Below are 57,671 nucleotides of genomic sequence, written 5' to 3' on the forward strand. Positions count from 1 at the left end.
CCGAGTACCGCCGCTATGATCAGCGGACAGCAGAGTGCCGCACGGATGTGGGATCCGATTGAAGCGGGATGAATGTAGGTTCTTGTTCTCATTATGTTAGTTTATAATTGTATTATTCTATTAGCACGAGTCGACCGCCATTTTCGGGCTGGCACTGACAGAACCGCTCAGCAAAAGCTTGTAAATCAGATATCTTTTCGCTGGAATGGCATACCTGCCCCGAGCACGAAAAGGTCGCCGTAGCGATAAATTATTATATCCCGAGTGAATTCGGTCTTATACTTGGTTATTTTTTGTGGAGCTAAATGTGAGCTTATCCCCACGGCTGTATTACAAACCTCGGGAATAACGCCGGACAGCCAGGGGGAAAATACTATCTTTTTAGGTAGACAATTCTGTTTATTACGGCTTTTTACCGCCCAGCGGGCCCTGGACGGACCCCTGCATGGCTGCAAATAAAAGTGGGCGCACCATAAAAAAATGCCGAAGGCTACCCCCTGTCTAGGGTCCTTCGGCATTTTTCATGCGTTGGTATACGCCGCCGCACTATTCAATTTCGCTAAGCACAGCAATCACGCGCAGATATGACCAGCGGGCGCTGGTTCCCACAAAGCGCTACAGCTTTGCGATATTTCCATACATTTCGGCCAAGGCAAACTGGTCGAGCAGCGATTTGCTTTTTTTCTTTTTCTCCCCGCTCCAATCGGAGTTGAACAGTCCATTTTGCTCACGCATATGCTCCCACGCGAAATCCAGGTTCGCTTGGAATCCATCGACATACAGACGGTTAGCATCCTGGCCATACAGCTCCATAAATCCGCGCATCATAACAGCAATAAACCAGTTATTGCTTGTTTTCAGCAGCTTGATCGTCTTGCCCGTAGCTGGCTGCTTGTAGTCGTAGAAAAAATAATCATACGATGCGTGAGCCACGTTCTGCGCGTCCGTTAGGTACTGCTTTTGCTGGGTAATCTTATATAAGAGCGCACCGGCCTGAATCATCTGCCCGGAGTTGTAAGGGTATTTTGTTTTCTCAATGGTGCCATCTAGGCTGATGTTGTCAAAATATAAATTATCTGTTTTATCGAGCAGGTTCTCTTGTGTCCAACTGTATAGCTGTTGGGCTAGTTCGAGATACTTTTTATCATTCGTTGCCTGGTAGAGTTTCGCCAGATATACGATCGCTGGGGCATTCGAACAAGTGTTTTTGGAATGTTTGCGCTGCTCACACCAGTATATTCCTCCACCAAGTTTCTCATCCATACCGCTCGCAACAAATCGCCATATCTCTTTTGCTTTCTGGAGGTACTTCTTGTCTGCAGTGAGCAAAAAAAGATCCGTGTAATCAATTCCGAGCCAAATATTATCGTCGTAAAACCGATCCGACTCGGGCGCGGAGTTAACATACGAGGCGTAACCGGCCGGCACCCGCTTATCGTAATAGGCGTCTAACCCTTTAAGTACGGTGTTATCGATCTGTTTTTTCACCTGTTTATCGCCCGAGGAGTGAAAGATCGCTACCTGCGCGGACAGCGAGCCCGAGAAAGGCCATAAATAGGAGTATGGATTTGCTTTGGAGGAATTCTCCCCACCGCCTAAATAATCCGCTACATACGTTTCGTTGTAGGGGTATTGCTCCCGAAGAAGGGGGCTACCGGGCACAGCATAATATTTATATACGGAATCCATTATGGCATTCGCGCGCGGCAAGTTTCTATTTTCTTGCCCAAAGCCGTTAAAGGTTAAGATGAGCAAAGAAATAGTGGTGACAAAAATTTTCATAGTGTTGCTTTTTGAAAGTATAGTTTTCGATTTAAAAATAATATAATTTACACGTCTAATATTTGGAATGTCTTACCAGGCCTTCAAATAGCATAGCGGCGCTTGACTGTGCGGTTAACTGTGTATTCCCTACAGGAACCTCACTCCACGATTTACCAAACAATAAAACGTTATGGTCATTTCCCCGGTTCCAGGCTACTTTCCCGTTATTGATCAAAAAATTCTCAAATTTGGTTCTGTATAATGAATTGATCCCTTCCAGAGCCAAATAGTCTACGAAGTAACGTATAAATATTCCTTTAAACAATGCTCCATCGCCGTTGCCCTCATCTCGTAGTATATTGTTACTTGCATCAATACATTTTGTGATCGTATAGCTTGCAATTTTTTGCGCATCGTTTAGGTAAACAGGATCTGCCGTTATACGGAATAATTCCACTGCCGTTCCTAAGAATGTCCCTTGGTTGTACGTTAAGGCCACAGTACTTACGACGCTTGTTCTTCCGTCAATATTATCATATACCGCACCGGTCGCTCGATCATACAGATTATCTTTTTGCCAGGCATAGATCTTCAGCGCCCAGTCTAAATATTCCTGCTCGCTTGTCAATTGGTATAACCGGGCCGCCAATATGCTCGCCGGACCGTTCGAACAGGCGTTTTTACTATAGGGCTGATCTTTCTTCCAGGCTAACCCTCCGCCGGCGTACTGCTCGTTCCAGCCCATTTTAATATCCTCCCACAAGATCTCGACCGCCTCCATGTATTTTTGTTCTTTGGTGATTTCATACAGCCTTAAGAATGTCAGCGCATTCCACTGCATGTCGTCATAAAATTCGTTGTAATAATTACCACCATTTTTAGCCTTCACCCCTTCGAACCAGGGGTCAAAATAAGCGCTATACTTGTTGTCATTTGTTCGTAAATAAGTATCAATCACCACATCCATGGCGTGCGCATTTGGCCAATATTGAAACCCGTTATCCGAGCCGTTACTGCCGTAGTTAAAATATCCTTGTTCATTCCAAAACTCGGAAATTAACTTTTCACTCGTCTGATCGGCGATACTTTCCCATGATTCGTCGATGGAATCGTCGAACATATATTCATCTTCAACTTTATCACAGGAATAAAATCCTGTGATAAAAATCATCAATATTACTATCTTTCTCATAACAATTTTCCTTTCTCTAATTAACGGTAACCGAATGTGTGTACTCCTTGTCACCTTGCATTATTATAGATATTGTTGTAGAGGCTCCATCTACGGCATCAATAAATTTCCATTTGTCATCCCACTGCGTAACGTTCGCTAAAACCCTTATGTAATAATAAGAAGGATCAGAGCTTTCATTTGGCGGGTTGTCGGAAGCGTTGAGCGTTCCAAATTGTTTAGTCACTTGGGAACCGTTCTCGATCGCCTCGAACTGGAATTTATAACGCTGATCTTTGCCCCAGCTTTCTTGCTTGAATTTGATAACACCCGTTCCGGTCCATACTCCTTTTCCTTGGTAAGGAAGGTCAAATAGAATTTTGTTGTCCGGGGAAAACCATAGTCCAATACTTGCTACCTCACTTAAGGTCACTGTAGCGACGTTAAAGTCAATATTAATTTTGTAGACGCCCGTTTTGGACACTTTCATCGCACTACCTTCTTCACCCTCTTTTAATTTAACCTGATCATCCGAATAAAAATAACGCGGGGATGATCCTTTGCGATCGATAAAAACATAGTCTTTATCCGCCTCGAGCTTGGAATATATCTCAAACTCACCACCTGCAGTTTGTTTGAATGGAAGGCTAGCACTGGCATCTGTTCCGGTTTCAGACCCTTCGCCGAAAAGATAGACTTCATTCGGAACCTCTGCAAAACCTTCCAGCGTAGAAATGGTCAATGTACGAACCTGCTCACTCAATATCCGGTTCAACCCGCGAGAGGAAACTACCGTCCATATTATTTCTCCACTCTCTCCGGGGTTGATTCCCGACATCGTAGCTACACTATTTAACACCTTATGGGTTAACGTCGCATTCGATAGGTAGCCATTATTGTTCGAGGTTATGGTATAAATCGGCTGGGAGAAATCTCCACCTACTTTGTCAAATACAATTTCGTAAAGTGCCGCACCATTATCCTCGGTTCGCGCGGGCTCCCATTCAAAAAATAGCGAAGCTGATTCCGCGCTGACTAGTTTTACCGCGGCATTATCGGTCGGCGAATAAAGTGCCGTCACTGCGGTAACCTGCGCGTCGCTATAGTTCATATCATCGGTCTTACAGGAGTGAACAAATACAGCAAGGAATGAACACAAGAGTATATTTATATATTTTTTCATAATTTTTTCTTTTAGATTTTAGTTAGCGTATCCTGGATTATTAGGTAAAAGATTCTGGTTCAAGTCTATCTGACTGCGGGGGACGGACCATAGATAATCTCTATTTTCATCAAATTTCCGGGTATCTAAACGAATGTAACTGGAGTTACCATTTGCAAATTTTGCTCCACGAACCTCGCCTTGAAGGTACTGGCTTCCCGCTTTCCAACGAACGATATCGTAATAACGGAGGCCTTCAAGCGCGAGTTCTGTTCTGCGCTCGTTTCTAATAATTGTGCGCAGTTGGTCTTGAGAAGCACCTGCAGGAAAATTTAAAGCTGCCGCATTTTCTAGGCCTGCTCTTTCGCGTATCAATTTAATCGTGCTGTCCCACTCTTGGCTTGATAACTTGCCTAATTCATTTTTCGCTTCAGCGTACATTAATAGCACATCTGCATATCTAAACATGATAATGTTGAGTTCTGAATTATAGTTATCACGCGCGGTAATATCATAATATTTTTTAACATAGTATCCTGTTGAAGTAGAATTCGAACTAGCGCTCACATATTCATCCAGCTGCTCCTTTTGGTTAGAGCCTGTGCCGGGTTTGATGTAAATTGTGGTGACCTGGCCATCAAAATCTTGCCATTCTCCACCGTGAAAAACGATCGTTGCCCCCATACGTGGATCTCTGTTTACGTATGGATTGTTCTCGTTGTAATTAGGGTCTTGCGAAATAGGCAGACCATCTAAAGTTATGTAGTTGTCCACCAAGCTCTGAAGGGGCGCGTAAGCATTCAAACGAGCGCCTGCTGAAAGGGGCGCTGCATCGTAAAGCTTACCCCACAATTTCACTTCTGGAACATAACCGTAATCCAGTATCACCTCCTGATTATATTCATTAGCCACGGTAAATAAGTCCGCGTAGCTCTGAAATAGGCCATACTCGCCGTATGTGCCCTGCTGGTTCATCAGGTTTTCACAATGTTCAACAACTTTGTTCCAGTTGCTCTCATAAAGATACGCCCGCGCCTGAAAGGCTTCTACCGCTCCTTTGGTAATACGCCCGTTGTCGGCTGCCGGCATCTCGTTACGGCTTGGTAATAGTGTGGATATCTCTTGCAGCTCAGTGTGGATAAAGCTCAAAATTTCGGCCTTGGGCGTCCGGCTTTTGGTATAACTCTCATCCAAAGTGATATCATTGCTAAAAAAGGGCACGTCGCCATAGAAATTTACGAGCCGGAAATAGATAAATGCTCGAATAAAGCGAATTTCTGCAATTCTACGGGCCTTAAGGTTAGCATCTATTTCTGGAACGCGGTCAACATTAGCCAGAAAAACGTGGCAAGTCTTTAGACCTTCATAGGCCTGTTTCCATTCCTCGGCAAAACGCCCTAAAGAAGGGTCCGCAATTCCATTACGTATAGCGCGCTGCGGCGTGTTGGTTCTACCTTCAAAAATGTTATCGCTTAACGCTTCGTCGTTCCACATTTTATCTGCGGAATACATCTGATTGTAAGCCATATTCACCATTAGTTCTGCATTTTCCACAGATTGCCAGAACGTCTCATCGGTATGTCGGTCCGTAGGAATTGGATCTAATGAGTTGCAGCCTGCCACTGTCCATGCTGCAAATAGCAGCAGAAGGTGGATATATTTATATTTTTTCATGCTTGAATGTTATTAAAATTGAATATCGAACCCAAAACCGTAATATTTCAGTGTTGGGTAGTTCCGTGCACTATTTGCTCCTCCGCTCATATTACCATCAAATTCTGAGGACTCCGGGTCGATCCACGAGTTATGCGTTAAGGTAAACAGGTTTTGCGCGTTAAGGAATGCGCGAACTTTCTGCAGCCCCACTTTATTGATTAGCGATGAGGGCAAACTATAACCAACCTGGATATTTTTTAACCGCAGGTACTGACCGTCAAATAAAAACAAATCCGAATCTTTTTGATAGTTATTGGTTGTCGAGACCGACCCTGCGCCGGTAAGTCGTGGATATCTTGAACCGATGTTTGTCGGTGTCCAATAATCTAACTGGTGCTGATAGATTGCGTAGGAATAATTTTCGTGAAAAGGCTCGACGAGTTCTCCGCGGACCATCATATCACGCTTGCCGACACCTTGCAGAAACATACTAAAATCGAAGTTCTTATACGATACGTCGTAGGTAAAGCCAAACGAATAGCGCGGGAAGGCGTTCCCTAACACATAACGATCTTTAGAATCGATAATTCCGTCACTGTTTCGATCGACATACTTTACGTCTCCAGGCCTCAAGTCTGTCGGACTTAAACCGACCGGAAGTGCTGCCGTTTCCAGATCTTGCATGTTTTGAAAATAGCCATCGGTTTTATAGCCATAATACGCGTTAAATGGAAGTCCTTGCCGTATTATTCGCGTAATATTATCGGTTGTCGTTAACTGCTCTTTATCTTCGTAGTAGGTTACTTTGTTACGCGAATCGCCGATATTCCCCGAGAAGGTATGGTTAAAATCACCCGTTTTTAAGCGGTAAGATAAAACCAGCTCCCAACCCCTGTTCTCCATCTCACCAGCATTCAACTTGTTTAAGGTGGTACCGAATATCGTTGGTAATTCTGGAACCAATAGGATATCTACGGTGTTTTTGTTAAAATAATCAAAGCTCGCCGTTAAACTGTTTTTCAAAAAGGTGGCGTCGAAACCGATATTAAAGTTATACGTCTTTTCCCAACGGAGGTCTGCATTCCCAAATGCGAAGCCGGCTCCGGTCACCCCACTATTATTGAAACCATAGGCGTTCAATGTTGATGAGTAAGTCGTCATATACTGGTAATCACCAATATCTTGATTACCTAAAATACCATAAGAACCTCGGATTTTGAAATCTCCTACATTTTCTTTGTAGGTGTTTAAGAAATCCTCTTCGGTAATCCGCCATCCAAGAGAGACCGATGGAAAAAAGCCCCAACGGTTTTCTTTTGCAAACCGCGAGGATCCGTCGTAGCGAAAGCTTGCCTCTGCATAATATTTATCGGCATAGGAGTATCCAGCACGTCCAAACAAGGAGGTAATACTGGTCTCTACTGTTCCTTGTGGCGTAATTCTGCTGGTCGGATCAATTTGTGTACCTGTAGTTGGCGTTCCTAAGATGGGGTCGGTAAATTTAAGTTTAAGCTCATTCAGGGTACGTGTTGAGGATTCATTTGTCGCGCCAAATAGCCCTGTTAGACTATGATTACCGAATGTCTTGTTATAATCCAATAGTAGTTGATAGTTTAACAGATAATATTTTTCGTTAAAATCTTCTGAGCCTCTTGTTGAGTTCACATAAACCTGCGGTTTCTCTGCGTCGGCACTGGTGTATAGCGGCACCTGTTTTCTACGTATAAAGCGGTGATCAGCATAAATATCCGCACCAAACACCCCGCGCAGCTTCAGGCCATCGAACAACTTTACATCTAGCGATAGGTTCGCGTTAAAATAATCGTTATCATTCATTTGGCTCCCTCCTTCTCTCAGCTCTGCTAGTGGGTTCTGATCTGTCAGCGCGTTGTTCACCAGATAGCGGCCGTTTTCCGCCTGCATCCGGTAATAATAATACGATGGTATGCGTGATGAATTAATAATCGCATTGGCGGCTGTTGTCGCGTTGTTGTTGTTTCGCGTATATGATAAAATGGAATTCAGTTTAAAGATACCGATGTCGGCGCTCACATTAGAGCGCAAATTATAACGCTGAATACCGTAATTATCGCCAACAAAATTACTCTGTTGATCAAAGAAACCTCCAGAAAACAGATAGGTTGAATTCTCCCCACCACCCGAGACGGTAACATTATGATTTTGCTGGATTGCGGTCTGTAAGATCTCGTCATAATTCCAGCGTTCCTCGCTCTGGTGGTCGTATAGATCTTGAATCTCGGCAGGGGTGAACTGCGGATTCGCGCCGATATTGGTTAGCGCCAAGTTTTTTAACGTGGCATTCTGAGCACCTGTTAGCGGACTGAAAAGCACATTTGGATCCTGCATACCCGTTTGGGCGCTTATAGAAACTTGTGCCTTTTGATTCTTTCTACCCTTTTTTGTGGTGACAAGGACTACGCCATTTGCCGAACGGGATCCATAAATTGCAGCGGTACCTGCATCTTTTAATACCGAGACGCTTTCAATGTCCGCGGGGTTAATCTTATTAAGACTACCATTCTCAGACACCAAGCCGTCAATAACAATAAGGGGACCGTTGCTGTTCATCGTGGAGATCCCGCGAATATTAATATTCATTGTATTTCCGTTGGGGTCCATGCTCCGCTGTTGAATGTTTAGGCTAGGCGAAGCTCCCTGTAGTGCCTGGGTTACATTCCCTACCGGACGGTTCTCAATCGCTTTTGAACCTATCTGGTCTACGGCCCCTACGACTGACTTTCTAGTCGTCGTTCCGTAACCGATGACGATAACTTCTTCGACCTCTTGTGATGCAGATTGCAACACAAAAACGGGCGCATCATCGTTAATAACAAAGTCTGCGGTCTGAAAACCAATGAATGAGATTTCTAAAACGTCGCCGACATTCGCATTAATAGAAAAATTTCCTTGCGCATCTGAAAGCGTGACGATAGAGGATGATTTTAGTTTGATCGTGGCGCCTGCGACCGCACTGCCACTCTGATTAATAATTTTCCCTTTAATGGGCTGTTGCATTCTATGCGCGTTAACATCCAGCGTAACGACATGCAAAATCGGTTTTGCAAAAAGTGCTGAAGTTGAAAACGAGAGTACGCAACCAATTAAAAAAATTCTATTTTTTCTTAACATAAGGAATAAAGGTTATAATACTGGTTAAACTTGTTTTTAGCAATAGTATTGCTAAAACGTATCAACGTGTCCAAATATATCAATTTTTTTAATAACGAAAAGTTCCCGAAGAAATTTATGAGTGATCAATAATTAAAGCGTCAAAAACTTTTCCGGCCCATGTTTTCACGCATTCATTCAAAGTATCCTCGGAACTAGTGTGTTTAAAATTATTTCCAATGTAGCGAAATTTAACGTTGTCCATTAATAGGCTTTGGTGTAGACGAAGGTGGTTAATTGGATCCTCATCACAGAAACAGCTTCATGCTGCGTTTTTATACACGAGCATTTTAAAAAAACACCCAAGGCATTTGGGACACTCACCATAAACTACGGTTGTTCAATTCCTCCAGATTTTTAAGCGTTTTTCGCATCGATCTTACCGAGGACTGCTCTACATTTCTCGACTTTCGTTGTAAACTTCCTGGCGAAATTGAAACGGTATCGGGCGTTCGGAAATGCTGCGCGAAAAATTGAAAAATTGTTACCTTATCGTGTTCTCCAAAAATCCCCACGGCGATAAGGAGCCGAATAAAGTAGCCGAACAATGGAACAGAAAAATTCACTTGCAATCGCCAGTCGGTTGCTACCCTACCCGGGTCGTTGTGAGGCTGATTTCCCAAGAGCTCGATTCTTTTTTGAATAGTCGTTTGTTTCGATGCAAGATAAGACAAGAGTTGTTTTAACAAGGAAATACCAGCAAAGGGGCCCTGCATCCCCGAATGAATGCAAGCGCCTTTTACGGTATCTTCGAGCATATAGACAATTTCTAGCTGCGCGCGTAAATCTATTTGCCGCTCAATAGCCTGATGAAAAATGGTTCGTAGTAGTTTAAAGAATACAGGTGCGTTAAAGTCACGCTCGCAGAGAAACAAAATAATTTCGGCGCTTGTGGACGGCTTGTAGCGTTCCAAAGCATTTAAAAAATGTTGTAAATACCAGTGCGCACTGTAGGTAATCGAACTCGAAAATAGGAGCGATTTTATCTCGGCAGATACCATACCGATCAAGGCGGGATCGCTGCAAGCGACATCTAAGGTACGTTTCAACTCGAACAACTTCGTTCGCAGGTGCTTAACCACACTGCTACATTCATATTTCGTGAGGTGTAACTGCGCAAATTTGATACGATCGTTACGGCGCGCAATGTGTACCAAGTCGTCCAACAAATTTTGCATCATTGCCAGTGTGTGTCGGTAAATATCTACTATAACGTCAGACTTGCTACTAGCCGACCATGCCGCGCGGTATTCAACAAAGTATGTATAGACAATATCGCTTTTTGATATCAGCTGCGTCATATTTGCAATAGCGCGCTTTGGTGAAACGTTAATTTGCGTAATTACTTTCTGTCGAAATATCCGGGCTCTACGCTGCAGGTACTCACCGCTTTTCAGTTCTATTAACGCCGAACAGGAGAGCTGCACAAGATTCGCCGGGAACAAATCCTTTTCCAGGCAATCTAACCAACAAAGAGAAGTGCTTTTCATTGTTAAATTATTTTGGCTATTTATGATTCAATTCTATGGGTAATATCGCTAGGGACGCCTACATTTTATTCCCTTTTGCAGGTTCTGACGAATAACTAGCAGAACGGCCATTAAGATACTGGCTTTCCGAGTGATATTATACGGGTTAGTTTCGAAAACAGGCGACGCTGTACAGCATACCACCTTTTTCATTTATTTTTACCGGCCATAAAGCTTCCGAGCTAAAGCGCAGTAGCGCTATTTCCCGATAAATAATTTTTGTTGACGTCTACCAATTTTTCAAGCAGCTTACTCATTTTTAGAAACTGCGCCTCATCTAAGGTGTAATATTTTTTCCGCAGGCTCTCATACGAAAAATGCTCCTGATTAGCTGTTCTAAAATGCAGCTCGATAAATGAAAAAGCGGATGCGAGGTCCGGTTCGATGTTAAGGATACCTGCATCTCGCACCAAACGATAGAAAAGAAGAATCTCGCGAGCCGTCAAATTTAGCAGGCAAGGTTCGTCGCGTATAAAAAAAGACTTCTGCAGCTCATCAATCGTTTGTCGAAGATGGCGTACATGATCCACGAGTAATTGTCTACGCGCATTCTGGTCGTTAATTAAATGTAGATGCTGCTTTTGTAGGGTATATCTATTGTGTGCGGCTTGCTGCTGCATGCGTATCACCTGTTGAATATCACGAAGAAATGCAAAAAGCAGTTCGCTACATTCCAGAACGAAATCGGCATCCTCTTGGGCAGTAAGCGTATTAAGCTCCAACGAGGCGATTTTCCGTTTTATAACACGAAATCGCACATAAAAATTTTGATTCATTACCAGGTCATTTTACTTGTTGTGAGAAATAACACCTTACTTGTTCGCGGTATATTTTCCCAATCGGAATATCATTTTTGCATCTACACAATTCTTTTAGGGTGAGGGTGTGCTCGCGGATATTATAGCGCCAAATGCGGTTAAGTGCGACGATAAACGATTTACCGACCCGCATAAAATGCGCGGAGGGTAGACGTTTTGCAAAGTCTGTTAATGTTCCTGTTACCGCCGTCTCTTTTCCGCCATGGTGATAGATATTAATGGTGTGGTCATCTGCTTGGAAATAATCAATCTCCCCAATCTCGATCAGTACCATATTTCTATTTGTATCGTTGAAAATAAAGGGTTCTGCGGGATTATATTTTTGTTTTACAAAATTTCTAGCCGCCCATTCCCCGAAATCGAGCCGTTCAAATGCGCGAGCTACCGCGGCCTCAAACCTCTCTCTTGTGAAGGGCTTTACTAAATAGTAGCTGACATCCAGCTCATAAAGCGCGTCCCCGAACTGGGAATGCCCGGAGCAACATATCACCTGCGCACGGCCTTCGAGTTTCCGAATTAACTCCAACCCATCCATGGTTGGCATTTCCACATCAACAAAGACGAGTTCGACTTTATAGTCCTCGACCTTATCTAATACTTTTAGGGGGTCGTCGGTCGTTAATACAAGGTCCAATACGGGAATATTACTAATCATTCCTTTAAGGCGATTGCGAGCTGCCGCCTCATCATCAATTACGATACATTTGATTCTTTTCATACTTGTTGAATTTCTAATATCACGCAAAACGACCCATCGGTGGTTTCCGATGTTTCAAATCTATATTTTTCAGGAAACTGTATATCTAGACGCTTACGGATATTCGCAAGTCCTATCCCGGTGGACTCCTTCGGCCCAGAGAGCTTATCGATACGATTGCAACATGTAAACAGCAAGCTGTTGTAACTGCTTTCGAGACGAACTTTAATCGGGTTCGCTGGTCCTCGAAATAAGCCGTGTTTAAATACGTTTTCCAAAATAATGATTAATGCTCCGGGAATTATCCGCTCGCCCCCGACATGTTCTTTACCGATAAAATCAATTTGGCAGTCGGGAAACCGTGATATTTGCAAAGAAAGGTAATTTTCTAACGCCTCGATTTCACGTGAAATAGTGATGGAGGGTTGTCCTGCTATTTCGAGATAAAAGCGCGTCAGTTCCCCAAGAATCCCAATCCGATGGGCGGTCTCAGGTAACTGTTCTTCACACTCTTGTATTAATTGATTAATCATATTATTCAAAAAATGAGGATTCACTTGCGAGGAGAGGAATTGATATTCCATCCTTTTACTTTCCAATTCCTTTTGATGTCTAATCTCCTCTGCTTCCCTCGCTTTGCGCACGTTATACCTATGAAGAACATGCAAAGCAATCCATGCCACTATCATTAAAACAAATGTGGCTTTATTAATCGTTACTAGCGCGTAAGCGTATCGCGGACGCGTAATCTCAGCGTCCGAAGGATTACCGGAGAAGAGCGGATAACAGACAAAAACCGCGATATGAATAAGCACTGCAAAAACGATTATTAATATTGGGACTGAGGTTACTTCCTGCCATTTTTCAGGGATCACCATCTGTATAGGATAGTGTATTGCGAGCCCAACGTTTACAAGCGACACCAAAGCCACCGAAATATAAATCATCGAAAAAGTTGAATGTTCAGGGGACACCTCGTTATTTAGGTTAACCATAAATAGAAAATATAACGGCCACAAAATAAGTTGAAATTGACCGCATTTTAACATAAAATATTTAAATGTCATGCGATTATTTTTAGGTTATCGCAAGCTAATATAAAAAATATTTTATTGATTATTCTCTGACCCTATATTTCCCACTGACACAAAAGGCACTCGAAATCAACATCATTAAGCAAAAATGTTTTATAATCCGACTTCTTCATTAAATAAGGTGCCGTTTGAAATTTTATTAGGGAATATTCTTGTTCTTCGGATGTGTCACCCGTAATCATCGCCCTGTTTAGGGGCAATATGCCTTTTAAAAAATAGTGTAATAGCGACCAGTTTGTCCACTGTTCAGGCCAGTGCATTACGTATGTAGATAAAAAGGAAAAAATTTCCCTCATTGCGTAAACACAGTACTGCTGCCGATCGGTAATCAGCGTAGGGAAAATTGTGCGCGCGACTTTAAATTCAATTCGATTTGTTCGTCTTAGTGCGAGTACCGGATACATCGGTACACCAAAATAGTGAGAAAGCGCGGCTGCTCCTTTGGGCACAAAAATTTGCTGCCCCAGAAATGGGATCTGAATCAACTGATTTTCATTGCCCTGACTCACTCCCTGAATACCGTCGACATAGACGACGATCGAATACCCCTGTTTCACAAGTCGGTACATCTGACGCAAAGATGTGCTAGCTTCCGCATTGAGTAAAACAAACCTCTCTTCTTTTGCCGCCTTATCAAGGATTTTACTCAGCACAGGGTAACGCTCCTTCCAATTATTAAACACATCTGCTCCGACTAAAAGCGCAAAGCGGTTTCGGCTGTTTAAAAGAATGCTATCGATGAGTTGATAGACACCAAAATGATAAGTGCATATTATCCCATTCTGCACATTTAATTTATCCATGAGATCGCCGATACCATCAATGGGAAGTGGATACTCGTTTTGAAAGAAATGTGTATCTATTCCATGTAACCATTGATTCATTTTAAAATCGCGGTAAAGAAAGCGATGTTTGGTGTAAGGCATTTGTGGCAGAAAATTATATAGATTAGCGCTAATCAGGCCGAAGGTATTTAACGAAAGGACGTCGCTGCTTTTGATTCGCTTTGGTAAAGGATTAGGCACAATGCCTAATCCTTCACAATACTTAATAAAGTCCATTTGAGCTACTAAAAAAAGGGAAATCACTCCCCGGCAATATTATATCGCAGAGCTCATTTAATAAAATTGGACTTGTCAACACGCTGAGCTGCACGGCGGCAACTGGTCTGTTGATTACTCGTTCGACAATCGAATAGCGATCGTCGGTACTTTTGACATCATTTCTCATGTTTTTTTAATAAAAAGTAAAAATTCAGTTAGTAATTCACTGTAAACCTATGCGTTAGGATTACTAAAACGAACTTACAATAGAATTTTTGAGAAAAAAGAAAAAAATCGTGAAAACACCATTATTGGACGTGAAAGTACATTTTCGAACTTTTTTATTACCCTTTGTCACCCAATTCAGGAAGTCCAGCGCGGGATTTCGTAAACTTTTAGGCGTTTTCGAGCTACTCGATGTCACCCTTGTCACTTGACTGCAAAAGGTAAATATTCGTCATTAGAGAAAATTAAATTTAATCTACTGATGAAAAAAACAATCTACTTACCGCGCCTCCCCTATTTAAAAAATAAGGTGGCGCAAAACCAGCTTCGTACGCTGAGAACAGCTTTGCCAATGGCTAATGGGCAGCGTACAAATCTGAAATTTGGCATCTCCGAGTGTGTGATCCAGGAGTTTGACAGCCGTTATGTTTACCTGTATAGTTTCGAGGTTTTTCTCCCGGACCGTCAGACATTCTTAGTACGGTCGGCATGCAGTGACCTCCATAATATCTATATGCTAAAGGGAACTAGCGCATTGAGCATCACCGCGAGCGGCAGCGAGGAAGCGCTGCTTTCCCTCGCGCCAGATCGCAGCCGCTTTTTCTATCTCCCTCAGGGTAACTACCGCATTAACTTACCCAAAGGGGAGACGCGTTTATTTGGGTATTATTTTGACAACAAGATATTCCGCATGGATAATGAGCGGAAATTTGATTTCATAAAACCTGTAATCGATGCACGCAGAACCAGATCTGCAGAGCCTATAGCCAGCAAAATGATTGCAATCGATCCTATAACAAGCTTGAACATTCGGCATATCTGTAATATTTTAAAACATGAGAATGTCAAAGACGAGGGTGATATTATTGTAGCAACCACTGTACTCCTCAACCTCGCTAGAGAAAACTTTAATAAGAAATGCAATGAAGTGCAGTCTCAGCTCTCTCTTGCGCAAAACGCACGACGACTTATCGAAGATCATGTCCTTCAGCATGGACATAACTTTAACTTCGAGGCCATATACGCATTATTGGGCTATAAAAAATCCGCTGTACACTTTGCTCATCAACGCGCTTTTCAGGAATCGATGCATGATTACAAAAACAGACTCGTGCTTGAAAAAGCGTTGAAACTACTTGAGCAGGGGCAATCGATTAAAAACTGCGCCTATAGCTGTGGTTATAATTCTCCAGAGACCTTTCACCGTTTTATAAAAAACCAGTTGGGTATAACTCCAGCCGAGTACGTGAACATATTTAGAATCAAAACGGGATTTTGATTTCAGCAGAGGGTGTTCGGGCCGATCTAATCGGCCGGCGATATATGAAAGTTCGGCCACTCTGGACAAAAAGCTATAAAGGTAGTGGATAATCCGCCAGTAGAGGCAGTGGATTCCTCGTTACTTTTGAAAAAGCTAATTAAGAAAAAAATGAATAAACGTATAAAATCTACCGCTCTATTTTGCTTACAGCTATTATTGATGGTATTCTGGATCTATGTAGCCGTAGACAAGCTATGGGACCTAGGTGATTTCCATCTATCGCTGCAGCGCCAGCCCTTCCCCGACTGGTGGGCAGATATTCTTTTTTGGCTTTTACCGCTGCTGGAGCTCGCTATTGGATTTATATTCATTCTCCCAAATACCGTGGCGAATACTTCGCTCGCAAATAATTCGGATAAAACCGGCGGTTGGCTCGATCAAAAACATTTTAACCGAGCCGATTTTTATCTGACTTTTAGCATCCGGAAAAAACAGTACCACATTTTAAGTCCTTTCTTACTTTCTGCCGCGCTGCTGATAATTTTCTCGGTGTATATAGCACTCGGCGTTATTGGTTTATATGCTGAGCGGCCATGCGGTTGCGCTTCGGTCTTTTCAGGACTTTCTTGGACAGCACACCTAATTGTAAATATTATTCTTTTGGGGCTTTCCCTTTTAGGGTGGTTCTTGAACTCTCGAGACAACCGATCCCCAAAGGACATGAATCGGACGAAAATAATATCTTCAGATTCAACGATACATATTTTGAATTTAGTGTTAGCGAGTTTAATGTTTCATCTTATTTGTAGAAGATTTCCAAAAAAATTCGCGCTATTCACGATCATGCCAGTAATGCACTGGCCAACATTTACGTTTGTTATGTTCTCGTGAAAAACATGACCGAGGGTTTTAAAATGGTTACTCCTCCTCGTAAATGAAGTGACTAACCGCAAAATCACTTAAATTAATATTATGAAAAATTTAAAATCTTACGTTGCAGCTATTGTAGCTACTGCGTCAATCGCCGGTTTCTCGGCATTTAATGTTGCGGATGCATCAAATAATCTTGCAAACGAAACGTTGTATTTTCATGGCGACACAACAGATCCATCTTCGGTTGAAGAACCTAGCAATTGGACGACTAGTTCAAATGGTCAAAGCTGTAGTAGCGGCGATATCGCTTGTTCGATGACGGTTACGGATCAAGATGTGACTGCCTCTGGTGAACTAGACCCCACTCGACTTGAAATACAGGCGCAAAAAAACAACGCTGATGAATATGCACCTACGAAACTATCAGGTGACGCGGAACCAAGTTTTCACAACAAGCAATAAAAACCGCTAGTCGCACATGACGATCAATTTGAAGTTATTTCAAATTGCTAAACAAAAAACCCTTTTGTACTAAAGGAAGGGCGTATTGTTTTACTTGAGCCCCTAAAAAACTTTCTTTAGGGGCTTAATTTTTATCTGATAATTGGAAAGAATCCTTCGACTCTCCCTCATCGATATTTCTCCGATTTGAGCAACTGAATTATTTAGGATTCTGCTGCATCCCAGTTTCTAAAATAATATCATGTGGTAAGGGCAATGCAAATCGCAAATCATTAGCAGGTAATTCGTATACCTCTCCGTTTACTATTCTTGTAAGGTCAATATTAAGTCCTTCTTTATTAAATCTTTTGATATCGATCCATCGTTGCCCTCGAAATATCATTTCCTTTCGCCGTTCGGTTCTTATAAATTGGAGCAGCTGTTCGTTGGGTAAGGCATTCAGACTAATCAATTCACCATCATCACTATACCGCTTCGCCATCAAAACCCGCATTACGCTTCGAGCCTGGTCATACGAATCCATAAAAGCTGCAGATTCCGCTTTGATCAAAAGTAACTCGCCTGTCGTTAAACCACTAAAAAGCCAATAATCTCCCGAATAGCTTCCCTTGAATTCATAATTTTCATTTAGCGGTTTAAAAAAAAGAGATTTCCGCAAGTCGCTATCCTTATAACTTTGGTAAAGCGATGTGTCCGTATTCCAATTATTAGCAGTCAGTGTTAATGTAGAGAAATATATCGTTTCTTTGTTGTATCGTGTAAACGGATAATCATCTGACCCAGTTGTATCTTGCGCGTCATTAAAATCCAGAAGATTGTCATAGAGCACTAAAGCAGAATCTGCATAATTATATGCCTGTTGATAATCACGCATACTTAAGTATGTTCTGGCTAATGTACCGTATACTGCAACTTTTGACGGACGTAAGACATGCCCCGTGGTCATAGGTAAGGTAGTACATTTTTTCAAATCACTAATTATTTGATCGTAGCATTCCTGCACGCTAGATCGTTGCGAAACAACAACCGGGTTGGAAGTCTTTCGCAAAACGATCCCTAAATTTTCACTTGCGTTCTCATCATACGCGAGTGAATAGGTCCATAACATACTCAAAAAACTATAAGCTCTGTAAAACAATGCGCTTGCGTAGATATCCTCGTATTGCTTTCTATTGCTGCTAGTTACCTCTAACTCTCCCAGGCCGTCAAGAACAAGATTGGATACATACACCGCGTGATACCCCCTTGCCCAATCGTTTACATATTCATAGTCCGGCCAGTCCCAAATATAATCACCTCGACGGAATTCATTCAAACCATTAAATGTTTCATCCGTTAAAAAATAGTTGTCGGCAGAAATTTCTCCAAACGTTGGAAATGAAACATTCATGACGTTCGCATTATCTAAAAGCATTTGAAAGCTTTCAAGATTATTTGGAGACGTAGTGGTCGCCGTTGATTTTTCATCAAGAAACTTTTCGCAAGCAGTGTTGCATACTAAAAAATAAACTGCAAAAATTAGAAGGCAAATTTTATTTACACTGTTAACCTTTTTCATAATCAAAATCTTAATTAAAATTAGCTCTAAATCCGACGGAGTAGGTCTTCAACGGACCTATCCTATCCTGGTACTCCGGATCAATTTTTTCCTTATTCGCTGTCCAGATTAGCCCTAAATTACTAGCATTGACGAAAATATTTAAATTCGAGATATGCTTATTCACACCGAACTTAGGACTCCATCCAATGTTCACATATGCTAATCGGATATGATCTGCCTTCAAAACATTGATTTCAGACATCTGGTAGAGCAAGTCTCGACGCGAATTCGCAGGGTATACAAAGGCAGGAACGTCGGTATACTTCTCATCGCCACTCTTGGTCCATCTTCTCTCTATATCGCTATATGCTTTACCACCTTTGACGAACGAATCATAGCTTGTAACTTTTTTACGAAAATAGTAGTCACCGTCAAATGACAAACTAAAGCCCATCGAAAAATTTCTAAAGCTAAAGCGGTTCTCAAGTGATCCGAACAACTGGGGCCTCGACGCTCCTTTGATGGTGAGGTTTCCGTCAACGCCCAAATCCGACGCTTCTTTTCGAATCGCTGCATAATCATCGCTCAATTCACCGTTCACATACCCCAACGGATCTCCCGTGCTATTTAGACCACCCCATTTTAACGCTGCAATGGCATATAAAAGATATCCTTCTACCGGAGTTATCCCAGCGTCACTTGTTAGAAATAATGATTCGTCTCGTTTATTCGGGGTGTAATAATCTGTTGTCTTATTTTGATTGCTACTTACAATCCAGGTTGTAGACCATTTAAATTCCCTATCGATGTTTTTCGTTGTTAGCATGATATCAATCCCATTTCCAGCCATCGAAGCTACATTTCTGGTAATACGACTTTGATTCCCCCAGGTAGTATAATCGTAACCCGATGGACCGTATAAATCCGTACCATTTTTTCTATACATATCAAAGGTACCAAACAGGCGTCCGCTAAAAAGTGAAAAATCAAGGCCTATATTAAACGTTGAAACTTTCTCCCATCGAAGCGAGGGGTCATTGAGTAGCGAAACCACAAGCGCCGGATAATCCGAATAAATATTAGGAGTTATTCCCGCAAGTGGAAGTGGTGTTTTCGATAAATCGACATTTCCACTAAAGCCATACGTGAGACGTAACTTTAAGCGATCAAGAAAGTCGTAATCCGTAGCGAATTCCTCATTAGAGATGTTCCAAAAACTTCCAACCGACCAAAGTGGTTTCCATTTTTCATTTGATTCCGCTCCAAAAATATTTGCGCCGTCCTGTCTTATACTACCGGTAAGTCCAATCCGTTCGTCAAAGGAATATAACATGGTCCCATACAATGAGATAAATCTATTGAGGGTACGGGTAAAAGCAGGTGCACCCGATATTTTGCTATTTCGATTGAATATAGGCGTGGGATAGGTGTTTGCATAATCAACACCAATGGACGAAAGCGGGTCCTCCTTATAACCGTAGGCTGAAAAAGTTTCATTACTTCTTTTATTTTGACGAACCTCAGTCCCTATTAACCCTGAAATCATATGTTTAGAAAGGGATTTTTTAAAATCCAATTGTCCTCGAAATGTATAAGAAGAACCTTTGGAATTAGCCGTTTCTCGAATCCCTCCCTTAGGGATTACATAATTCATTCGTCCGGTTGCCGGATCGTAGCTAGCAAACCTATTGTACTCCGTTCGTGCTTTTCGACTTTGTTCGGAATAGATTATATCGTTATTTGCATTCTGCTGTTGAATTTGATAGCCAAATTTTACAGCAAGTTCAGGGATTATCCGATAAGAGACATTCGCTACAGCGTAAAGTTCCTCCGTACGGTGCTGGTCGTCAACAAATTTATAATCTTCCAACGGAACATAGTCCCAGGATAGCAGTTCATCAGGAAAATACGCATCCATATACCCCTTGTTATAAGTGTCTTCCAGAGGCAGTGGATTACCATCCTGATCGGCGAGATCAAAATAGGGATAAAATCTTGTCGGCCCCATATTACCATATACTGGGCGTCCGGGCGTTGCACGGCTGTTTGTGTAGTTCAGACGGACATCAAAGTCAATTTTTTCACCAATAGATACCCTTTCGGAAATATTAAAATTCCATTTCTTGTAAGTAGAATAGTATTCAGCTGATTCCGTAGTGTAACCACCCGTAAAATTGAACCCATGGGTTTCATTCCCCCCTTCAAGTGACAACGATGATTGTAACATAACTGGGTTACGAATAAAATACTTTGTATAATCGTCTCTGGCATCAATTCCTTTCAGCCGTTCAATTTCATGTTGAGCATCTACTTCCGATATTTCACCGTTCTTAAGCTTCTGGAAAATGTTTACCGCCGGGCTTGTTGGGTAGTACGGTGTCCTATTGATCAAGTTATTAAAGTTTCCATTGTCAAAGAGTAGCTTCTCAAAATCTATAAAATCAGAGGAAGGAAGTTGATACACATCGGACAAATCGGGCTTTTCGCTTACGGTCATTGTTGTACTCCATCCTACCCCCAATTTACGCCCAATTTTCCCTCTTTTGGTAGTAATAACGATCACGCCGTTCCCAGCACGGGCACCCCAGATCGAGCTTGCCGCAGCATCTTTCAATATTGTGATATTTTCAATGCTGTGTGGATCAATATTATCGATATCTCCTTCATAAATAAATCCATCTAAAACAATCAAGGGGTCGAGATAGCCGTTGATCGTACTTAGTCCCCTAATGCTCACATTTAATTTCCTCCGTACAGATGATTGGGCTGCTCTATCAAAGCTAACACCGGGCGCCAAATTATTTATCCGATCCAAAACATTTCTTCCTGTTTGCTTGTTAAGATCGGCCTCATCCAACACCTGAATGGACCCGCTCACTTGCGAGGGTGACAATTCTTGGTAGCCCGTATGCACGACGGATACCTCCTCAATGTTTGTTTCTAATGGCTGTAAGGCGACTAGATAAAAGTTGTTAGGACGTGTTTGAATTATCGTGTCCCGGTACCCCACATGACTAATCGCAATCTGCTTACCTCCAGGCTCCACGACTTCAAAAACTCCTGACTGGTCTGTTATCATTACGACTCGTCCTGTGGCGTCATTTATTGTAACTCCTTGCAATGCTTTGCTATTTCTCACATCTATCACCTTACCGGTTATCTGCTGTGAAAAAGACGATTGACAGAATAAGAGTATCGACGCTAATATTATGGTTAAGCCTTTCATATTATGTCTTTTAATTATTAGTATTACTCACTGTTTCAAATAGCAAATGATCAAGGTCCCGTAGTTCCTCCCGCGTTTCGATTCCTAAATCATTAAGGAACGCTTCGACCGCAACTTTGTCCGTTTCATCAAAATTATCCGGTAAGGCGACATCAATTTTTTGCTTCAGTCCTGTTTGATTGTCGATCGGGATTCCCATCGTTCCACTGAGGTAATTAAACAGTCCGAATATAGATCTATTCTGCATCCGCTTTGGAGCGCCGCCTGCGTCATAAAAATTATTAAAACTATTGGTTGAATTCAGTTCAGATTTCTTGAATTTAGCGCCGGGCTTAAGTGTCGCAATTATCACGGGGATTCGACGCTTGACTTTCGAAACTTTGATATGGAACTTTTCTCTGAGAATTTTTTTGAGCAGAGCCGAGACGTCCGCAGCGGAGATTTCCTGACGGGAACTAATTTCGAATAAATAGGTGTCGTCTCGATCATTTCTATGCGTTAATTTTGTAATTAATGTGTCAGGAATATCTTCCGGAAAAATATACTGTATCCTTGGAATCTGTCCGCGCCCAAAGTCATTTTTATAGGCTTCCATGACTAGGTATGAAAGGGTATTATTAGCGATTCTATAAAGAAAAAAATCGCCATTGCGATAATAGGTTCCCGGGGTCTTCGGTATACCGCCGACATACGTTGAAAATAGGCACGAAATTGACTCATCCCCCATGATTTCCGAACCAAACTGTCCTAATATCGGCTTCGTTTCATCGAAGCCGGCGATATCAACTTTATGCTTATAAAACGACGTCTTACCGGTTTGAATCTGTTTTTTTATATTGTCGAGGGTGAATTCGGTAGAAGTAGTCGTTGCAATTATGACACCGGTGCTATCTATCCAGACTAAATGTGGAACCATTACATGCGGGAAATATTCTAGCATTTTGTTATCGTCCACTACCGTAAAAGGCTTAAAATTCGATTCAGCAATGTTCGAAAGGGTGTTTCGTATTTTAGATTCGGAATCCTTGGTCATTGAAACACTATTTACAGGAATCACTTTCAAGCGGTAATCAGTTTCTCTTTCTATAACCTCGGACTTGTACAAGCCGTCGACACAACTTCCACACCATGTGGCCCAGAAATCGAGTATAATTAGTTCCTTGTCACGGAAACTATCCAAGGTAATCACTTCGTTAGAGTCTAAATGGTTAAATACATTCAATTTCATTGTCCATAAAGCATCCGGGAGCGTGTCTCCAACAGACAGTTCGCTAATCTCCAAAAGCCCATCGGCCCCGCTGTCCTGGCGGGGCTCCTGAGCACTAACTGTATTACTAAACAAAAAAAACAAAAGCGGTAATGTGAAGCTGAACAAGGTTCGGCTTCGGTTATTTCTTGATTTCAAAAGGTGGCTAAATCTCTTCATAAAAAGCAGTCCGCGACCACCCCAGTCAAAATTCTTCATTTTTTTGGGTTTTGAGGAATTGAACGAAGCATAAACTAGTCTGATCGAAATACAAGATCTCACACTAGGGAAAGCTTAGCTCAAATAGTAAATAAATTGTTTGATGTTTACTCGGAATGCTCTGATACGGTATATTGAATGGTTAGTTCGCTTTTTAATTGGAGTCATTAACCGATGGGAAGATAGTCTAAATTGACTACGCTGTTCACTGAACTACTCAGGAGCTGTAATAATGTTTTTTAAGATTTGATCTTTGCGATTCATTGCTCGTAAATGGTTAACGAGTCACGTAACCTAATGCAAATACATGTGGGGCTACAAACCGCGGCTACTACAAAGTTTCTGACGCCTGATGTAACACGGATTTACAGTAGCCCCACATCTATCTCAAGAATACAAATATAGCAAATGTATAATTTAAGAATAGACATGGATATTTAATCTACTGCCCTGCGTTACGGCGTCAGATTGTAGCCGCAAGACTCTTTGTTTAAATATTCATACTTCTAATTATTGTAAAGGTATAAAATAATATTTATTTGTCAAATTTTTCTCTTAAAAATTTTAATCAATTTGATTATGATCGGTAATATTAGTCAAGAATACGACAAAAAAATATCGGAGAGAATATTACTAATCCTTAAATATTCAAGTTTAGAAATTAAAGGAATAGCAGCGCTAACGAATAAGTCTCCTGACATATTCTATGCGATTATAACGAGAAGACGCCGTCTCTCCCCCAAATTGGCATCTGTGATCGGAGAGGCTCTCGATTTTGATGGTAACATTATTTTTAATCTCAATATTCCAATACCTACAACAATAAAAGAATCCCAAAAATTGTCAACATTCAAAAAGGCGAACGCTAATAACCGGTTTTTTTTTATTGATACATGGACGAAAAATAAGGATTCGACGTTTATCCGTGAGCAACTACTTGACAAAGGCTATTTCGCGTACCCACGTTATGCTTGGGAAGTAAATCAGCAGTTGCTCAAATTAGGCAAACGATTAGACAGCGATTTGCTTACGAAGCAGCTGAAATATCTTGTGGAAAAAGGACTACTTAAAAGTAAAAAAGCCCCACTAAAACTTAAAGAAGGTGGCTATGGCAGTCGATCGGTGACAGTGTACTTTCAAAAATAGAAGGCACAGATTAAAAGCTACCGCTTTGGAAAACGAGTATGCTGATCGATGACATCTTCGATAATCGGAGTTTCCGTTTCAAAAATTGCTGATAATAGTAAAATTAAATCGTCCGGCATGTCCTTCGCCTCCCACCGTGTAGGATCGCCATATAGCCCTTTATAAAACGTTGTCTTATCCCCTTTTTTCCAAGTCACATCCGCGTGAAGCATATTTATAAGCTGTTTAACCACAAACTTTATCTGTGTCGTTTTCCCGCGGAGTTGTATTTCCATTTCTTTCACAGAGCGAATATACTAATTAATTTAGTAAAAAACTACCCTATCGTTCTCGTAATATGTCAATTTCCCCTCCGCACGCGAGAAGAAAATTTCTAAAATTACATTCCCTTTTTACGAAAAATTCCCTTTTAGCTCCTTTGTAAGTTTTCAAAACGAGCGGGCCGCCCCAACGATAGCAAGAATCCCAAGCCTCATGCACGAACAAAACAGCCTTTACTCTAGCGCAAAGACATCTTTTACCCCCAAAATCACCTTAACGCTATTAAAAACGGCACTGACAAATTAATTTCATTTTTTTTAAAAGAATTCACTCCCTCGTTAAACACCTCTAAAGGGCGATTAGTCCTGTTCATCGCCGATTTTTCCAGGGGGGCAATTGACCCTGGGGACTGTTTTGATATTATAGTATCCTTTTGTTTTGTGTTAACAGTTAATCGCAATTCTGTGGTAATCAAATTTCGCAATAAAGGTTAACTGCCAATGCTAATGAAAACTTAAAATAATCACGTTATGCATGCCAGAAATAACATACACGAAATTGAACAGATCTCCCTGGTTGATTTTTTAGCCAGGCTCGGCCATCAACCGGTAAAAAAATCCGGTAAAGAGTACATGTACCACAGCATGCTTCGCGATACAGCGCGCAATACCCCTTCACTTGCAGTATGGGATTCGGGCGGGAAATGGATGGATCACGGCGGGCCCAATGCAACAGGCATATTTGGTGGAGGCATCATCCAGCTCGCGCAGGCATATTGGCCAAATCTGCAGTTTAAAGAAGTGCTCGAGCGGATCTCCCAAACAATGAACCTGATCGTCCCCATCCGGAGCGACATACAAAAAACGGAAAATAAAACTACTGCCCGATCCGGTACTGATTACGCCTTTGAGCTGGTAGACACCCGCCCTATTGGCACGAATCCATCACTTACAAAATACTTAAACTCACGCGGTGTTTTTGAGCTCGCTAAGACCGCCCTGAGTGAAATATATTACCGAAATATACATGCCCCCGAACAGCTAAAGCCCTTCTATGCAGTAGGCTGGAAGAATCATCACGATAACTGGGAATTTGCCGACGCCAAAGGCTTTAAGAGTAGCATCGGTGCTAAAGGGATATCGGTCATCGCGGCCGACCCCGCCCATGTCGCTCTATTTGAAGGCTACATGGATTACCTGAGCTGGCGTACCCTTACCTCGCCAGAAAATAATCCTACGGTCATCGTACTTAACTCCGTGGTGCAGCTACCAAAAGCCATCGAACAGATCAAAGACGCCGCCCGTATCGATTCATATTTTGATAACGATGCTGCTGGCCGCACGGCAACGCGTCTTTTACAAGAATCTGCGCCATTAGCGCAAGATAAATCGGGCCTGTACAGCGGATTTAAAGACTATAACGAATATTTAATTGCTGGGTTAAAAGAAAGCCTGCGCGACCAGGAGCAAGGCCTAAGCCGCTAAGGCAACAGCGTGTAAGTGAAACGCAGTAAGAAATGATAACCATCATACAAAATAGAACATGAAGAGAAAAACAACCGAAATCCAAGAAAATTTACGTTTGACAGGCTTTTCGATCAAACTCAATCAAATTGACTTAGGGCGCCTGAAAGCGATCCAGGAATTAAGTGGTAATAATAGATCTGAGGTAATTCGATGGCTAATAAACAACAAGCAATCGATCATTGTCGATACCCGAAAAATCATGAGCGCTCTTGATGCTATTGGTATAGCGCTAAGCAACTCAAGCTGTACGTTAAAGCTTTGCTTAAATGGCCTCAACGAGATGGACACGGCTGATGATCGGCTTTCCAAAAAAATTGGCGAATTAACTCAGGCCGCACAAGCAAACCTCGCGCGGACCGGCGAGTGCGCTCAAATATTCCGACAATTAATGCGCGCGCTATGATGAGCCACCTTATTAAAATACTCTCGACTAGCGCATCGTTCGCCGGGGTGGGCTACAACATGAGTAAAGTGCAAAAAGGCGATGCCGAGCTGGTTTGTGAAGCTAATTTCGGAGCGCTGAGCCTGCTGGAACCTCGGCGCGCAAGCGATTATATACACTACCTTCAAATGATAGCCAAGGGAAACCCCAGAGTAATCAAGCCGCAGCTTCACGCGGTACTCTGCGTGCAGGGAAAGTCCCAGGCCACGGACAAATTACCAGAAATAGCCGAACGATGGCTCTGGGGGATGGGATACCGCAAGCAGCCCTATTTAATATTTGCGCATAACGATACGCCAAACGACCATCTTCATATTCTGAGCGTGCGCGTGAAAAAAAATGGAGACTGGATTGACCCTGGCCTCGAGTGGATACGCACTAGAAAGGTGCTCAATGAAATTCTTGGCATCAACGTGCCCCAGTTGGCGCGCGAATATGCGGACCAGGCACTGGATTATTCTTTCGACAGCCCCGAGCGGTTCGTGAGAATACTCGAGGCGAAGGGCTTTTTTATGCTCCGCAGGCGTGAGCAGCTACTGATGTGCTACTACGGGAAGGCGCAACACAGCATCCCTTTAAGCCTCGTGCAGCAGCGTTCGGCAAACTACCGAGTCGACACGGGCCGCATGAACGAAGTTCGCCGCTTATTTCTTGAGACCAAAAAATTATTCAGTCCCTCTTTAACCGGCAAAAGCCAATTGTTGCCTGGTCGCCGTGCGAGCAAATTTTCGGGCTACACCTCCAAGATGGCGATCATGCTCGAACAGAAGCTCGGTATCGAGATAATTTTTCATAATCGCAAAGGATGCCTGCCGCACGATTATACGATTATTGACCCGAAAAATCGAGCGGTATATAGCGGTGCGGAACTCATGCCACTACATCAATTTACCCGCGCAGATGACCTGCACGCTACTAACCAGCAGCAAACACAATATTCCTTTGAGCGCTAAACCTATCAACTATGCTTATCATTTTTGCTAATCAAAAAGGAGGAACAGGAAAAAGCACCCTTGCTCTGCTCTACGCCGCCTACCTAAATACTTACTACAAATCGCGCGTCTGTGTTTTAGATATGGACGGCCAGCATTCTTTGTCGCAAAAAGCGCAAAAAGATGGTCCCGTGCAAGACACGCTATCCTATCACCTGCTCCCGGCGGATCTCCAAGATCTAGAAGTGGCGCGCGAGAATTTAAAGGAAGGGGAATACGACTATGTGCTTGTCGATCTTTCGAGCGGCAGGCCTAACCAGGAGCTCGTCGCGGTATATGATACGGCCGACGCGGTGGTATGTCCTTATCATGCCGATGAGCTTACGCTAAACGGAACGCTCGTTTTTTTGAAGGTATTCACGAACATCAACGATCGTGCTGCACTATTTTTTGTTCCCAACAAGGTGCGCCGAAATGCAAGCGAGCATACCCAAAAAGCCGTAAAGTCGATGCTTGAAAAATATGGCGCAGTGAGCAGTCCCCTACCCGACCGGCCGGACTTTCAGCGGCTGAATACACAGGCGGGTTCGGTCAAGGCTATGGAACTTGTGCGCGCGGCTTTCGACGAGATTCACCAAGGCTGTTTGCAGCACTTACATCAGATATCACCAAAATAACTCGATATAACTATGAACTGGACACAATTTCTAATTTTTCTTGCCGTTTTGTACGGCATTTATTACGGAGCGCTAATTATTTATGACCGTTTTCGTGCGCGTAACGCGGCGCGCGATCAGGGGAGCGATCAGATGCTGAGCATGCCAACCAGCGATATGCAGAAGGAGCCTCAAAAAGTGGTGCGAACGGGTGGGGAAACTTATCCGAAGGATTCACCCTTTCCGCAAGTGCCCCCGCAGAGCGAAAATTCTAGTGGCACGGGTGGCATCGCGCTCGAGGAACTAATGGATAATGCGCTAAAAGACAGTGTTGAAAACGTAAAAGACATTTTTGATGAAAATGCGGCGGCGATTGATCCATCTCGAGGCACTTGACAAACCGGAGTAGTCCCGACATATAAACTCACCGCTCATTTACAATGAGATACAAACTATCTAAACATACCTAGCTGGATAAACGATTAACATATATTTTAACAATTTAAATTTTAATCTCATGAAAACAACTTTCAAAACAACAATCGCCCTGGTCGCTATGACGATCGGCTCTTACCAATCACTTCTGGCCCAAGGGGGCACTACAGGGATCAACGCTGCGACATCCGAGCTAACGACCTACATCGACCCCGTCTCCACCCTAATCCTGGTTATCGGCGCTATCGTTGGACTAATCGGCGGGGTGCGCGTGTTCATAAAATGGAACTCGGGCGATCATGACATCAACAAAGAAATAATGTCTTGGGGAGGATCCTGTTTGTTTCTGGTGCTGGTTGGCGTCATGGTCAAAGCCTTCTTTAACGTATGATCCCTAAGCAGCGATACTCGATTTATAAAGGGCTTCAAAAGCCGCTTGTGTACCGCGGTTTCAAAGGAAAATTTATTTTCTGGGGCATAGGTTCCATCTTCGGGGGATTGTTGCTGGGCGGGCTAGTGGGAGCGTTTACCAATATGTATATCGGTTGCGCTACCATTATCCTCGTTATTAGTGCAGGCCTGGGCTGGACCTATTTAGGGCAGAAAAACGGACTACACAGTAAAACCCGCCATCGCGGCATATTCATCAACCCCAGCGAGCTTCCCCTACGTTATAAGCAGCCACCCAAGCCTTAACTGATTACCTTATGCAATCCTTATTCCGATGAAAACAGAACAAAGAACAGTCTTCAACCTCCCTTATGCCGGCATCGGCAGCACTGGAAAACTGGATATCCTGTACGGCAGCGCCGGAGAGCTCTCGGCCGTGTGCAGGATTACGAACCCCGTTGCGCAGTATAGCGCCAGTGAGCAGAGCTACAGCAAGTTTCAAAATGTACTTGTCAACCTAGCCAAGATTCTCGGGGAGGGGTATATCCTTCAAAAGCAGGATATTTTTATTCGTCAGTGCTATGCGCCCCCCCTCGAGCCACAGCAAGAGTACCTGCAACAGAAATACCAAGAGCATTTCAACGCGCGCCCATACACTAATATAGAAACCTATCTCACGATCACTAAAACCGTAAAAAAAGGACTTTTCTACACTTACGATGAAAAAGCCTGGCACGACTTTAATCGCGATATGGACAAAGTATTTGACCTGCTAAAAGGCGCTGGCATGGACCCCCAGATCCTGCGTGAGCAACAGATCAACCACCTTGTAAAACGTATCCTATCGATGGATTTCGCCAACGCGCACATCGCGCTCGATAATATTCGCGCCCGAGACCAAGAACTGCAGATGGGAGACAAAGTGATCCGATGCCTGAGCCTAGTGAACACCGACACGATCGACCTACCGGAGTTTACCTCCCCTTGGTCCAATAACGCCCTTTCGGGAGAAGTGACCGACTTCCCACTCGATAACATGTTCTTTCTAAGCCAGCTGCCCGCCTACCAAACGGTGATCTACAACCAACTGATCGAAATACCCAGCCAGCGGGCGACTATAGGCAAACTTCAACTGAAGCGCAAGCGCCATAGCGGGGTTCCAGATGCGGCGAACTTAACTTGCGTAGAGGATATTGACCGCCTGCTAGTAGATGTGGCGCGGGAGAATCAACTGATCGTCAGCGCTCACTTTTCAATTATCATGTGCGCTAAAATTGAGCAGATTGATCGCATATCGAATTTTGTGGAGGCGGCACTCTTCGAGCGCGGCATCATCCCCTCGCGTAACGCCTATAACCAGCTCGAGCTGCTGCGTTGCGCCCTTCCGGGCAACGGGCCGGAGCTTAAGCGCTACGACTGGTTTTTAACAACGGCGCCCGCCGCGCTATGCTTCTTTTATAAAGAGTCGCTCGCAAAAGATGAGCAATCGGACTTCCTTGTTCGCTTTACTGACCGTCAGGGCATCCCCGTAGCTATCGATCCGGTGGACCTTCCGATGCGCACCAACCGGATCAATAACCGCAATAAGTTTGTCCTCGGCCCTTCGGGCTCGGGGAAAAGTTTCTTCATGAACGCTCTGGTGCAGCAGTACCTACAATACAATATGGATGTTGTGATCGTGGACACCGGGCACTCCTATTCAGGGCTCTGCGCTTACTTTGGAGGACGCTATATCACCTACTCGGAGAAAAGCCCCATCACGATGAATCCTTTTGCAATCAGCGAGCAGGAATACAGCCTAGAGAAAAAAGACTACCTGGTCACGCTCGTCGCCCTTCTCTGGAAAGGCGTGCAGGGAACAATCAATAACGTCGATCGCGATGTTGTCTCCCAAGTAATCAGCCAGTATTACGATATTCATTTTCTCGCTGCCCGCCATAAAAGCGAACAGATCGCGCCTCTATCCTTTAATACCTTTTACGAGTTTGCCTTGGAGAAGATCCCCCAGATTATGAGCGCCGAGCGGATACCGTTTGACATTGATGAATTTCGCTTTGTGCTAAAAAAGTTTTACCGCGGTGGGGAGTATGAAAGCATATTGAATGAAAACACCGATGCCAGCCTGTTTGAAGAAAGATTTATCGTTTTTGAAATCGACTCGATAAAAAACCACGCCATTTTGTTTCCTATTGTCACTTTGGTGATTATGGATGTTTTCATCAGTAAGGCCCAGCTCCGTAAGGCGCACCGCAAAGCACTGATCCTGGAAGAAGCTTGGAAAGCACTGGCCTCCCCACTGATGGCCGAGCAGATACTATACCTGTATAAAACGGTGCGTAAATTCTGGGGCGAGGCGATCGTGGTGACCCAGGAGCTGCACGATATCATAGACAACCCGGTTGTAAAAGGCGCTATTCTTAGCAACTCCGATACGGTATGCCTGCTCGATCAGAGTAAGTTCATCGACAACTACAGCGAGGTAGCGCGCCTGCTGTCGATCTCCCCGAGTGAGCAAAAGAAAATATTCACTATCGGCAATCTCGATAATAAGCACGATAGAGGCCGCTTCAAGGAAGTGTACATCCGCCGGGGTGCTATCGGCGAGGTCTACGGCGTAGAAGTGAGCATCAGTCAATATTTTGCATTTACGACAGAAAAACCTGAAAAAAGAGCCGTGGAGCGCTATGCGCGCCGCTACGGCAACTACCAGCAGGCGCTCGAGGCGATAACGGCTGATCTGAGCGCTTCGGGCCTCTCGCTCGAAGACTTCGTGCACAAGGTAAATAGCGAGGCCGAGCAGGCCGCAGAACAACTAACGCCATGAAGACGATCACCGCGCTCGCCCTGCTTTTGTTGTGGGGCAGCCCCTCTGAAGGTCAGATATACATCGATCCGGCCGTTGCAGCCGCAACTACAGCGCACGCGGGCGTAATGAATCGCCAGCTAAATAATGTAAACGATAAGCTCACATTGATTCAGCGTGGACAGCTCGCCGTCACCGGGCAGCTTGTTATTATTAACGATCTGCAATCCAAAATCTATAAAGGTCTGAGCGAAGTATCAGGCGCAGTACGCTCGCTGCTATCGGTCAAAGAGATTGCCCAGATCACCCTTGATATCTCCAAGAACGTCACCAAAGCCATGGAACTTGCCAAGAGCAACCCTGCGCTGCTGCTTTTTGCCGAGGCGGGTGCCCGCGAGTTTAAAACCAGGGCTACAGCGTTGGCCTCGGAGGTAAGCGGTATGGCCCTGAAGGGTGGCAAGCAAAATCTGATGGACGCCGGAGAACGCGCAAAGATGCTCGGCCGCATCCATCAGGAGCTCACCATCCTGCGCGGAGTGAGCTACGGAATGCACCGCAGCATGTTTTGGGCACAGCAGCGCGGCATCCTTAACTCTCTTAACCCCTACTCAGGGTTCGTCAATATCGATAAAAAGATTGCCGATGATGTTATCCGAAACTCCAAATTTTTAAACCCCTAAAAAACGTAACGATGAAAACGACACTTAACTACACGCTTACGATTCTTTGCCTGCTGCTCGTCAGCCACACGCTTCACGCGCAACTTAACGTAGAACTGCTTCATCAGCTCGTGCAGCATAGTAAAGATGAAAACTCGCGCCAGAACACCGCGCGCAATAAACAGGCGTTAACCACGGCTAATGAAAAAGTAAATATGGATAAAACCGGGGAACTCAAAGAAGGCTATGCAGCCCTGCAATCCCGGTTTAACACCTTGGGCGAAGTAATGCAGGTACTGTCTCTCGGTATCGAGGCGGCGCCCGTAGTACGAAGCATTACGCATACCCAGCAGCAGCTGATTACGCTTGCAAGTGACAAACCATTTCTGTTGCCCGTAGCGCTAGTCGGTCAGCGAGAGATCGGACGCAAAGCAACAAGGCTTGCGCGCTATTTGACCGGGATATTTATCACCATGGAAGATATAAACCAAATGAAGCAAAGCGACCGACGCATGCTCTACAGCTACGCACTAGAAGAGCTACGCGCACTCTCGGGTATCTCGAGCAGCCTGGTGCGCTCCATGTATGCCGCGGCGGAGGCGAAAAGCCGAGGAGCGGTGCCTGCTTTTAGTGATTTCATTAATCAAGACACGCCCATCGCTCAGGAAATTCTTGAAGGCCTAAAAGAGCTCGAATAATCATCTATAACCTGTCTCCAAATGAGTCTAAAAAAATACGCCATAAACCTAGCACGCGAGCACAAGATAAGTAAGCTTTTGATGTTCCTGTTTGCCGGCTCCCTGCACGTAACATGCTGCCTTGGCCAAAGCTACATAACGGTCATCATTGATGCGAAGCACCTTGCTATTGTCAACGAAAACGGCGCTGTGCGCTTAGCTTCAGAAATGAGCCATAACAGCATGCTGGGAAAAATTCAAACAAACATCGATGATATCAACCTAAACCTCTTTTCGATGAGCTTGGTGCAGCGCATGATTTATTCGGGGCTGGCAGATGTTAATTCGATTCAAAAGACAGGGCGCTCGGTCATGCATGTCAGCCGCCTGCTGCAAGAGATCACTAGCGAGAGCGCCGCTATGTTCGCCATGGCAAAGGATGCGCCGTGGTTGCTACTATTTGCCGAGAACACCGCCCGCCAGCTCAAAGATCGTGGCCTAGCGCTCGCCTGGGAAGTATCGAACTTCGTGCTAAAAGAAGGTGCTAACGTGCTGATGAATTATGCTAAGCGCGATCAGCTGTTGCGCAAGATTATTCTAGAACTTAAAGTCATTCGGGCGCTACTTTACTCTATGCAGCGATCGATGTTTTACGCCAAGATTAACGGCATATTCTATTCGGCAAATCCATACAAGGATTTCATTAACCGCGATAAACGATTAGCCGAAGATATCATCCGAAACAGCAAATTACTAACACCTTAGCACATGCGATACACTTCCTCTTTTACAACCTATTAAATCCATACGATGATGACACATTCCATTTTCGCCAGAATGCTGGTGGCACTACCGGCACTCCTATTCACCTGTTACACCGCGAGCAGCCAAAAAATAAAACGACAAACCGATAAACATATCGTACACCAGCAGGAGCGCATGGTGCACAAAAGCTGGAACCGCAAGAATTTCACACCTACCAAAGGATTTCTAGGTCTAAATTACCAGTACTGGCTTACCTGGGCATGGCATCCTAATTACCCCAAAACAGACCGTCGCCCGCTAAGTGCGAATGGGCCGCAGACCCTGCGCATGGGTATGGTGCTGGCGATGCAAAACACGGAGGCGGCCTATAAGTTGCAATCCGACACGATCCGCGAGACGGCCGTATCGGAAGCTGCCGCACAGTCCGGGCTTTTATCGAGTGCCGACCCGCTATGGACACTGTATTATAAACAAGAATTCGAGGGCCTACTAGACTCAGCAGAAAGCGATCACTTAGAAGGCTTGTCGGACGAGCTCAAAACATATCTGAGAAATGCAGGATCAATACAGCGGTACAACGACGAATGTACCGAGCTAAAAGAACGCTTATTGGGGGCTAGGAGTGCCAATATGGACCGGGGGAGTCGGATTCTCAGTTATTACCACATGTTAAAAGATTATCGAAAATTAAAAGCGAGATGGAACGCAGGAGTGCTCGTATCTAAACAGTACTTAAAAATAATGGAAAACAACCCCGATCAAAAGAATGATCGTCATTCCCCTCCTGTGTTATCTGTCCCCAAGACTGATATAGAAATAGCCGAAGATATCCTTAAAAAAGTTCATTAACCCTTACCACGATGAATAATATCTGTTTAATAAATTTTGCCTTTAACAACCTACTTCAAATCACACGCGTTGAGGTCCCCAACTCGTTTAAAGAAACGTTTAATTTCTTGCAAGGAAACGGTGTTTACGAAGACGGCGCATTTCATTTTTTTAAAGGGCTCAAAGATTCGGTATGGACGCATTACGATGCATTCATCGGCGACGCGCAGGCATTATCGGCGATTTTCATGCTAATCTACTTCGCCATCAAAGCTTACGAAATGATGGCTGGGGATAAGAAGCTCGAGATCATGCCGCTGTTAAGACCATTTGGTCTCGTGATGATTATCATCTGGTGGAGTCCTTTTACAAGGATGATCACCGTTCCTACTGACATCATCGCTGCGAAAACGGAAGCTTCGTTCGCTGAAGAACAGGAAATAGTTAACAATTTACGACTGCAGCGTGCGCAGCTCATGGTTCAGGTTGCGAACCAGCTTACCACCGTACAGGCACAAACCGAGATTGCCGCCAAAGAAGCCGATACTTGGTACGGCCAGGCCTGGGACGCGGTGACTTCCACGGTCAAAGACGGTTTCACCGAAGTCTGGAACCCAATCGTCGAGCTACGTAACCGTATGCAGGTAGGCGTACAGCTGCTCGCAACCAACATCCTGGAGACGATCGCGGTATGGGTACTTCGGATCTGCGCATACATAGTATTTATGATTCAGATTATCTACTCCACCATTCTGATCATCCTCGGGCCATTCTCGGTTGCCGCGAGCATCCTGCCGATATTCCGCGATTCGTTTAGTACCTGGATATCACGCTTTATCAGCGTAAACCTTTACTCGGGCATTGCTTTTCTAGTCATGCAGATTGGAGCCCTTTTCCAGCAGTACGCCATGCAGGCCGAGATCACCCGCTACCAGGAGCTGGTGGGCAAGGACGGGGCGAACCTCGAGAAGCTCGGCCATTTTGCCAGCAATGGCCTGCTGAGCTTTGGAACGGTGATCGTCGCTTTTTTAATTAGCGGGCTATGTATGCTTACTGTTCCGAGCATCTCCACGTGGATCATTTCCACTTCGGGCGTCGGCTCTGCCACAAGCACTTTAGGTCGAGGTGCCTCTAGCGTTAGCCGAAACGTGCGGCGCATGATTTCGAAATTTTAACTTTTAAACCGATTTATTATGATCATAAAAAACATTGAGGCTAAGGTGCGCCTAGCCACCTACGTTTCTGCCGGTGCTTTTATTCTGGCGCTACTGATCGTCGCTATGACCCTCTATTTCACTTCCAGGGAACTTCAAAAAGCACAGCGCTCAGTCTACATCATCGGCAGCTCAGGAATACCCGTCGCTGCCAAAAGGAGTAGCATGGAGCTAAACCGACCGGCGGAATACAGAGCGCATATCGCGCAATTCCATTCCTATTTTTTCACCCTCGCCCCGGACGAAAAATTTATCGAATCGCAAATGGATAAAGCGATGTACCTGATCGACGAATCGGGCGCCCTGCAGTATAATAACCTGCGTGAGAAAGGATTTTTTAATTCCGTTCTCTCTTCTAGCTCAGTGCTCACTTTGCAGACTGACTCGATAGTCTTAGACGAAAAGAAGCACTATTTCCGCTTTTACGGCAAGCAGACCATCGATCGCCGCAGCTCTACACTGGTCCGTTCCCTGGTTACCGAAGGCTACCTGCGCGACCTTGAGCTACGTACAGAAAACAACGCACACGGCGTGCTGATAACGCGCTGGAAAACCCTTGAAAATAACGACTTAAGCCATGTTCAAAAAAATAATTTCTAATTCCCCCACTCCAAAGCGCTTCCAGAAGCTCGACGCGCAAAACACCAAAATTCGGCAGCGGCCGAAAACTGGATCTTTTCTACAAAGCCGTCCGCTGGTAAGTTTGATCCTAATGTTAGCCGCGATACTAGGCTCCCTAGTCTACCTGATCGCTAACCGCCCGAGCGTCAGCGCTGTGCACCATGAACTTCACGCCCCGAGCGAAACGCTCGCCGGCCCGCTATCGAGCGGGATAACAGGCATTATTTCTTCGGCCTCGGCCCTTGGTGACATCGTAAAACTACAGGCGGAGTTGGAAGTTTTTCTAGCCAAAGATTCCCTCACGTCCCAGGATAGCATCGCGATGGAGCACGCCTTAGACCACATCAATGAGCTCGAAAATAAACTCGCGTCGGACCAGCGGTCTGCTGCGCACCACGATTCTATTAACTAAAAGCGAACATCATGAATACACAAGCTAAAAAAATATTATACGCTATCCCCCTTATCGCGCTTCCGTTTTTGTTGCTGATCTTTTACGCAATTAGCTCCGGATTTAAAAGTAGTAGCGAAACGCCCACTCAAAGTAAAATAGCAGACTCCTTACAAGGTAGCCTCGCGGATGTATCCGAAAAAATAAAAAGTCAGCCACTCGCCTCAAAGCTTGCCGCCTACAAGCAGAGCTATCGAAGCGGGGACGGCTATACGGCTATTGGTAAACTTAAAGATGACAAAGTAGAAACTTACCATTTTGATACCCCGTACTCGAAAAGCGATCAACATAAGCTCGACTCCATCGCCCAAGCACTTAAATCCGGCTACCAACCCGCCGCAACTACGGATGAAGGTGATCAGCTAGGTCCGGAGCAAAACGGGCACGAAGACCTTGTTATGCAACAGGCGCTTGCCGCCATTGGCAGTGCTAGCCCGCCCGCTAGGAAAGATAGCAGCGTTCAAAAACGAGAGTCCGTGCCCGATCCTATGGAGCTATTTCGGCAGCAGATGGCCTACGCAGACAGCATGGCAAAAGCGAATGATCCGGACTACCAGGCGCAGCTCGCGCTGCAGAAAAAGGCCCAGGCCGAACAAGAAGCCAGTGAATCCATCCTTGTCGCGAAAAAATACGAACCCGCCGCGGCCACTTTTAACACGGTAACACCGGAGCACAAGCAACTGCCAATACAGGCCATCATCGATGAGAATATGACGGGCGTCGCCGGCTCTAGGCTGCGCATTCGCCTGCTGGACGATATACTTATTGGCGTGCACCACATCAAAAAAGGCACCTATCTGTATGCAAATATTAGCGGCTTTTCTGGCCAGCGGGTGCTGCTATCGATAAGCTCAGCGATGCAGAAAGGCACCATACTGCCGGTCCATCTTGAGCTCTATGATAACGATGGCGCTCGAGGATTATACGTACCAGCTTCCGCCTTTCGAGAGTTTAGCCGAGAGCTGGGCGCGAGCGGCGCACAAGGAATTACCCTGCAGCAACAAGCCGAAAATAATTCGCAGCTCGTGATGAGTCTCGTGCAGCGCATGTTCCAGTCCACTACCTCGGCAGTATCAAAGCAAATCCGCAAGAACAAAGTGAAGCTAAAATACAACAGCTTAGTGTACCTGATTGACCCCTCGGAGCTAAAAGAGAAGGCTTCAAACTAAATTATTAACCTGTTAATACTCATAATCCGTATGAAATCATATTCGTATTTACTTAGCCTGCTTGCCCTGGTGCTACCGGTAGCGATTAAAGCGCAGCGCCTCGCAACGTCCAAATTAAACCAACTTCCTCAAGTTGTAATCACCCCAGAAAAAACGCTTCATATTATCTCTCCCGAGCCCATTCAGTACGTCGATATTGCCTCGAGCCGCATCCGTGCCGATTTGCCGCTCGAAAATATCGTGCGCTTAAAACTAGCCGTCGATTCGGCGGACGCTGAACCCGGGCACTCCCCATTCGGCGAGCTTGGACCGATCAGCATTGTGGGCGATAATTTTATCGCTCAGTATAACCTGCAGCAAGGATCGGAGCGCGATGAGGCGACAGCCCCTACACGCATAAATATTCTACCTCGTGATATGGCACCGCTTGATATCGCTGGCATCAGCCTTTCTCAAAGCCAGATGAAACAAAAAGCGCTCGAAATCATTAGCCGCAACAAGCCGGCTAAAGCGGTGCGTAAGAACGCTAGTGCAGGAATAACGATGCGCCTGAACGGTATTTACAGCATCACCGATTATATCTTCCTCGATCTAAGCTTCACCAACCGAACTACGCTAAAATATGATCCGGACGAGCTACGCTTTTTTATTCAGGACAAAAAGATCACCAAAGCAACCAATGTGCAGACAATTGAACTCGAGCCGCTCTTTGCGCTGCATCCGCTTAGCGCATTTTCGCGCAGCTACCGAAATATCTACGTGCTGAAAAAAGTAAGCTTCCCGGGCAGTAAGGTGCTAAAAATTAGTCTTACCGAACGGCAGATTTCGGGCAGAGCACTCGAACTTAAGGTAAAATACAAGAACCTATTAGGCGCTGATTCGCTCTAGGGATTATCCGCAAATAAAATCACGCGGCTGCCGCGCGCTGGCAGTATAAAACGCTGGTCGCGGCAAATCACCGACACCTTAAAACACAGACCCATGGAAGAAACTAAAGAGCAGCAGCGCATGCTGTCCATATTGCAACTAATCATTTACTTTTCAGTGCTTATCGAGCTGTTTGTTTTTAGCTATAGCTCGACTGGGCTGCCAGCCGGCGCGCTTCAAAATATGCTTGGAGCGCTCCACGAAAAAATAGCGCTCTTACCAGTCTATGGATCTATTTACTATAGTAAGCTTTTTACCCTCAGCCTGATAAGTCTCGCCTCGATCGGCACACGCAGCAAAAAGCAAAGAGACCTGAACGTGAAAACGCAGATCCTGCTGCCGCTATTGTTTGGGCTCGTGGTAATGCTTTGCAGCACGAGCTCTTACCATCGAGCGAGTGAGGGTCCCGCAGGTATATTCCAGCTGGAAACTACCGCCGACCTACTGCTAGCGGGCTATTATCTCTCCGCGATAATTGGCGCCGTGCTCGTGCACCTAGCCATGGACAATATCTCAAAACTAATCAGCTCCAAACTAGGCAAAGATAAATGGAACGTAGAAGGAGAATCATTCATGCAGCAGACGCGCTGCACGAGCGGCCCGCACTCGGTAAATATCCCCACCCAGTTTTATTATAAAGGTAGGGTGCGCGATGGCTGGATAAACATCACCAATATCTTTCGCGCGCTGCTAGTCATAGGCGTTCCGGGCTCAGGGAAAACATTTGGCATCATCAATCCAGCTATCAGGCAGCTCATCGCAAAAGAGTTCTGCGCCTGTATATACGATTATAAGCATCCCGATCTTGGCCTTATTGCTTACCATCATTATCGCCTCGCGCAGGCTAGAGGTAAATGCGCTAGGCATAGCTTTCACGTGATAAACCTCAATGACCTCGAACATTCGCGCCGCATAAACCCATGGCGACCCGAATACCTCACGACGCTGGCCGAGGCCTCCGAGTCGGCCGAAGCGCTGGTTGAAGCGCTCAAGAAAGGCGATAAGAGCGGTGGCGCGGATCAGTTTTTTACCCAATCGGCGATAAACTTTCTAGCTGCCTGCATCTATTTTTTTGCCCGACACGAAGATGGGCGCTACTCGAGCTTTCCGCATGTGCTCTCTTTTTTAAACTGCACTTATGAAGATATCTTCAACACCCTGTTCTCTGTCCCCGAACTCGTGCCGCTGCTTTCGCCATTTAAAACAGCCTTTCACACCAAAGCTTTTAACCAGCTTGAAGGGCAGATCGGTACGCTTAAGATTTTCATTTCGCGCCTCGCCACGAAAGAAACTTACTGGGTATTCTCGGGCGATGATTTTGATTTAAAGATCTCCAGCAAAGCAAATCCGGCCATCATGGTGCTGGCCAACGATCCGAGTACCCAGAGCATCAATTCAGCCTGTTACTCGGTGATCGTCAACCGCCTTTGCAAGCTCATGAACAGTAAAGGCAATCTTCCTTCAGCAATAATCGTGGACGAAGTGCCCACGCTCTACATCCATAAAATTGAAAACTTGATCGCCGTCGCCCGCTCGAACAAAGTAGGTATCATCCTAGGACTGCAAGAGCTTCCACAGTTTCGCCAGCAGTATGGCAAAGATACCGCGGCGACCATCACTTCGGTGATCGGTAACGTGCTCTCGGGCGCTGCGCGCCACAAAGAAACATTGGATTGGCTCGAGCGGCTGTTTGGAAAAGTGAAGCAGCAAAGTGAGAGCGTGAGCATCGATCGCAACAAAACGTCCGTATCGATTAGTGAAAAGTTAGAACCGCTCGTGCCGGCAGGTAAAATAGCATCGCTAAAAACCGGAGAAATAGCCGGCATCCTAGCGAGCGATCCCCTGGATAACTACGACGGTAAGTTTGAGACGTCAGCGGTGAATTGCAAAGTGAACCTTGATCATAAATTGATTGAGCGCGAGCAGCAGCAGTACGCCCCTTTGCCGCGCTATTATGATTTCGGCGAGCATAAAGAAGCAATCCTTATCGAAAACTTCAACCGTATAAACGACCAGGTACGCCAAGTGGTAAATAGCCACTCGCCAGGACCCCATTAACAACATAAAAATCAAGAATATTCATTCTTAAAACCCAAAAATCATGAAAAGAAACAAACCGAACTTTAGATCAATTGTGCGCCGAGTGGCACATTTTCCTTTAGTGTGCTGCCTAGCGACATACACTTGCAGCGTAACGCCCTGCCACGCGCAACGTCCGCTCAGCGTACATTTACCGCTAAAAGAGATACATGTTACCTCCGCCTTCGGTCCGCGTGTACACCCAGTCACCAAAAAAAGGTCCTTCCACAACGGAGTCGATCTAAAAGCACGCGCAGCAACTATTTATAGCGTTCTCCACGCCCGAGTTTGCGCTACGGGAAACCATCCGATGCTAGGACTATACGTAAAAACCAACTCCAGCGGCATTGGCATTACCTACGGTCACCTCTCACGCATCATCGCACGTAAAGGCGAGTTGCTCGCTGCAGGCAGCCCGATCGGTATTAGCGGAAGTACCGGAAGAGTAACAGGTGAGCATCTGCACCTCTCGATGCAGTATAACGGCAGCTACCTGCCTCCCCTAGAATTCTTACGCCGCGCGTTACCACAAGCCCAGCAGCACACTTCAATATTAACCCATTAAAAAATAACGCCATGAAAAATACGTGTCATTCTCCGCTCACACCCCGCTGGCAATTCATCATAAATTTACTTCCGGCCGGCCTGAAGCATAAGCCTATCTACTCCTGCCCTGTCGGTCCAATTAAATATACCCAGCTGTTGGAGGCGGCCAAGTATGGCTAAAAAAACATTTATCCCCCTTCATGAGCAGGTGGCAAACCAACTTATCAAAAAGCTTGAAGAAGGTACAGCGCCCTGGCAGCTGCCTTGGGATAATTCAGGTACGCCTGCCCAGCTTCCCTATAACGCCGTAACAGGAAACCGCTACAAAGGGATAAACTGTCTTTCGCTCATGCTCGCCGGGCGTGAGGATCCGCGCTGGCTTACCTTTCGTCAAGCGCTTAGCAAAGGATGGAACGTGCGCCGGGGTGAAAAGGCGCGGCTGATCCAGTTTGTGAAAACCTCGGAATTCGTGCCCAAGATCGACGGGCAAGGAAATAAACGGTACGATTCCAAGGGTAAACCCGAAGGAATTATCGTTCCTCTTGAGCGCCCAATATTGTCGTCCGCTTGGGTATTTAACGCCCAACAAATTCAAGGAATACCCGTCCTTGTCGCGCAAGATAGAGAGCAGCAGCGCTGGAACCCTATCGAGCGCGCCGAGAAGCTCCTAGTCGCAACGGGTGCTAAGATCAACTATGTGCCGGGCGAAAAAGCGTTCTATAACCCCATGACCGATGAAATCACCCTGCCTCTTGCTAGCCAATTCCCGGCGGCGCATAAATTTTATGAAACGGCGCTCCATGAAACTGCACATTGGAGTGGGCACTCCAGCAGGCTCGACCGACGGGTTATGAATCAAGTAGGCTCTCCGGCATATGCCCGGGAGGAACTTCGTGCCGAAATTGCTTCCATGCTTATTGGAATTGAGTTAAAAATTGGACATGATCCTGGGCAACACGCGGCCTACGTGAATAGCTGGGTGCGCACGCTTCGCGACACGCCGGCAGAAATTTTTGCCGCGGCCACCGATGCCGAAAGAATATTCGATTATATTATGGCCTTTGAGCGGCTGTATGACCGTTCGCCGGAGAAGGCCTCTTCTAAGGCGGAGCTATCAAATGATTCGGGACAGCAGAAGATTGGCGAACTGCTACCCGGACAACAAGTTAACTATCACAACACGACCTATAAGGTAACGGGGATGCTTAAACGCGGACGCATACAACTCGAAGACCTCTCCAGCGGTGTCACTATCGCTGTCAATAAAGACGATCACTTATACCAGAGGCTGCTCGCGGTGGCAAATAACCAGAACAATAAAGAAAACGCAACGGAGCAAGCATCAACCCAGCAAGGCATTGGCAGGTAAAATTTTATAATCCATTCAAAAAAGCATAATTCTTAGCACCAACTTAAGATGATAAGACGCATAATCACCTTTATTTTTTTGTTCCTTAACGATATCAACGCGTGACTCATTCAAAGCAGTGCCAGTTTTATCCTCTGGCAGACCAAACTACAAAGATGTACTTACGGAGAATTTCTGGGATCTCGGGTATTATCCACGCAATACGCATTTTAACGTATGACGAATGTCATTTTACTTCTCGGGATATCAAAGTAAAAAACGAACCATTTGTAGATGTGAAAAAATCACATTACCTTTACGTGAATAATACAACGCGTATGCTGATCAGATTTAATATTGAAAATTTTTTGTCTTTCGAAGGTAGGACGACGTTTTCCATGATACCCGGACGAGGCAGCCTAAAGCCGCATCACAAAACAAAAAAATGTGGAGGAATCTCTGTTTTAAAGACTGGTGTTTTATTCGGAGCTAACGCTTCGGGAAAGTCGAATCTCATTAAGTCAATAGCTTTTGGGAAAAAAATGGTGCTCCGCGGCACAAAACCGGAGAAACCTATTGAGTATCAGAATTTCAGACTAAATAAGAATCCTACGTTGAAAGATTCAAGATTAGAATATGAGTTTCAGCATAATGGGTTTAATTATGCTTATGGCTTTACGTTTAATAAAGAATCAATAGTTGAAGAGTGGCTTTACAAAATTGGTCCAAACTTAGAACAGAAAATATTTGAGCGGGACAACAAAAAGCAGAATCCGTTTGATCTAGCTTACTTTATTGAAAAAATTAATTCACCTGAAGAGCTACAGTTTCTGAGTTTTATTGCAAAAGGAACTCGCAACAATCAATTGTTCTTGACGGAAATCCGTGCTCGAAACGTTGCCGAAAACGTTTCTAAAATAGACGATTTACTAAATACGATAGATTGGTTTCAAAATGCGCTGAAAATAATCTCCCCTGAAGATAAATATAATGAGGGATTAAAGTTTGAACTAAGAGAAGATGTCGAGTTACTAACGACGTTTGAAGAATTACTCTCTTATTTCGATACAGGTATTGATGGTGTTTGTCTTGAAGCCGTTGATCCCGACAATATAGAAATACCAAAAAGGATTATTGAAGAGATTAAGGGAGATCTCTTAAGTAAAAAGTCAGAATCGAGTCGAGCCTCCATATCTATTCGCGGCAACACTTACTTTTTGTCGATTAAAAATGATGAGCTTGAAATTCAAAAATTCATGACTAAACACGCAGTAAGCGGAAATGAAAAGGTCGTAAAATTTGACACCAGAGATGAATCGGATGGAACAAATCGGATAATGGATTTCATTCCTTTGATGATGGATTTAGTTAAAGGTGACAATGTTTTCATAATCGATGAGATGGAAAGGAGCCTTCATCCTAATTTGATGTACGACCTTATCGATTTATTTCTAAGTAAAACGGAACATGTTAATAGCCAGCTTATTTTAGCTAGCCACGAATCTACTTTATTGACTCAAAAACTCTTGAGAAAAGATGAGATTTGGTTCGTTGTCAAGGATCAGAACGGCGCGTCAAAATTACATTCATTAGAAGAATATAATGTTAGATTCGACAAAGAAATTAGAAAAGATTATTTGATAGGAAGATTTAAAGCCATCCCACGGATTGGTAGTAGAGCAAATCTTTCTGTACTCAATAATATAAGCTGACATGGGGCGCGAAAGAGTTGAATTTCTACGCGAAAGTAATTCGGTCAATAAGGAAAAAATATTTGTATTAGCCTTTGAGGGTAATGCTACAGAGGAGAAATATTTCCAATCGTTTAAGGATTCTGTTAAGTTCAATGACGAACAAGTGTTTTTAAAATTACTTACCAGGCATAAAAAAGACACCAAAAGCGCTCCTAATCACGTCTTCGCTAAATTGAAACGTGAAGCGAAAGATGAATACACATTTGGGAAAGACGATGAATTATGGATGATCATCGATACTGATAAATGGCAAAATATCCCAAAGATCGCTGAAGATTGTGTGAAAGAAAATAACATGTTTATGGCTGTTAGTAATCCTTGTTTTGAATTCTGGTTACTTCTTCACATTAAAAATATTACTGAATACTCTCCTGATGAGCAAAAAGAAATCTTTGCGAATTCAAAACTTTCGAAACACGGAAAAACCTATGTAGAGCGGAAATTGACAGAAATTTTGGGGTCATATAACAAAACAAACCCGCTTCCAAATCGTTTTTTAGGAGGCTTAAAATTAGCGATTGATCAAGCTAAAAAATTGGACAATGGGGAAGAGCCATTTCCTAGCCAATTAGGCTCTCACGTTTACAAACTTATCGAAAAAATTAAATCACCAAACGACTGAGCGGTTACATGTTTGCTCTACCAGACAGATGACGATCCTTCGTAACAAGCATTTTTAAAGCGGGACGCATATTTCTCGACGATCTATGCAGCGGCAAAGAAAGAAGACCACCTGCAGTAAACAATGCGTGAGGAGGCAAAACACAGGTAAAACAAAGAGATGGCAACCTATAGGCGAGAACTACAAATAGAGCGAAATTATAAGCTATCAAGAGGTTAAGCCCCACCCCGACTTAACAGACTATATCGATACCTTCTGACTTCAGGAGTGCACATCTGTCCCCCTATTAACTACCCGGTAACAGCGTTGATTTATTCGTTAATTTGGGCGACGAATTCAATACAGATAATGGAGCCCCGACAATATATCCGCACAAAACAGATCTCGTGGGAACGATGACCACGTTTAAAGAAGTCCTAATTGACTGGGATGATCGCTTTGTTGGCGTACGCCTTAAGCCCCCTGCCTTTTTCTGCTGCAGAGACCACCTCAGAGGCTTTAAGACCGGATGATTCCCGATAAAAGGAGTACAGCAATACACGCCCAAGGAACTCCTGCACAATCCATTGCTTTAAATTCTACATGATCCAACTTTTCATTTTAAAAACGTGTATTTTAGATATTTATAACCATAATCCATTTTTTTCAATCTAAATGTAATACTCGGGTAGAGATATCTGTCTTGTTATTAAATAAGCGATAATAATGATGAACCAAGAAGCTTTTAAAAATACGGTCTTTGTCCTGAAGGATAAGCTGTACCGATTTGCGAATAGGTTTTTGGAACATCAAGAAGATGCTTACGATCTGGTACAAGAAGTAATGCTGAAACTATGGGAAAAGAGAAATCAATTGGATCAGCTAGAAAACATAGAAGCTTTCGCCATGCAAATGGTAAGGAATATGGCATACAACAAAATTGACAAACAAGGGAGACACGCAAAATATTTAAAGCAGCTTCCTCCAGATATAGAAGTAGAAAAGTATCCCGCCTTAACCAAGGAGTTAATTCTGAAGATGATTGATACTCTTCCGGAAAAGCAGCGGTACGTGATGTATTTAAGAGATATCGAAGAATGCGAGATAAGCGACATCGCAGCGATCGCAGGGTTGGAAGAAAATGCTGTAAGGGTCAACTTATCGAGAGCACGATCCACAGTAAGATTAAACTTAACAAAAGTTTTCGATTATGAAAAGAGAAGAATTGGATAGGCAAAAGGCGAAATATTGGGGAGGTAAAACTTCTCTGGAAGAGGAACGCAAATTGAAAGAACTTGAAGGTGAGAAGTTCTTTAATGCCCTACAGCCGTCTGAGGACGCGATGGATTGGGACTTTGATGATTTCATACAACAGGTAAATGAAAAGAAGCCTGAAATAAAGAAAGTCCATCCGCTGGCCCGTCATATCATCCCCATGACTGCCATTGCCGCTACCGTAATCTTCGCTTTCTTCTTAATTCGTCAAATAATTGAATCGAATAATGATACGGCTAAACCGATAATAACTCGTGCCGAGGTCAACAATCAAGTTCTGGACGTTAAAAAATCTGGAACTAAGGACAAAGAATTAACGGATCAGGACGATACGCCGAGAATTGCAAATTCCCCCCTTAGCCCCACCGACATAAAACAGACGTCTATTGCCAATAATAAAAAAGATCACATGAAATCTACAGAAGACTTCAACGTTGGACCTGCACGAGAGGAACAGTTCTACGTTGAAATCAATGGAGTTAAGATTTATAACCAGGAGAAAGCCATAGAGATAACTGAAACGGCATTGCAGTTGGCAACCTCGAACCTAAGAAAGGGAATGAAAGGTGTTAAGAATATTAAATATTTAAAAATAGAAATATAAAAATTTAAGCTATGAAAACGTTCATGTTAATAATAAGTTTGTTTGCCGCTACCATCGCAAATGCACAGATCAATAAATTGGATCAAATATTTGAACAGTATAAAGAACAAAAAGGCGTAACGTCCATTAAGATTGGAAAACCAATGTTTAAAATGTTAAACAAGATGAATATTGGCGAGGCGGATATTGAAACTGTAAGACCTTTATTGAGCAAGGTAAATTCCATCAAGATGTTAGTCTTTGAAGACGCAGGTTCAGCAATTCAAAATGAAGTTGCCTCAGCAATCAGTAATCTAAAATATGAAGAACTGTTAGTGGTAAACTCGGAAGGTAATAAAATCAAATTCCTTGCGGAAAGTGTAGACGGCGACTTCTTGGATAACCTTCTATTAAGTATTAATTCCGAGGGCGAAACGATATTTATGATTCTAGATGGCTCGTTAAAATATGATGACATCAACGCATTGGTGAATAACAACTAAATTGAAACCTACAAAATTAAAATTATGAATCGCTTTATTGGAATCATTTGCGCGGCAATACTATTAATAAACATGCAAAGTTGTATTGTCAAAAAAGGGGCAAATATGGACTTTGCAAAAAAATCAAATTTATCCCAGGATGCTGAAATCGTTTCCATCAACGTTCCGGGCTTCCTGATGAAAACGTTTATCCGCACGGAAATTAAAGAATTACAAGAGGATGACCCCGCTTTAGCACTTGCCGTTAAAAAAATCAAAAAAATTAAACTGATGACTGTCTCCAATAACGGTAAAACTAATCTTTATGAACAATTCAGTGCCTATCTAGTAAACAATGATTTTGATGAATTAGTAAGTATCTATAGTGACGGTGCCAAAATATCTATCAATACCAAAACGAAAGGGGACAAAATAAAGACTATTATGTTGGGCATCATCGATGAGAATGATTATGTATTCGTAGATCTTAAATCTAACATCAATATTAATGAATTACAGAATTTAATAGAACATTACCAAGAAACCAAAAAGGAGAAGTAAAAGACTGACATTTAATATTATACACATAAATACCGTCTCCCGAATTTCAGTCAATTAATGACAGCCTTATAATTGATTAGAAAGGGGAATTCATCTCGAAGTCAGGAATGAAGATCATAGCCGATTTTCGGTCAAAATGACTTAGATTTTTTTAAGAGAATCGCTTGAACCAGGTTTCTACACGTCCATGTACGCCGCCGCTAAGCAGGCATATTGAATATTTTCACGCTATTTTAGCCAATAAGCTAAAGCCTTATTATTTTTGAAAAAAAGAGAAACTGGAGATACTTTTAAGTGACTTTTTCGACAAAAATTATACAGAAAAATTATACGGTTCGATTTAAAACTTGCTCCCAAATATACTTCTTGAATGGCGGTACAAAAGCCTTTTAGAGCAGAAAGAAGATGAAAAAGACGAAAATTGCATTTTAACTGCCATCTCGTATCGACAAGTATTGGATAATATGCGCTGGAAGTGCAATTCCCCCCCATCAAAAATATAGATTAAAATACTACCTTTAGAGAATAGTAATAGTCCGATTAATAGGAGGCTAAACCAACATCGTGAAATAGATAGTTCTCGTTAAATTATTTCAACACAATATTTTGAAAGAGGATTGACACGCCATCATAATATACATATCTTATGACTATAAAATTTAAATTTGTTTTAAAGACCATTATTTTTTTATTGTGCCTGAGTTACACTTCCGTAATAAAAGCTGATGGTCCAGTACCTCAAAAGGATCAACCTAAAATAATCAACATTATTAATTTTATTCGTCAGACTGACTATCGAGTAAAAAATGCCGACAGCTTGCTCTTTGATGCTACAGAAAAACAAGTTGAGCTTTTGAAGCAGCATTCCTTTCCCGGTACATTTCTCTTGCAATATGATGCATTGGTTAATCCAAAATATCAGCAACTATTAAAAGACGAATTAGGTAATGATTCTGAAATTGGCGCTTGGTGGGAAATCACAAAACCCCATGCAGAGGCAGCCGGTATTATTTGGCGAGGAAAGCATGATTGGGTCTCCACAGCAAATATAGCTTTCGCCACAGGGTACACTCCTTCAGAAAGAGAACGCTTAGTCGATGTCTACATGGCGAAATTTAAAAGTATTTTCGGCTATTATCCTAAATCAGTTGGATCTTGGTTTATTGACGCTCATACGTTGTTATACATGTACGAGAAATATAACATTGTTGCTTCGAGCAACTGCAAAGACCAGGTAGGGACTGATGGTTACACGTTATGGGGTGGTTACTGGAATCAAGCTTATTATCCTAGTAAATTGAATGCATATATGCCGGCACAATCTACAGCCAATCAAATTCCAGTACCTATCTTTCGTATGTTAGGAAGTGATCCTATCTATCAATATGACATGGGCGTGGGAACAGGTGGACAGGGAGTCGTTTCTTTAGAGCCGGTCTATAAACATGCGGGCATGGACAAAGCTTGGGTTGATTATTTTCTTGAATCTATTGTAAATCAACCGAGCCTAGCCTTCAATTATGCTCAAGTAGGTCAAGAAAACTCCTTTACTTGGAATGAAATGAAAGATGGTTTACGCATGCAGTTTCCAATTTTAGATTCATTAAGAACGATTGGAAAGATAAGAATTGAAACCTTGCAAACTTCTGGAGAATGGTTTAAAAAGGAATTTCCGCTAACTCCTGCTACAGCGGTCACCACACTGTCGGATCACAAGAATGAAGGTAAAAAATCGGTTTGGTACAACAGTCGTTTTTACAGAGCAAATTTATATTTTGAAAGGAATGCATTTCGCTTCAGAGATATTCATCTCTTTGATGAAAATTTTGAATCTGCTTATCTAAAACAACCAGGCACAGGCGGACAATTTTTTTATTATACACTGCCCGTGGTTGATGGATTTTTTTGGAGTACGAAAACCGAACGCGCGGGCTTACGTCTCATGAAAATAAACAAGAATGGCAAACGTGAGGAATTGATACTACAAAATCCAATCGTTACCGAGCAAGCGAAAGATAGAATGCTGATCACTGGAGTTGATCAATTTAAAAATGTATTTAAAATCGAATTTAAAGAAAACGAGATTGATGTGAGTTGCCAATCAACCAACAAAACATTTAAGTGGTTGTTAGAGTTAAATATGCCGACGGAGCGTCTGGATGAACATCCATTTCAATTAGATAATTCACCCGAGCTAATTGCGGACTTTAGAAAATACACGTATCAAATACCGCTAAAAAAAGGACGCATAAATAAAGGGGATGGAACTGATTTCGTCTTCCAATTTATTCCGTCAGGCAATACTGTAATTATCGACACCCAAATAAAACATTTACAATAATATTTTTAAAAGGGAAACTTCGGCAGAAAATATTTTAGGGCGATGGCTATTTCACTAGTTCCATAGATGAAGTGGCCCCCTGAAACAATCCGTCGGTACAGTCTCTAGAAGTTTAAAAAAAACGATATCCAAATAAGCAGAGGCCAGCTCTTCCTGATATACTCCAGGAGCCTCTGCTTATCATGATTGCGCGTGTTATTCGGGTCAAGTAAGATTCATTACTAATCTACGGTGCCGCTAAATATTTCGATTAAGATATCCTTGGAAATTATCTTGAAATTGCGTCTGGCCATCAAGCCTATATTTACTCAGCTTGTTAAACAGCGTAAGGCCCCAGAGCACAAATTCACTCAGAAAATAAACATCTTCAGAACGCGTTTGCGGCTGGTACTGCTGTATTAGCGCCCGGAGGGGCTCGACCTGCTCTATTGTCAGCTGGTAGTCCGCATCGATAAGTTCGTCCGGCAAATTAATACCATCGGACCCCAGGAACCAGCTCACGATATCATCGTAGGGATATTGCTGATTTTCTTTCTCGAGCTTCTCAACCTTTGGGAATAAAGTGACAAAAAGAGTCTTCACTGCATTTTCTATAAGCTCCATTGCGACTGAAGCGGCACCTTCCTGCTCTCCTTCGTACACCAGCTCTACTTTACCCGTTATCGCGGGCACGATACCCATAAAATCACTTAAGCGAACCGCGGTTGAGGACTCTCCATTTTTCAGCATACGCAGCTCGGCTGTGCTCAATAGATTTTGGAAAGCCGTGATACTCATACGGGCGCTAACACCACTTTTGGCATCGATGTAGTCACTTTGGCGGGCTTCAAAACTAATTTGCTCCAATATCTCTCTAGCCAGTTCAGGCACATAGATCTGCTCCTTCTGCCCAGCCTCTAGGCTGGCTTCCTGCTCCGTGATAGCTCTTGCCACGGCCAGAGAGTTAGGGTAATGTGTCAAAATCTGAGAGCCGATACGGTCTTTCAGCGGAGTAACGATACTTCCCCTGTTGGTATAATCTTCCGGATTGGCCGTAAAGATAAACTGAACGTCCAGTGGTAAGCGCAGCTTGAATCCCCGAATCTGTATATCACCCTCTTGTAATATATTGAATAGTGCTACCTGTATCCTTGCCTGCAAATCGGGCAGTTCATTGATAACAAATATAGAACGGTTTGCGCGGGGAATCATTCCGAAATGAATGACCCTATCATCGGCATAGCTCAGGCGCAAGTTAGCCGCTTTTATGGGGTCAACATCACCGATCAAATCCGCCACGGTCACGTCTGGGGTAGCCAATTTCTCGGCAAAGCGTTCACTTCTATGTAGCCAGCTGATGGGCGTATCATCACCTTTCTCACCCAGAAGCTCCACTGCATATCGTGATATCGGGCTATATGGATCGTCGTTAATCTCCGAGCCGGTCACATAGGGTATATATTCATCCAAGAGGTCCACCATTAACCTGGCGAGCCTGGTCTTGGCCTGCCCACGGAGGCCTAATAAGTTGATATTATGTTTAGAAAGGATAGCTCTCTCGAGTTCGGGGATGACCGTGTCTTGGTAGCCGTGGACGCCTTGAAAAACCGTCTCTCCCTTGCGTATTTTTAGCATAAGATTCTCACGCAGCTCTTCCTTAATTGTTCGCGGCTGGTAGGCCGATTTTTTTAATTCGCCAAAAGTTTTTATGTTATTGTAATCCATGTATTGCAATTAAATATTAATGGTGCTCACTCGATAAAGCGGAGCGCATAATTTGTGTTCTATTGTTTTTATAGTATCCGTTTACCGAATTCGCTTCTTACGATTGTCCTGGTAATCCTCGAAAATCATCTCTCCTAAATTGCCGAGCCCGGTATAGTAGGCCTTACCCAGATTTGAAGCCGTAAATTTATCGACAAACTCTTGCAAGTAAGGATCGCTCGTGATCATAAACGTAGTGATCGGAATATTTACCTTTCGAGCTTGGGCGGCCATGCTGTAGCACTTGCTGGTGATAAAAGGGTCCAATCCCATAGGGTTCTTGTAATAGGTGCCGTCAGACATTCTTAGACAGCTCGGTTTACCATCGGTAATCATGAATATCTGCTTGTTTGCATGACGCTTACGCCTCAAAATATCCATCGCCAGCTGCAGTCCTGCCACGGTATTGGTGTGGAATGGACCGACTTGCAAATACGGTAAATCTTTGATTTCTATCGGCCAGGCATCGTTTCCAAAGACGATAACATCGAGTGAATCCTTGGGGTAGCGCGTGAGTATAAGTTCCGATAAAGCCATGGCCACTTTCTTGGCCGGCGTGATACGGTCCTCCCCATATAAAATCATGCTGTGGCTGATATCAATCATCAGTACGGTACTCATCTGTGACTTAAACTGCGTATCCTCGACAACCAGATCTGCCTCTGACAAACTAAAGTCCCCTATGCCGTGGTTGACTTGTGCATTTTTCAAACTCTCCGTCACTGATATTTTCTCCAGACTATCGCCATATTGATAGCTTCGAAAGTCTCCAGCATCCTGCTCACTCTGCCCCTGATGCTTGGTTTTATGATTCCCCGATTTACCTTTATGCATATTACCGAAAATCTGAACCAACGCATTTTGTCGCAATGCTTTTTCCATCTTGGAGGTGATGTCCACCCCGCCCTGCCCCTTGAAATCTAGGCGTTCCTGAATGTATCCTTTTTCCTTAAGCTCCGCAATGAAATCATCTACCGTATATTCCGGTGTCGTCAGCTTAAATTCGCGATCCAACTCCCGTAGCCATTCGACAGCCTCATCGAAATCTCCAGAGGTATGGGTAAGAAGCTCGGTGAAAATTTCAAACAGCTTATCAAAAGGCGTCTGGAAGGGAGCTTGATATTGCTTAAAGACAAACCCTTTTTTACTATCCGCTTTTCTCATACTTTAAACTTACAAACTAATCTGCTTTATCGCGTCGTATTAAAGCAATATTATTAAGCCGGCGCGCGAGGCTAATAAATAAAACTAATTTCTAGCAAAAAAAATTAGCACACGACAAAAAAAATATAAACAGCTAATTATCAATTGATTAATCTGTGATAAATTGGGTTAATTGGAGGAAGTCGATCATTATCAGAATCTTTTATTTTAAATAAGTTATGGTGCAAAACTAAATTTACCATTTCACTTCTTGTACTTTTGTATCAAAAAGTAACAGTAACATTCGAATAACCAACTTACATAGCATGGAAAACATAAAAACACCATTAGAAGAGTGCGGTCATACCATACTCGCCAATCACGACGTGATGGATCTGCTGAATGGCAAATGGAAAGTCTCCATAATAGCGTGTTTATGCTTCCGTACGATGCGCTACTCCGAATTATTAAAGGAAGTCCGTGGAGTTTCCGGTAAAATGCTAAGTAGAGATTTACGGGAACTCGAAGACAACCACCTGATAAAAAGAACTATACAGGCTACGCAGCCTGTAACCGTGGAGCACGCGATAACCGAATACGGTTATACGCTAAAGAAATTGACCTCAACGATCGCAGAATGGGGCTGGAGCACAGAAAAAAAAATCATCAATGGTTAGCTTCATTACCATGCGTGGAAAGGTTCAACATATTATCATAGATATTCATGGTGTCAGAGCATCATTTTAATCCCAATGTCATATGTCCTCTTGATAAATAGCGATATTGATTCATATTTTCGGATCTATTCGAGAATGACTACATTTGCCATAGGACAAATACGATTTATATTTTGAGAACGATTCTTAAATTTATAGTAGCTTAATAACAGCCTCATAAACCACAGGCTGATAATTCTTTTGTTGGGGTAATTCGACCCCGACCGGTTTCCTATTAAATTATTATTCATGAGTTTGCTGTGTTGCTTATCAAAGTAATCACGCTTCATTACTGTGTTTTTCAATACTCTGATTGACATAGGGAATGTTTTACCGCATGAATAATATACAATTCACAAAAGAATATTAAGCGGTATAAAAAATAATGATCCAAGAATACGTATGGGAGGTGAAAGTCAAAAACACCCCCTTATTGAAGAAGAAATGTAATCGTTGCGACAATTCTAGATTTTATTGTAGTGAAAAATTCAGAATGAATGCTCAAAAAAAGAGTATTGATATATGGTTGATCTACAAGTGTACTAAATGTAACAGCACCTATAATGCTACCATAATAACTCGAACTAAACCGGAAGTTATAAATAAAGAACTATTTGGGAAATTTTCAGACAATCATACCGAAACCGCTTGGGAGCATGCTTTCTCGGCGGAAACCGCAAGAGTAAACGGTCTTGAATTTGATTTTGCAAGGGTGGAATACTATATAGAGAGTAACGGACATTCATTGGAAAATCTCATAAATTGCGGGAATGAAATCGTAACTTTTAAAATCAAATATCCATTTAATTTCAACTTAAAAATATCAACCATAATTAAGGAAACTCTACGTATCTCGACAAAACAATTAATTCAATTGATTGATGGAGACGTTATTTCTATTCATTCAAAATGCCTTAAAAAAAGGGATAAAGCTAAAAGTGGGCAGGTCGTAAAAATCGACGTAGAAAGGTTAAAGGTTATATATAATTTGTGGGTTAATGGTCATTAGAAACCATGTAATATGATTTCCGTTAAGCATCTAGCGAACGGTTTTAAGTTTACAAAACCTTACGGTGGCAAATAAAAAGGCAGATGAGGCGGATCATGGCAAGGTTGAGATCGTTGCTTAAATGAGCTGTAAATACGGTCAATAATTCCGTATGTTTATCGCACTGAGTGGTATTCGTTTTTAAGGACATCACGTGAATAACATCACACTAACACTCTAAATTTTAGTCATTTATCTAAAAATGTCATGAAATAATCACCTGATAATTAGGTGGTAATACTTTTATAATGTACTAAAAAAATTCAATCAGTAAACAAATACAACTATGAATTTATCGATCGATAAAAGCCTGTTAAGGCTACCGAATGATCCGATGAGTTATGCATGTCTTGGGACGAATTTCAGGCTTCATTTCATTGCAGATGCGCCAGAACGGAGCCTATATGTATTAATGTATGGAAAAATCAGTCTTCAGGAACGCTAAGGCCGATTATGTCGCAGGGACATTACCAAAGGCATCGCAACGTTTATATCCAAAAGATCGTTTGATTTATTAGATAATCGTACATTATTTGAATGAACGATAACCCGCTTCGCCCCATGATCCTGTGCGGGAGATCGCGAGTGGACTTTTTCATATAGTTTTATACGAATCCACCGACCAGATCGCTTTCCAGATCAAGCCCGGGTATATAAATGGTTTTTCAATTCCAAAATTTTATTTTTATATTTATACCTATCGTTCTGCACAATTAGCTTTAATTTATAACCTTTGTTAGAACATTTACATTACACCGCAGTAGTCAAATATCTAGGTCTCTCTTTTTATCTTTTACCCCTGTTATTAGATCTCATAATTATGTGCGGAATAACAATAGATAAACGATGAATAGCACAATAAACTGGAAATCATTAATGCGCTTTTGCTTTGTGGCATGGTGTCTCTTCAATAGTCTTGGAATTTTCGCCCAAACTGCAGAAAAATCAAGTAAACCAAATGTAATTTTAATCTATTCGGACGATCAGGGATGGGCGGATCTCGGCATATACGGATCTAAAGATATTTACACCCCTCATCTGGATAGCTTAGCCCGTAAAGGTGTTCGATTCTCGCAATTTTATTCGGCGTCTCCGGTTTGCTCGCCCTCTCGCGCATCCGTATTGACCGGGAGGTACCCCCAGCGCGCGGGACTAGCTACGAACGCTTCTTCGAGTCGCGGTCATGCCGGAATGCCGGGTAGCCAGTTTACTATGGCCGAGCTCTTTAAGGGCGCTGGCTACAAAACCGCCCACGTGGGCAAATGGCATGTGGGCTACAGCAGTGAAACGGTGCCCAATGCCCAAGGGTTTGATCATTCCTTTGGATTTATGGGAGGGGTGATCGATAACTATTCCCATTTTTTCTATTGGGATGGTCCAAACAGACACGATCTATGGAGGAACGGCGAAAGAGTATATGAACCAGGAAATTACTTTCCCGATTTGATGCTGGACGAAGCATCTGCATTTATGACGGAGAATCAAAGTGACCCCTTCTTTTTGTATTTTGCAATAAATATACCACACTACCCGCTGCAGCCCGAAAAGAAATGGCTCGATTATTACGCTGAAAGAAATGTCTCTTCTCCACGGAATATGTACGCAGCTTTTGTATCCACCATGGATGAAAAAGTCGGCATACTGCTGCAACAACTAGAGCAGCTGGGCCTAACCGAGAATACGATTATCGTTTTCCAGGCCGATCAAGGCTTCTCTGAAGAAGAACGTACGTTCGGTGGCGGTGGCTCTGCAGGGATATACCGCGGATCTAAATTTAGCCTTTTCGAAGGTGGCGTGCGCGTTCCTGCGATTATCAGCGGACCGGGTGGTATTCCGCAAAATGAAGTTCGGGAACAATTTGCAGCAAATATAGATTGGCTACCCACGCTAGCGGAATATTGCGGCATTGATTTACCGAACAGAAAAATTGACGGTAAGAGTTTAAAGCCGATAATCAATGAGGATTCAGACAAACCGATCCATGAGACTTTCTATTGGAAGAGCGGTGGTAGCAAAGCCGCCCCGCAATGGGCAATCAGACGTGGACCGTGGAAATTACTTCATAACCCAGTGCAAGCTAGAAACGAAGAACTCGACACTCAGAAGCTGTTTTTAGTTAATATGGACGAAGACCCTAGCGAGCAAACAAATTTATCCCAGAGCGAACCAGACTTAGTGGAAAAACTAAAAACGCTTTATGAACAATGGGAAAGTGAGGTTACAACCCAGTAGGTGTACAAAATAGGGAGTACGGTGCTTCTAGTGTGTGTCATGACAGTGAGAAAATTAAATATAAATTCCAGAAACGGGAGATTTTCCCTTTGGAAAAATGAGCGTAACTATTGCTCTATATGGTCGATATTTTAAGTAATCA

General features: G+C 43.4%; 55 protein-coding genes (1 of these 55 cut by a window edge). 36 read left to right on the top strand and 19 right to left on the bottom strand.

The features are described from left to right. The 12 genes from FM107_RS15210 to FM107_RS15270 all read right to left on the bottom strand — a co-directional run. Positions 1-92, bottom strand: the 5' portion of a protein-coding gene (locus FM107_RS15210; protein WP_086949329.1) for a TonB-dependent receptor. It extends 3,118 nt beyond the left edge of the window; only the first 92 of its 3,210 coding nucleotides appear in the window; it begins with the start codon at positions 90-92; its stop codon lies beyond the left edge, outside the window. A gap of 523 nt (positions 93-615) precedes the next feature. After that, positions 616-1,782 (bottom strand): glycoside hydrolase family 76 protein, encoded by a 1,167-nt coding sequence (locus FM107_RS15220; RefSeq protein ID WP_086949331.1) that lies wholly within the window; start codon positions 1,780-1,782, stop codon positions 616-618. 55 nt (positions 1,783-1,837) lie between these two features. Then, entirely contained in the window at positions 1,838-2,956 is a 1,119-nt protein-coding gene (locus FM107_RS15225; protein ID WP_086949332.1) for a glycoside hydrolase family 76 protein, read from the bottom strand. 16 nt (positions 2,957-2,972) lie between these two features. Continuing rightward, positions 2,973-4,118 carry a SusE domain-containing protein gene (locus tag FM107_RS15230; RefSeq protein WP_086949333.1) on the bottom strand — a complete coding sequence of 382 codons (1,146 nt, stop codon included), beginning with the start codon at positions 4,116-4,118 and terminating at the stop codon, positions 2,973-2,975. An 18-nt stretch (positions 4,119-4,136) separates the two neighbouring features. After that, the gene (locus tag FM107_RS15235; protein ID WP_086949334.1) at positions 4,137-5,771 is read right to left on the bottom strand and encodes a RagB/SusD family nutrient uptake outer membrane protein; all 1,635 of its coding nucleotides are present in this window, start codon (positions 5,769-5,771) and stop codon (positions 4,137-4,139) included. A 12-nt stretch (positions 5,772-5,783) separates the two neighbouring features. Next, on the bottom strand, positions 5,784-8,903 hold the full coding sequence (locus FM107_RS15240) for a TonB-dependent receptor (protein ID WP_086949335.1): 3,120 nt from the start codon (positions 8,901-8,903) through the stop codon (positions 5,784-5,786). 359 nt (positions 8,904-9,262) lie between these two features. Next, the gene (locus FM107_RS15245) at positions 9,263-10,432 is read right to left on the bottom strand and encodes a hypothetical protein (RefSeq protein WP_143559507.1); all 1,170 of its coding nucleotides are present in this window, start codon (positions 10,430-10,432) and stop codon (positions 9,263-9,265) included. 221 nt (positions 10,433-10,653) lie between these two features. Then, on the bottom strand, positions 10,654-11,247 hold the full coding sequence (locus FM107_RS15250; RefSeq protein ID WP_086949337.1) for a hypothetical protein: 594 nt from the start codon (positions 11,245-11,247) through the stop codon (positions 10,654-10,656). Positions 11,248-11,254: 7 nt separating this feature from the next. Continuing rightward, a complete protein-coding gene (locus tag FM107_RS15255; RefSeq protein WP_086949338.1) occupies positions 11,255-12,007 on the bottom strand; it encodes a LytTR family DNA-binding domain-containing protein in 753 nt (250 codons plus the stop codon). Further along, positions 12,004-12,981, bottom strand: coding sequence for a sensor histidine kinase (locus FM107_RS15260; protein ID WP_179204514.1), 978 nt, complete (start codon positions 12,979-12,981; stop codon positions 12,004-12,006). The genes FM107_RS15255 and FM107_RS15260 overlap by 4 nt, the downstream gene beginning before the upstream one ends. A 134-nt stretch (positions 12,982-13,115) precedes the next feature. Further along, positions 13,116-14,141 carry a hypothetical protein gene (locus tag FM107_RS15265; RefSeq protein WP_086949340.1) on the bottom strand — a complete coding sequence of 342 codons (1,026 nt, stop codon included), beginning with the start codon at positions 14,139-14,141 and terminating at the stop codon, positions 13,116-13,118. Then, positions 14,128-14,310: a hypothetical protein gene (locus FM107_RS15270; protein WP_086949341.1), complete on the bottom strand. Its 183-nt coding sequence runs from the start codon at positions 14,308-14,310 to the stop codon at positions 14,128-14,130. Before FM107_RS15270 ends, FM107_RS15265 begins: the two co-directional genes overlap by 14 nt. Positions 14,311-14,610: 300 nt before the next feature. Between FM107_RS15270 and FM107_RS15275 the strand changes: the two genes are divergently transcribed. From FM107_RS15275 to FM107_RS15285, 3 genes are all read left to right on the top strand, one after another. Next, positions 14,611-15,627 (top strand): AraC family transcriptional regulator, encoded by a 1,017-nt coding sequence (locus FM107_RS15275; RefSeq protein WP_086949342.1) that lies wholly within the window; start codon positions 14,611-14,613, stop codon positions 15,625-15,627. 150 nt (positions 15,628-15,777) lie between these two features. Continuing rightward, positions 15,778-16,500 (top strand): MauE/DoxX family redox-associated membrane protein, encoded by a 723-nt coding sequence (locus FM107_RS15280; protein WP_143559508.1) that lies wholly within the window; start codon positions 15,778-15,780, stop codon positions 16,498-16,500. An 81-nt stretch (positions 16,501-16,581) separates the two neighbouring features. Beyond that, positions 16,582-16,944 (top strand): hypothetical protein, encoded by a 363-nt coding sequence (locus FM107_RS15285; RefSeq protein WP_086949344.1) that lies wholly within the window; start codon positions 16,582-16,584, stop codon positions 16,942-16,944. A gap of 199 nt (positions 16,945-17,143) precedes the next feature. Here the strand turns inward: FM107_RS15285 and FM107_RS15290 are convergent, their stop codons facing one another. Genes FM107_RS15290 through FM107_RS15300 form a run of 3 tightly spaced genes read right to left on the bottom strand, consistent with a single transcriptional unit; the run spans position 17,144 to position 23,175 of the window. Further along, positions 17,144-18,502, bottom strand: a complete 1,359-nt coding sequence (locus FM107_RS15290; protein ID WP_086949345.1) for a RagB/SusD family nutrient uptake outer membrane protein — start codon at positions 18,500-18,502, stop codon at positions 17,144-17,146. 10 nt (positions 18,503-18,512) lie between these two features. Further along, positions 18,513-21,710 carry a SusC/RagA family TonB-linked outer membrane protein gene (locus FM107_RS15295; RefSeq protein ID WP_086949346.1) on the bottom strand — a complete coding sequence of 1,066 codons (3,198 nt, stop codon included), beginning with the start codon at positions 21,708-21,710 and terminating at the stop codon, positions 18,513-18,515. A gap of 10 nt (positions 21,711-21,720) precedes the next feature. Beyond that, positions 21,721-23,175 (bottom strand): TlpA disulfide reductase family protein, encoded by a 1,455-nt coding sequence (locus FM107_RS15300; RefSeq protein ID WP_086949347.1) that lies wholly within the window; start codon positions 23,173-23,175, stop codon positions 21,721-21,723. Between the two features lie 579 nt (positions 23,176-23,754). Here FM107_RS15300 and FM107_RS15305 point away from each other — a divergent pair. Then, positions 23,755-24,321: a hypothetical protein gene (locus tag FM107_RS15305; RefSeq protein WP_086949348.1), complete on the top strand. Its 567-nt coding sequence runs from the start codon at positions 23,755-23,757 to the stop codon at positions 24,319-24,321. A gap of 17 nt (positions 24,322-24,338) precedes the next feature. On the opposite strand, the gene FM107_RS15310 is transcribed toward FM107_RS15305, so the two are convergent. Continuing rightward, positions 24,339-24,596 carry a hypothetical protein gene (locus FM107_RS15310; protein ID WP_086949349.1) on the bottom strand — a complete coding sequence of 86 codons (258 nt, stop codon included), beginning with the start codon at positions 24,594-24,596 and terminating at the stop codon, positions 24,339-24,341. A 516-nt stretch (positions 24,597-25,112) separates the two neighbouring features. Here FM107_RS15310 and FM107_RS15315 point away from each other — a divergent pair. From FM107_RS15315 to FM107_RS15420, 23 genes are all read left to right on the top strand, one after another. Next, positions 25,113-26,066 (top strand): toprim domain-containing protein, encoded by a 954-nt coding sequence (locus FM107_RS15315; RefSeq protein WP_086949350.1) that lies wholly within the window; start codon positions 25,113-25,115, stop codon positions 26,064-26,066. A 58-nt stretch (positions 26,067-26,124) separates the two neighbouring features. Further along, a complete protein-coding gene (locus FM107_RS15320) occupies positions 26,125-26,511 on the top strand; it encodes a hypothetical protein (RefSeq protein ID WP_086949351.1) in 387 nt (128 codons plus the stop codon). Further along, complete coding sequence (locus FM107_RS15325) at positions 26,508-27,503, top strand: relaxase/mobilization nuclease domain-containing protein (RefSeq protein WP_143559509.1); 996 nt, start codon at positions 26,508-26,510, stop codon at positions 27,501-27,503. The genes FM107_RS15320 and FM107_RS15325 overlap by 4 nt, the downstream gene beginning before the upstream one ends. Before the next feature lie 11 nt (positions 27,504-27,514). Further along, positions 27,515-28,159 (top strand): ParA family protein, encoded by a 645-nt coding sequence (locus FM107_RS15330; RefSeq protein ID WP_086949353.1) that lies wholly within the window; start codon positions 27,515-27,517, stop codon positions 28,157-28,159. A gap of 12 nt (positions 28,160-28,171) precedes the next feature. Next, positions 28,172-28,534: a hypothetical protein gene (locus FM107_RS15335; protein ID WP_086949354.1), complete on the top strand. Its 363-nt coding sequence runs from the start codon at positions 28,172-28,174 to the stop codon at positions 28,532-28,534. A gap of 121 nt (positions 28,535-28,655) precedes the next feature. Continuing rightward, positions 28,656-28,964, top strand: a complete 309-nt coding sequence (locus tag FM107_RS15340; protein ID WP_086949355.1) for a DUF4134 domain-containing protein — start codon at positions 28,656-28,658, stop codon at positions 28,962-28,964. Beyond that, positions 28,961-29,269 carry a hypothetical protein gene (locus tag FM107_RS15345; protein ID WP_086949356.1) on the top strand — a complete coding sequence of 103 codons (309 nt, stop codon included), beginning with the start codon at positions 28,961-28,963 and terminating at the stop codon, positions 29,267-29,269. Before FM107_RS15340 ends, FM107_RS15345 begins: the two co-directional genes overlap by 4 nt. A 28-nt stretch (positions 29,270-29,297) precedes the next feature. After that, entirely contained in the window at positions 29,298-31,787 is a 2,490-nt protein-coding gene (locus tag FM107_RS15350) for a TraG family conjugative transposon ATPase (RefSeq protein WP_086949357.1), read from the top strand. Beyond that, on the top strand, positions 31,784-32,446 hold the full coding sequence (locus tag FM107_RS15355; protein WP_086949358.1) for a hypothetical protein: 663 nt from the start codon (positions 31,784-31,786) through the stop codon (positions 32,444-32,446). Before FM107_RS15350 ends, FM107_RS15355 begins: the two co-directional genes overlap by 4 nt. A gap of 11 nt (positions 32,447-32,457) precedes the next feature. Continuing rightward, complete coding sequence (locus FM107_RS15360) at positions 32,458-33,123, top strand: hypothetical protein (protein WP_086949359.1); 666 nt, start codon at positions 32,458-32,460, stop codon at positions 33,121-33,123. A gap of 21 nt (positions 33,124-33,144) precedes the next feature. Further along, positions 33,145-33,867 carry a hypothetical protein gene (locus FM107_RS15365; RefSeq protein ID WP_256959571.1) on the top strand — a complete coding sequence of 241 codons (723 nt, stop codon included), beginning with the start codon at positions 33,145-33,147 and terminating at the stop codon, positions 33,865-33,867. A 45-nt stretch (positions 33,868-33,912) separates the two neighbouring features. After that, entirely contained in the window at positions 33,913-34,716 is an 804-nt protein-coding gene (locus FM107_RS15370) for a hypothetical protein (protein WP_143559510.1), read from the top strand. An 11-nt stretch (positions 34,717-34,727) separates the two neighbouring features. Next, positions 34,728-35,870, top strand: coding sequence for a plasmid transfer protein (locus tag FM107_RS15375; protein ID WP_256959572.1), 1,143 nt, complete (start codon positions 34,728-34,730; stop codon positions 35,868-35,870). A gap of 18 nt (positions 35,871-35,888) precedes the next feature. After that, complete coding sequence (gene traK / locus FM107_RS15380) at positions 35,889-36,509, top strand: conjugative transposon protein TraK (protein WP_086949362.1); 621 nt, start codon at positions 35,889-35,891, stop codon at positions 36,507-36,509. Further along, a complete protein-coding gene (locus FM107_RS15385) occupies positions 36,487-36,942 on the top strand; it encodes a hypothetical protein (RefSeq protein WP_086949363.1) in 456 nt (151 codons plus the stop codon). The genes traK and FM107_RS15385 overlap by 23 nt, the downstream gene beginning before the upstream one ends. Before the next feature lie 11 nt (positions 36,943-36,953). Then, positions 36,954-38,150, top strand: a complete 1,197-nt coding sequence (traM, locus tag FM107_RS15390) for a conjugative transposon protein TraM (RefSeq protein ID WP_086949364.1) — start codon at positions 36,954-36,956, stop codon at positions 38,148-38,150. A 30-nt stretch (positions 38,151-38,180) separates the two neighbouring features. After that, positions 38,181-39,038, top strand: a complete 858-nt coding sequence (gene traN / locus FM107_RS15395; protein ID WP_086949365.1) for a conjugative transposon protein TraN — start codon at positions 38,181-38,183, stop codon at positions 39,036-39,038. 93 nt (positions 39,039-39,131) lie between these two features. Continuing rightward, positions 39,132-41,135, top strand: a complete 2,004-nt coding sequence (locus tag FM107_RS15400) for a type IV secretory system conjugative DNA transfer family protein (RefSeq protein WP_086949366.1) — start codon at positions 39,132-39,134, stop codon at positions 41,133-41,135. 43 nt (positions 41,136-41,178) lie between these two features. Then, positions 41,179-41,721, top strand: coding sequence for a M23 family metallopeptidase (locus FM107_RS15405; protein WP_086949367.1), 543 nt, complete (start codon positions 41,179-41,181; stop codon positions 41,719-41,721). 11 nt (positions 41,722-41,732) lie between these two features. After that, a complete protein-coding gene (locus FM107_RS19575; protein WP_179204515.1) occupies positions 41,733-41,882 on the top strand; it encodes a hypothetical protein in 150 nt (49 codons plus the stop codon). After that, a complete protein-coding gene (locus tag FM107_RS15410) occupies positions 41,875-43,071 on the top strand; it encodes an ArdC family protein (protein ID WP_086949368.1) in 1,197 nt (398 codons plus the stop codon). Before FM107_RS19575 ends, FM107_RS15410 begins: the two co-directional genes overlap by 8 nt. 101 nt (positions 43,072-43,172) lie before the next feature. Beyond that, positions 43,173-44,762 (top strand): ATP/GTP-binding protein, encoded by a 1,590-nt coding sequence (locus FM107_RS15415; protein WP_143559511.1) that lies wholly within the window; start codon positions 43,173-43,175, stop codon positions 44,760-44,762. A gap of 1 nt (position 44,763) precedes the next feature. Beyond that, complete coding sequence (locus FM107_RS15420) at positions 44,764-45,426, top strand: RloB family protein (RefSeq protein WP_086949370.1); 663 nt, start codon at positions 44,764-44,766, stop codon at positions 45,424-45,426. Between the two features lie 416 nt (positions 45,427-45,842). Here the strand turns inward: FM107_RS15420 and FM107_RS19770 are convergent, their stop codons facing one another. Next, positions 45,843-45,986: a hypothetical protein gene (locus tag FM107_RS19770; protein ID WP_218779015.1), complete on the bottom strand. Its 144-nt coding sequence runs from the start codon at positions 45,984-45,986 to the stop codon at positions 45,843-45,845. A gap of 145 nt (positions 45,987-46,131) precedes the next feature. Between FM107_RS19770 and FM107_RS15425 the strand changes: the two genes are divergently transcribed. The 5 genes from FM107_RS15425 (at position 46,132) to FM107_RS15445 (ending at position 50,647) form a co-directional block, all read left to right on the top strand. Continuing rightward, a complete protein-coding gene (locus FM107_RS15425; RefSeq protein WP_218779016.1) occupies positions 46,132-46,638 on the top strand; it encodes an RNA polymerase sigma factor in 507 nt (168 codons plus the stop codon). Beyond that, complete coding sequence (locus FM107_RS15430; protein ID WP_086949371.1) at positions 46,616-47,284, top strand: hypothetical protein; 669 nt, start codon at positions 46,616-46,618, stop codon at positions 47,282-47,284. The genes FM107_RS15425 and FM107_RS15430 overlap by 23 nt, the downstream gene beginning before the upstream one ends. Before the next feature lie 11 nt (positions 47,285-47,295). Further along, positions 47,296-47,766: a DUF4252 domain-containing protein gene (locus FM107_RS15435; protein ID WP_086949372.1), complete on the top strand. Its 471-nt coding sequence runs from the start codon at positions 47,296-47,298 to the stop codon at positions 47,764-47,766. A 105-nt stretch (positions 47,767-47,871) separates the two neighbouring features. Next, positions 47,872-48,306: a DUF4252 domain-containing protein gene (locus FM107_RS15440; protein WP_256959574.1), complete on the top strand. Its 435-nt coding sequence runs from the start codon at positions 47,872-47,874 to the stop codon at positions 48,304-48,306. Between the two features lie 646 nt (positions 48,307-48,952). Further along, positions 48,953-50,647 carry a hypothetical protein gene (locus FM107_RS15445; protein ID WP_086949374.1) on the top strand — a complete coding sequence of 565 codons (1,695 nt, stop codon included), beginning with the start codon at positions 48,953-48,955 and terminating at the stop codon, positions 50,645-50,647. A 237-nt stretch (positions 50,648-50,884) separates the two neighbouring features. Here the strand turns inward: FM107_RS15445 and FM107_RS15450 are convergent, their stop codons facing one another. Together FM107_RS15450 and FM107_RS15455 are read right to left on the bottom strand one after the other, a co-directional pair. After that, complete coding sequence (locus FM107_RS15450) at positions 50,885-52,351, bottom strand: sigma 54-interacting transcriptional regulator (protein WP_086949375.1); 1,467 nt, start codon at positions 52,349-52,351, stop codon at positions 50,885-50,887. A gap of 81 nt (positions 52,352-52,432) precedes the next feature. Beyond that, positions 52,433-53,554, bottom strand: coding sequence for a VWA domain-containing protein (locus tag FM107_RS15455; RefSeq protein WP_086949376.1), 1,122 nt, complete (start codon positions 53,552-53,554; stop codon positions 52,433-52,435). A 305-nt stretch (positions 53,555-53,859) separates the two neighbouring features. Here FM107_RS15455 and FM107_RS15460 point away from each other — a divergent pair, with 305 nt between their 5' ends. The 4 genes from FM107_RS15460 to FM107_RS15470 all read left to right on the top strand — a co-directional run bounded on the left by FM107_RS15460 (position 53,860) and on the right by FM107_RS15470 (position 57,529). After that, on the top strand, positions 53,860-54,210 hold the full coding sequence (locus FM107_RS15460) for a helix-turn-helix domain-containing protein (RefSeq protein WP_086949377.1): 351 nt from the start codon (positions 53,860-53,862) through the stop codon (positions 54,208-54,210). Between the two features lie 532 nt (positions 54,211-54,742). After that, positions 54,743-55,258 carry a DUF1062 domain-containing protein gene (locus FM107_RS15465; RefSeq protein WP_218779017.1) on the top strand — a complete coding sequence of 172 codons (516 nt, stop codon included), beginning with the start codon at positions 54,743-54,745 and terminating at the stop codon, positions 55,256-55,258. Positions 55,259-55,583: 325 nt separating this feature from the next. After that, a complete protein-coding gene (locus FM107_RS19580; protein WP_179204517.1) occupies positions 55,584-55,742 on the top strand; it encodes a hypothetical protein in 159 nt (52 codons plus the stop codon). A 401-nt stretch (positions 55,743-56,143) separates the two neighbouring features. Continuing rightward, entirely contained in the window at positions 56,144-57,529 is a 1,386-nt protein-coding gene (locus tag FM107_RS15470) for a sulfatase (RefSeq protein WP_218779018.1), read from the top strand. The last annotated feature ends 142 nt before the right edge of the window (positions 57,530-57,671 follow it).

This window comes from Sphingobacterium sp. JB170 (assembly GCF_900163865.1).
Taxonomy (GTDB): domain Bacteria; phylum Bacteroidota; class Bacteroidia; order Sphingobacteriales; family Sphingobacteriaceae; genus Sphingobacterium.

Coding starts and splice junctions, on each gene's coding strand:
- FM107_RS15220 (WP_086949331.1), bottom strand. CDS start 1,782: ATGAAAATTTTTGTCACCACTATTTCTTTGCTCATCTTAACCTTTAAC.
- FM107_RS15225 (WP_086949332.1), bottom strand. CDS start 2,956: ATGAGAAAGATAGTAATATTGATGATTTTTATCACAGGATTTTATTCC.
- FM107_RS15230 (WP_086949333.1), bottom strand. CDS start 4,118: ATGAAAAAATATATAAATATACTCTTGTGTTCATTCCTTGCTGTATTT.
- FM107_RS15235 (WP_086949334.1), bottom strand. CDS start 5,771: ATGAAAAAATATAAATATATCCACCTTCTGCTGCTATTTGCAGCATGG.
- FM107_RS15240 (WP_086949335.1), bottom strand. CDS start 8,903: ATGTTAAGAAAAAATAGAATTTTTTTAATTGGTTGCGTACTCTCGTTT.
- FM107_RS15245 (WP_143559507.1), bottom strand. CDS start 10,432: ATGAAAAGCACTTCTCTTTGTTGGTTAGATTGCCTGGAAAAGGATTTG.
- FM107_RS15250 (WP_086949337.1), bottom strand. CDS start 11,247: ATGAATCAAAATTTTTATGTGCGATTTCGTGTTATAAAACGGAAAATC.
- FM107_RS15255 (WP_086949338.1), bottom strand. CDS start 12,007: ATGAAAAGAATCAAATGTATCGTAATTGATGATGAGGCGGCAGCTCGC.
- FM107_RS15260 (WP_179204514.1), bottom strand. CDS start 12,981: ATGGTTAACCTAAATAACGAGGTGTCCCCTGAACATTCAACTTTTTCG.
- FM107_RS15265 (WP_086949340.1), bottom strand. CDS start 14,141: ATGGACTTTATTAAGTATTGTGAAGGATTAGGCATTGTGCCTAATCCT.
- FM107_RS15270 (WP_086949341.1), bottom strand. CDS start 14,310: ATGAGAAATGATGTCAAAAGTACCGACGATCGCTATTCGATTGTCGAA.
- FM107_RS15275 (WP_086949342.1), top strand. CDS start 14,611: ATGAAAAAAACAATCTACTTACCGCGCCTCCCCTATTTAAAAAATAAG.
- FM107_RS15280 (WP_143559508.1), top strand. CDS start 15,778: ATGAATAAACGTATAAAATCTACCGCTCTATTTTGCTTACAGCTATTA.
- FM107_RS15285 (WP_086949344.1), top strand. CDS start 16,582: ATGAAAAATTTAAAATCTTACGTTGCAGCTATTGTAGCTACTGCGTCA.
- FM107_RS15290 (WP_086949345.1), bottom strand. CDS start 18,502: ATGAAAAAGGTTAACAGTGTAAATAAAATTTGCCTTCTAATTTTTGCA.
- FM107_RS15295 (WP_086949346.1), bottom strand. CDS start 21,710: ATGAAAGGCTTAACCATAATATTAGCGTCGATACTCTTATTCTGTCAA.
- FM107_RS15300 (WP_086949347.1), bottom strand. CDS start 23,175: ATGAAGAATTTTGACTGGGGTGGTCGCGGACTGCTTTTTATGAAGAGA.
- FM107_RS15305 (WP_086949348.1), top strand. CDS start 23,755: ATGATCGGTAATATTAGTCAAGAATACGACAAAAAAATATCGGAGAGA.
- FM107_RS15310 (WP_086949349.1), bottom strand. CDS start 24,596: ATGGAAATACAACTCCGCGGGAAAACGACACAGATAAAGTTTGTGGTT.
- FM107_RS15315 (WP_086949350.1), top strand. CDS start 25,113: ATGCATGCCAGAAATAACATACACGAAATTGAACAGATCTCCCTGGTT.
- FM107_RS15320 (WP_086949351.1), top strand. CDS start 26,125: ATGAAGAGAAAAACAACCGAAATCCAAGAAAATTTACGTTTGACAGGC.
- FM107_RS15325 (WP_143559509.1), top strand. CDS start 26,508: ATGATGAGCCACCTTATTAAAATACTCTCGACTAGCGCATCGTTCGCC.
- FM107_RS15330 (WP_086949353.1), top strand. CDS start 27,515: ATGCTTATCATTTTTGCTAATCAAAAAGGAGGAACAGGAAAAAGCACC.
- FM107_RS15335 (WP_086949354.1), top strand. CDS start 28,172: ATGAACTGGACACAATTTCTAATTTTTCTTGCCGTTTTGTACGGCATT.
- FM107_RS15340 (WP_086949355.1), top strand. CDS start 28,656: ATGAAAACAACTTTCAAAACAACAATCGCCCTGGTCGCTATGACGATC.
- FM107_RS15345 (WP_086949356.1), top strand. CDS start 28,961: ATGATCCCTAAGCAGCGATACTCGATTTATAAAGGGCTTCAAAAGCCG.
- FM107_RS15350 (WP_086949357.1), top strand. CDS start 29,298: ATGAAAACAGAACAAAGAACAGTCTTCAACCTCCCTTATGCCGGCATC.
- FM107_RS15355 (WP_086949358.1), top strand. CDS start 31,784: ATGAAGACGATCACCGCGCTCGCCCTGCTTTTGTTGTGGGGCAGCCCC.
- FM107_RS15360 (WP_086949359.1), top strand. CDS start 32,458: ATGAAAACGACACTTAACTACACGCTTACGATTCTTTGCCTGCTGCTC.
- FM107_RS15365 (WP_256959571.1), top strand. CDS start 33,145: ATGAGTCTAAAAAAATACGCCATAAACCTAGCACGCGAGCACAAGATA.
- FM107_RS15370 (WP_143559510.1), top strand. CDS start 33,913: ATGATGACACATTCCATTTTCGCCAGAATGCTGGTGGCACTACCGGCA.
- FM107_RS15375 (WP_256959572.1), top strand. CDS start 34,728: ATGAATAATATCTGTTTAATAAATTTTGCCTTTAACAACCTACTTCAA.
- traK (WP_086949362.1), top strand. CDS start 35,889: ATGATCATAAAAAACATTGAGGCTAAGGTGCGCCTAGCCACCTACGTT.
- FM107_RS15385 (WP_086949363.1), top strand. CDS start 36,487: ATGTTCAAAAAAATAATTTCTAATTCCCCCACTCCAAAGCGCTTCCAG.
- traM (WP_086949364.1), top strand. CDS start 36,954: ATGAATACACAAGCTAAAAAAATATTATACGCTATCCCCCTTATCGCG.
- traN (WP_086949365.1), top strand. CDS start 38,181: ATGAAATCATATTCGTATTTACTTAGCCTGCTTGCCCTGGTGCTACCG.
- FM107_RS15400 (WP_086949366.1), top strand. CDS start 39,132: ATGGAAGAAACTAAAGAGCAGCAGCGCATGCTGTCCATATTGCAACTA.
- FM107_RS15405 (WP_086949367.1), top strand. CDS start 41,179: ATGAAAAGAAACAAACCGAACTTTAGATCAATTGTGCGCCGAGTGGCA.
- FM107_RS19575 (WP_179204515.1), top strand. CDS start 41,733: ATGAAAAATACGTGTCATTCTCCGCTCACACCCCGCTGGCAATTCATC.
- FM107_RS15410 (WP_086949368.1), top strand. CDS start 41,875: ATGGCTAAAAAAACATTTATCCCCCTTCATGAGCAGGTGGCAAACCAA.
- FM107_RS15420 (WP_086949370.1), top strand. CDS start 44,764: ATGGGGCGCGAAAGAGTTGAATTTCTACGCGAAAGTAATTCGGTCAAT.
- FM107_RS15425 (WP_218779016.1), top strand. CDS start 46,132: ATGATGAACCAAGAAGCTTTTAAAAATACGGTCTTTGTCCTGAAGGAT.
- FM107_RS15430 (WP_086949371.1), top strand. CDS start 46,616: ATGAAAAGAGAAGAATTGGATAGGCAAAAGGCGAAATATTGGGGAGGT.
- FM107_RS15435 (WP_086949372.1), top strand. CDS start 47,296: ATGAAAACGTTCATGTTAATAATAAGTTTGTTTGCCGCTACCATCGCA.
- FM107_RS15440 (WP_256959574.1), top strand. CDS start 47,872: ATGGACTTTGCAAAAAAATCAAATTTATCCCAGGATGCTGAAATCGTT.
- FM107_RS15445 (WP_086949374.1), top strand. CDS start 48,953: ATGACTATAAAATTTAAATTTGTTTTAAAGACCATTATTTTTTTATTG.
- FM107_RS15450 (WP_086949375.1), bottom strand. CDS start 52,351: ATGGATTACAATAACATAAAAACTTTTGGCGAATTAAAAAAATCGGCC.
- FM107_RS15455 (WP_086949376.1), bottom strand. CDS start 53,554: ATGAGAAAAGCGGATAGTAAAAAAGGGTTTGTCTTTAAGCAATATCAA.
- FM107_RS15460 (WP_086949377.1), top strand. CDS start 53,860: ATGGAAAACATAAAAACACCATTAGAAGAGTGCGGTCATACCATACTC.
- FM107_RS15465 (WP_218779017.1), top strand. CDS start 54,743: ATGAATGCTCAAAAAAAGAGTATTGATATATGGTTGATCTACAAGTGT.
- FM107_RS19580 (WP_179204517.1), top strand. CDS start 55,584: ATGAATTTATCGATCGATAAAAGCCTGTTAAGGCTACCGAATGATCCG.
- FM107_RS15470 (WP_218779018.1), top strand. CDS start 56,144: ATGAATAGCACAATAAACTGGAAATCATTAATGCGCTTTTGCTTTGTG.